Source organism: Cellulosimicrobium sp. ES-005, from assembly GCF_040448685.1.
GTDB classification, from domain to species: Bacteria; Actinomycetota; Actinomycetes; order Actinomycetales; family Cellulomonadaceae; genus Cellulosimicrobium; species Cellulosimicrobium cellulans_G.
The window spans coordinates 1889395-1947065 of record NZ_CP159290.1 but is presented as its reverse complement, the minus strand read 5'-3'; the positions used below and the strand labels follow the sequence as shown (position 1 = coordinate 1947065).

At 73.3% G+C, this 57671-nt stretch carries 48 protein-coding genes and 1 tRNA gene (2 of these 49 only partly in view); 10 read left to right on the top strand and 39 right to left on the bottom strand.

Annotated features, from left to right (window positions below):
* Positions 1-120 carry the 3' end of a 6-phosphogluconolactonase gene (gene pgl / locus ABRQ22_RS08455; protein WP_353709212.1) on the top strand. 669 nt of this gene lie to the left of the window's left edge, so 120 of the gene's 789 nt are visible here — the last part of the coding sequence; its start codon lies beyond the left edge, outside the window; the stop codon is at positions 118-120.
* Positions 117-803: an O-methyltransferase gene (locus tag ABRQ22_RS08450; RefSeq protein ID WP_353709211.1), complete on the top strand. Its 687-nt coding sequence runs from the start codon at positions 117-119 to the stop codon at positions 801-803. Before pgl ends, ABRQ22_RS08450 begins: the two co-directional genes overlap by 4 nt.
* Positions 804-860: 57 nt before the next feature.
* Here the strand turns inward: ABRQ22_RS08450 and ABRQ22_RS08445 are convergent, their stop codons facing one another.
* The 9 genes from ABRQ22_RS08445 to uvrC form a co-directional block, all read right to left on the bottom strand.
* Positions 861-1208, bottom strand: coding sequence for an RNA polymerase-binding protein RbpA (locus ABRQ22_RS08445; RefSeq protein ID WP_047232819.1), 348 nt, complete (start codon positions 1206-1208; stop codon positions 861-863).
* Between the two features lie 128 nt (positions 1209-1336).
* Positions 1337-1579, bottom strand: coding sequence for a preprotein translocase subunit SecG (gene secG / locus ABRQ22_RS08440; RefSeq protein ID WP_253049657.1), 243 nt, complete (start codon positions 1577-1579; stop codon positions 1337-1339).
* Positions 1580-1786: 207 nt separating this feature from the next.
* Complete coding sequence (gene tpiA, locus ABRQ22_RS08435; RefSeq protein ID WP_353709210.1) at positions 1787-2584, bottom strand: triose-phosphate isomerase; 798 nt, start codon at positions 2582-2584, stop codon at positions 1787-1789.
* An 84-nt stretch (positions 2585-2668) separates the two neighbouring features.
* Positions 2669-3868: a phosphoglycerate kinase gene (locus ABRQ22_RS08430; protein WP_353709209.1), complete on the bottom strand. Its 1200-nt coding sequence runs from the start codon at positions 3866-3868 to the stop codon at positions 2669-2671.
* Positions 3869-4025: 157 nt separating this feature from the next.
* Positions 4026-5030, bottom strand: a complete 1005-nt coding sequence (gap, locus tag ABRQ22_RS08425; protein WP_021481805.1) for a type I glyceraldehyde-3-phosphate dehydrogenase — start codon at positions 5028-5030, stop codon at positions 4026-4028.
* A 351-nt stretch (positions 5031-5381) separates the two neighbouring features.
* Complete coding sequence (whiA, locus tag ABRQ22_RS08420; RefSeq protein WP_353709208.1) at positions 5382-6362, bottom strand: DNA-binding protein WhiA; 981 nt, start codon at positions 6360-6362, stop codon at positions 5382-5384.
* An 81-nt stretch (positions 6363-6443) separates the two neighbouring features.
* A complete protein-coding gene (gene yvcK / locus ABRQ22_RS08415; RefSeq protein WP_253049662.1) occupies positions 6444-7409 on the bottom strand; it encodes a uridine diphosphate-N-acetylglucosamine-binding protein YvcK in 966 nt (321 codons plus the stop codon).
* A gap of 3 nt (positions 7410-7412) precedes the next feature.
* Positions 7413-8399: an RNase adapter RapZ gene (gene rapZ, locus ABRQ22_RS08410; RefSeq protein ID WP_253049664.1), complete on the bottom strand. Its 987-nt coding sequence runs from the start codon at positions 8397-8399 to the stop codon at positions 7413-7415.
* 20 nt (positions 8400-8419) lie between these two features.
* Positions 8420-10633, bottom strand: a complete 2214-nt coding sequence (gene uvrC, locus ABRQ22_RS08405; protein ID WP_353709207.1) for an excinuclease ABC subunit UvrC — start codon at positions 10631-10633, stop codon at positions 8420-8422.
* Positions 10634-10747: 114 nt separating this feature from the next.
* Here uvrC and ABRQ22_RS08400 point away from each other — a divergent pair, with 114 nt between their 5' ends.
* A complete protein-coding gene (locus ABRQ22_RS08400) occupies positions 10748-11233 on the top strand; it encodes an OsmC family protein (protein WP_253049668.1) in 486 nt (161 codons plus the stop codon).
* A gap of 103 nt (positions 11234-11336) precedes the next feature.
* Here the strand turns inward: ABRQ22_RS08400 and uvrA are convergent, their stop codons facing one another.
* Complete coding sequence (gene uvrA / locus ABRQ22_RS08395) at positions 11337-14321, bottom strand: excinuclease ABC subunit UvrA (protein ID WP_253049670.1); 2985 nt, start codon at positions 14319-14321, stop codon at positions 11337-11339.
* A 120-nt stretch (positions 14322-14441) separates the two neighbouring features.
* Here uvrA and ABRQ22_RS08390 point away from each other — a divergent pair, with 120 nt between their 5' ends.
* Positions 14442-15149 carry an MBL fold metallo-hydrolase gene (locus ABRQ22_RS08390; protein WP_353709206.1) on the top strand — a complete coding sequence of 236 codons (708 nt, stop codon included), beginning with the start codon at positions 14442-14444 and terminating at the stop codon, positions 15147-15149.
* Between the two features lie 93 nt (positions 15150-15242).
* The gene (locus tag ABRQ22_RS08385; RefSeq protein ID WP_053370964.1) at positions 15243-15542 is read left to right on the top strand and encodes a YciI family protein; all 300 of its coding nucleotides are present in this window, start codon (positions 15243-15245) and stop codon (positions 15540-15542) included.
* Positions 15543-15604: 62 nt separating this feature from the next.
* Here the strand turns inward: ABRQ22_RS08385 and ABRQ22_RS08380 are convergent, their stop codons facing one another.
* The 4 genes from ABRQ22_RS08380 to uvrB all read right to left on the bottom strand — a co-directional run bounded on the left by ABRQ22_RS08380 (position 15605) and on the right by uvrB (position 21290).
* Complete coding sequence (locus tag ABRQ22_RS08380; RefSeq protein WP_353709205.1) at positions 15605-16732, bottom strand: protein kinase family protein; 1128 nt, start codon at positions 16730-16732, stop codon at positions 15605-15607.
* A gap of 3 nt (positions 16733-16735) precedes the next feature.
* Positions 16736-17863, bottom strand: coding sequence for a TerC family protein (locus tag ABRQ22_RS08375; protein ID WP_353709204.1), 1128 nt, complete (start codon positions 17861-17863; stop codon positions 16736-16738).
* Positions 17863-18867, bottom strand: coding sequence for a TerC family protein (locus tag ABRQ22_RS08370; protein ID WP_353709203.1), 1005 nt, complete (start codon positions 18865-18867; stop codon positions 17863-17865). Before ABRQ22_RS08370 ends, ABRQ22_RS08375 begins: the two co-directional genes overlap by 1 nt.
* Before the next feature lie 314 nt (positions 18868-19181).
* Positions 19182-21290 (bottom strand): excinuclease ABC subunit UvrB, encoded by a 2109-nt coding sequence (uvrB, locus tag ABRQ22_RS08365; protein ID WP_353709202.1) that lies wholly within the window; start codon positions 21288-21290, stop codon positions 19182-19184.
* 246 nt (positions 21291-21536) lie between these two features.
* Between uvrB and ABRQ22_RS08360 the strand changes: the two genes are divergently transcribed.
* On the top strand, positions 21537-22898 hold the full coding sequence (locus tag ABRQ22_RS08360; protein ID WP_353709201.1) for a choice-of-anchor A family protein: 1362 nt from the start codon (positions 21537-21539) through the stop codon (positions 22896-22898).
* Positions 22899-22972: 74 nt separating this feature from the next.
* Here the strand turns inward: ABRQ22_RS08360 and ABRQ22_RS08355 are convergent, their stop codons facing one another.
* The 3 genes from ABRQ22_RS08355 to ABRQ22_RS08345 form a co-directional block, all read right to left on the bottom strand.
* Positions 22973-23590: a pyroglutamyl-peptidase I gene (locus tag ABRQ22_RS08355; protein WP_353709200.1), complete on the bottom strand. Its 618-nt coding sequence runs from the start codon at positions 23588-23590 to the stop codon at positions 22973-22975.
* Entirely contained in the window at positions 23587-24228 is a 642-nt protein-coding gene (coaE, locus tag ABRQ22_RS08350; RefSeq protein ID WP_253049686.1) for a dephospho-CoA kinase, read from the bottom strand. The genes ABRQ22_RS08355 and coaE overlap by 4 nt, the downstream gene beginning before the upstream one ends.
* Positions 24229-24290: 62 nt before the next feature.
* Positions 24291-24833: a MarR family winged helix-turn-helix transcriptional regulator gene (locus ABRQ22_RS08345; RefSeq protein WP_353709199.1), complete on the bottom strand. Its 543-nt coding sequence runs from the start codon at positions 24831-24833 to the stop codon at positions 24291-24293.
* Between the two features lie 162 nt (positions 24834-24995).
* Between ABRQ22_RS08345 and ABRQ22_RS08340 the strand changes: the two genes are divergently transcribed.
* Positions 24996-26963, top strand: a complete 1968-nt coding sequence (locus ABRQ22_RS08340) for an ABC transporter ATP-binding protein (protein ID WP_253049689.1) — start codon at positions 24996-24998, stop codon at positions 26961-26963.
* A gap of 199 nt (positions 26964-27162) precedes the next feature.
* Here the strand turns inward: ABRQ22_RS08340 and rpsA are convergent, their stop codons facing one another.
* Together rpsA and ABRQ22_RS08330 are read right to left on the bottom strand one after the other, a co-directional pair.
* A complete protein-coding gene (gene rpsA, locus ABRQ22_RS08335) occupies positions 27163-28644 on the bottom strand; it encodes a 30S ribosomal protein S1 (protein WP_253049691.1) in 1482 nt (493 codons plus the stop codon).
* Positions 28645-28856: 212 nt separating this feature from the next.
* Positions 28857-29882 carry an ATP-dependent 6-phosphofructokinase gene (locus tag ABRQ22_RS08330; protein ID WP_253049693.1) on the bottom strand — a complete coding sequence of 342 codons (1026 nt, stop codon included), beginning with the start codon at positions 29880-29882 and terminating at the stop codon, positions 28857-28859.
* Positions 29883-30110: 228 nt separating this feature from the next.
* Here ABRQ22_RS08330 and ABRQ22_RS08325 point away from each other — a divergent pair, with 228 nt between their 5' ends.
* Complete coding sequence (locus tag ABRQ22_RS08325; protein WP_353709198.1) at positions 30111-30971, top strand: class I SAM-dependent methyltransferase; 861 nt, start codon at positions 30111-30113, stop codon at positions 30969-30971.
* Positions 30972-30981: 10 nt separating this feature from the next.
* Here ABRQ22_RS08325 and polA read toward each other — a convergent pair whose 3' ends face one another.
* A complete protein-coding gene (polA, locus tag ABRQ22_RS08320) occupies positions 30982-33687 on the bottom strand; it encodes a DNA polymerase I (protein ID WP_353709197.1) in 2706 nt (901 codons plus the stop codon).
* Between the two features lie 97 nt (positions 33688-33784).
* On the opposite strand from polA, the gene ABRQ22_RS08315 reads away from it, so the two are divergent.
* Positions 33785-34168: a hotdog fold thioesterase gene (locus ABRQ22_RS08315; protein ID WP_353709525.1), complete on the top strand. Its 384-nt coding sequence runs from the start codon at positions 33785-33787 to the stop codon at positions 34166-34168.
* A 56-nt stretch (positions 34169-34224) separates the two neighbouring features.
* Here ABRQ22_RS08315 and ABRQ22_RS08310 read toward each other — a convergent pair whose 3' ends face one another.
* Together ABRQ22_RS08310 and ABRQ22_RS08305 are read right to left on the bottom strand one after the other, a co-directional pair.
* On the bottom strand, positions 34225-34890 hold the full coding sequence (locus tag ABRQ22_RS08310; protein WP_353709196.1) for a GNAT family N-acetyltransferase: 666 nt from the start codon (positions 34888-34890) through the stop codon (positions 34225-34227).
* A gap of 236 nt (positions 34891-35126) precedes the next feature.
* Positions 35127-35747: a response regulator gene (locus ABRQ22_RS08305; RefSeq protein WP_053370758.1), complete on the bottom strand. Its 621-nt coding sequence runs from the start codon at positions 35745-35747 to the stop codon at positions 35127-35129.
* Between the two features lie 191 nt (positions 35748-35938).
* On the opposite strand from ABRQ22_RS08305, the gene ABRQ22_RS08300 reads away from it, so the two are divergent.
* Positions 35939-36012: transfer RNA gene (locus tag ABRQ22_RS08300), tRNA-Leu, on the top strand.
* 9 nt (positions 36013-36021) lie between these two features.
* Here ABRQ22_RS08300 and ABRQ22_RS08295 read toward each other — a convergent pair.
* The 17 genes from ABRQ22_RS08295 to hisF form a co-directional block, all read right to left on the bottom strand.
* A complete protein-coding gene (locus ABRQ22_RS08295) occupies positions 36022-36879 on the bottom strand; it encodes a nucleotidyltransferase domain-containing protein (protein WP_353709195.1) in 858 nt (285 codons plus the stop codon).
* A gap of 300 nt (positions 36880-37179) precedes the next feature.
* Positions 37180-38610, bottom strand: coding sequence for a pyruvate kinase (gene pyk, locus ABRQ22_RS08290; protein WP_253049701.1), 1431 nt, complete (start codon positions 38608-38610; stop codon positions 37180-37182).
* 112 nt (positions 38611-38722) lie between these two features.
* Positions 38723-40189, bottom strand: coding sequence for a glutamate synthase subunit beta (locus ABRQ22_RS08285; protein WP_253049703.1), 1467 nt, complete (start codon positions 40187-40189; stop codon positions 38723-38725).
* On the bottom strand, positions 40182-44765 hold the full coding sequence (gltB, locus tag ABRQ22_RS08280; RefSeq protein WP_353709194.1) for a glutamate synthase large subunit: 4584 nt from the start codon (positions 44763-44765) through the stop codon (positions 40182-40184). The genes ABRQ22_RS08285 and gltB overlap by 8 nt, the downstream gene beginning before the upstream one ends.
* Before the next feature lie 139 nt (positions 44766-44904).
* Positions 44905-45918, bottom strand: coding sequence for a prolipoprotein diacylglyceryl transferase (lgt, locus tag ABRQ22_RS08275; RefSeq protein WP_253049707.1), 1014 nt, complete (start codon positions 45916-45918; stop codon positions 44905-44907).
* The gene (gene trpA / locus ABRQ22_RS08270; RefSeq protein ID WP_353709524.1) at positions 45915-46760 is read right to left on the bottom strand and encodes a tryptophan synthase subunit alpha; all 846 of its coding nucleotides are present in this window, start codon (positions 46758-46760) and stop codon (positions 45915-45917) included. The genes lgt and trpA overlap by 4 nt, the downstream gene beginning before the upstream one ends.
* Positions 46761-46822: 62 nt before the next feature.
* Complete coding sequence (gene trpB / locus ABRQ22_RS08265; protein ID WP_353709193.1) at positions 46823-48091, bottom strand: tryptophan synthase subunit beta; 1269 nt, start codon at positions 48089-48091, stop codon at positions 46823-46825.
* 127 nt (positions 48092-48218) lie between these two features.
* Positions 48219-49031 (bottom strand): indole-3-glycerol phosphate synthase TrpC, encoded by an 813-nt coding sequence (trpC, locus tag ABRQ22_RS08260; RefSeq protein ID WP_353709192.1) that lies wholly within the window; start codon positions 49029-49031, stop codon positions 48219-48221.
* Positions 49032-49207: 176 nt separating this feature from the next.
* Entirely contained in the window at positions 49208-49639 is a 432-nt protein-coding gene (locus ABRQ22_RS08255; protein ID WP_353709191.1) for a DUF2752 domain-containing protein, read from the bottom strand.
* An 11-nt stretch (positions 49640-49650) separates the two neighbouring features.
* Positions 49651-50133: a DUF4190 domain-containing protein gene (locus ABRQ22_RS08250; protein WP_353709190.1), complete on the bottom strand. Its 483-nt coding sequence runs from the start codon at positions 50131-50133 to the stop codon at positions 49651-49653.
* Positions 50130-50396: an HGxxPAAW family protein gene (locus ABRQ22_RS08245; RefSeq protein WP_353709189.1), complete on the bottom strand. Its 267-nt coding sequence runs from the start codon at positions 50394-50396 to the stop codon at positions 50130-50132. Before ABRQ22_RS08245 ends, ABRQ22_RS08250 begins: the two co-directional genes overlap by 4 nt.
* A gap of 108 nt (positions 50397-50504) precedes the next feature.
* Positions 50505-51164 (bottom strand): Trp biosynthesis-associated membrane protein, encoded by a 660-nt coding sequence (locus tag ABRQ22_RS08240; protein WP_353709188.1) that lies wholly within the window; start codon positions 51162-51164, stop codon positions 50505-50507.
* A complete protein-coding gene (locus ABRQ22_RS08235) occupies positions 51161-52738 on the bottom strand; it encodes an anthranilate synthase component I (protein ID WP_253049720.1) in 1578 nt (525 codons plus the stop codon). The genes ABRQ22_RS08240 and ABRQ22_RS08235 overlap by 4 nt, the downstream gene beginning before the upstream one ends.
* Positions 52735-53196 (bottom strand): phosphoribosyl-AMP cyclohydrolase, encoded by a 462-nt coding sequence (gene hisI / locus ABRQ22_RS08230; protein WP_253049722.1) that lies wholly within the window; start codon positions 53194-53196, stop codon positions 52735-52737. The genes ABRQ22_RS08235 and hisI overlap by 4 nt, the downstream gene beginning before the upstream one ends.
* Positions 53197-53282: 86 nt before the next feature.
* Positions 53283-55163: an ABC transporter ATP-binding protein gene (locus ABRQ22_RS08225; RefSeq protein ID WP_353709187.1), complete on the bottom strand. Its 1881-nt coding sequence runs from the start codon at positions 55161-55163 to the stop codon at positions 53283-53285.
* On the bottom strand, positions 55160-57058 hold the full coding sequence (locus tag ABRQ22_RS08220; protein WP_353709523.1) for an ABC transporter ATP-binding protein: 1899 nt from the start codon (positions 57056-57058) through the stop codon (positions 55160-55162). The genes ABRQ22_RS08225 and ABRQ22_RS08220 overlap by 4 nt, the downstream gene beginning before the upstream one ends.
* Before the next feature lie 293 nt (positions 57059-57351).
* On the bottom strand, positions 57352-57671 hold the end of the coding sequence (hisF, locus tag ABRQ22_RS08215) for an imidazole glycerol phosphate synthase subunit HisF (protein ID WP_253049726.1). 451 nt of this gene lie beyond the right edge of the window; 320 of the gene's 771 nt are visible here — the last part of the coding sequence; its start codon lies off the right edge, out of view; it ends in the stop codon at positions 57352-57354.

Sequence of the window (57671 nt, the reverse complement as noted above, 5' to 3'; positions counted from 1 at the left end):
GCGTCGGCGCTCGGCGGGGCCCCGGCGTCCGAGACCCCGGCGGCTGCGGTCACGGGCACCGAGCGCACGCTGTGGCTCGTCGACGCCGCGGCGGCGGGCACGCGGGACGCCGACCGATGACGACCGGCGGCGAGCACGTGGACCCCGCGGTCACGTGGGACGCGGTCGACGCGTACTTCGGGCCGCTCGTGGGCGAGGACGACGTGCTCGCCGCCGCCGGCGCGAGGGCGCGCGCTGCGGGCCTCCCGGAGATCCAGGTCTCCCCCGCGCAGGGGCGGTTCCTGCAGCTTCTCGCGCTCGCGTCCGGCGCGCGCCGGGTGCTGGAGGTCGGGACGCTCGGCGGCTACTCGACGATCTGGCTCGCCCGCGCGCTGCCGCCCGACGGCGCGCTCGTCACGTGCGAGATCGATGCCGCGCACGTCGCGGTCGCGCGGGAGTCCCTGGCCGAGGCCGGTCTCGCGAGGATCGTCGACGTCGTGCACGGCCCGGCCGCGGACACGCTGCGGGGCCTCGTCGATGAGGGCGTCGAGCCGTTCGACCTCGTGTTCGTCGACGCCGACAAGCCGTCGAACCCCGTCTACCTCGACCTCGCGCTCCGGCTGTCCCGCCCCGGCACGCTGATCGTCGTGGACAACACCGTCCGTGGCGGCGCCGTCGCCGACGCGGAGAGCACCGACCCGAACGTGCTCGGGGTGCGGGAGATGGTCGAGCGCGTCGTCGCGGACCCTAGGCTCGACGCCACCGCCCTGCAGACGGTGGGGTCGAAGGGCTACGACGGGTTCGTCCTGGCGCGCGTGCGCTGAGGCGCGCGGGCGCTGCGCACGGGCCGAGCCGGTCCCGACCCGAGCTCGACGGACCGGTCAGCGGCCGCGGCGAGCACGCAGCGCAGCGAGCGCCTCGTCGAGGATCGCGACGCCGTCCTCGTCGCTGCGGCGCTCCTTCACGTACGCGAGGTGCGTCTTGTAGGGCTCGTTGCGCGACGGCGTCGGCGGGTTCTCGCGGTCCTGCCCGGCCGGGAACCCGCAGCGGGGGCAGTCCCAGGTCTCGGGCGCCTCGATCTCCGCCTCCGAGGAGAAGCTCGGGCGCGTCTCGTGGCCGTTCGCGCACCAGTAGGAGACCCAGAAGCGCGGCGCGATCTCGCCGCGCTCGGACTCCCCGAGCGGCCCCGCCCCGACGCGCGACCCGCGGATCGCGTTACCACCTGCCACGTGCTCTCCCCCGTCCGTGCCGTCGTCGGCACTCGATCCTGCCCGTACCGCGCCGTCCGGCGCGGCTGCCCCCCTGCCGGCTCCTCGAGCCCGTTCGATCCTGCGGCGCCCTCACGGGGCGCCGCAGGTCAGCTCACCTTCTGGAGGAGCCCCAGGAGCACGATGACGACCGTCCAGACGAGGGCGAACGACACGGTGATCCGGTTGAGGTTGCGCTCGGCGACGCCGGAGCTGCCCACCGAGCTCGAGATCCCGCCGCCGAACATGTCGGAGAGGCCGCCGCCCTTGCCCTTGTGCATGAGCACGAGCAGGGTGAGGAAGCCGCTGGTGAGGACCAGCAGGATCTGGAGGATGATGCGCAGCACGTCCACGAGTACGTCCTTGAGGCTCAGGGCCGTCCCGACCGATGTCGAGCGCGACCGCACGGTTGTCGTGCGCAGGCGTGACCTGCTGCACAGGGGACAAGAGTAGGCGACGCGGGGCCGCTGCGGCCAACCCCGGCCGGCGGCGTCTCACGCCAGGGGCCGACGGCCCCGGGATCCGCTCCCGGGGCCGTCGGCGCGAGGGTCTCGCAGAGGTCAGGCGCCGGTCGCGTGCGACTGGTAGCGCACGATCTTGGCGAACTCCTCGGGGTCGAGGCTCGCGCCGCCGACGAGCGCGCCGTCGACGTCGGGCTGCGCCATGATCGCGGCGACGTTGGACGACTTCACCGAGCCGCCGTACAGGATGCGCGTCGCGTTCGCGAGGTCGGCGTCGTACAGGTCGCCCAGGGCGCCGCGGATGGCACCGCAGACCTCCTGCGCGTCCTCCGGCGTCGCGACCTCGCCCGTGCCGATGGCCCAGACGGGCTCGTACGCGATGACGAGCGTGGCGAGCTGCGCGGCGGGGATGCCCGCGAGGGCGCCCTCGACCTGAGCCAGCGTGTAGGAGATCTGCTCGCCGGCCTTGCGCACGTCCAGGCCCTCGCCCACGCACAGGATCGGGGCGACGCCCTGACCCACGGCGGCGACGATCTTCTCGTTGACCTGGGCGTCCGTCTCGCCGTGGTACTGCCGGCGCTCCGAGTGGCCGATCGCGACGTAGCTCGCGCCGAGCTTGGCGAGCATCGTCGCCGAGATCTCGCCCGTGTAGGCGCCCTCCAGGTGCGCGGACACGTCCTGCGCGCCGTACTTCAGCTCGAGCTTGTCCGCGTCGACGAGCGTCTGCACCGACCGGAGGTCGGTGAAGGGCGGCAGCACGGCCACCTCGACGGCCGCGTAGTCGTGCTTCGCGTCCTTGAGCGTCCACGCGAGCTTCTGCACGGTGTGCGTCGCCTGGTGGTGGTCCAGGTTCATCTTCCAGTTGCCCGCCATGAGCGGGGTACGGCTGTTCGCCACGGTCCTTCTTCTCTCTGTGGGGGTCGCACCGCCCGCGCGCACGGCGTGCCGCGGGCGGTGCGTGAGGTGGGTTCGGGAGGGCGCTCAGCCCTCGAGGACGGAGATCCCCGGGAGGTCCTTGCCTTCGAGGAACTCGAGGCTCGCGCCGCCACCGGTCGAGATGTGGCTGAAGCCCGCCTCGTCGAAGCCGAGGATCCGGACCGCGGCGGCCGAGTCGCCGCCGCCGACGATCGTGAACGCGCCGTTGGCCGTCGCGTCGACCAGGGCCTGGGCCACGGCGCGCGTCCCGCCCGAGAACGCCTCGAACTCGAACACGCCGGCGGGGCCGTTCCACACGACCGTCTTCGCGTCGACGATCTTGCTCGCGAAGAGCTGCGCCGACTCGGGGCCGATGTCGAGACCGATCTTGTCGGCCGGGATCGCGTCCGCCGCGACGACCTCGTGCGGGGAGTCCGCGGCGAACGCGTCGGCCACCACGATGTCCGTCGGCAGGACGATCTCGACGCCGTTCTTCTCCGCGTCCGCGAGGTAGCCCTTGACCGTGTCGATCTGGTCCTCCTCGAGGAGGGACTTGCCGACGCCGTAGCCCTTCGCCGCGAGGAACGTGAACACCATGCCGCCGCCGATGAGCAGACGGTCCGCCTTGGTGAGCAGGTTCGCGATGACGCCGAGCTTGTCCGAGACCTTGGAGCCGCCGAGCACGACCGCGTACGGGCGGGCCGGGTCCTCGGTCGCCTTGCGCAGCGAGTCGACCTCCTTGAGGACGAGCTCGCCCACGGCGGACGGGAGCACCTGCGCGACGTCGTAGACGGACGCCTGCTTGCGGTGCACGACGCCGAAGCCGTCGGAGACGAACACGTCCGCGAGCTGCGCGAGGTCCTGAGCGAGCGCCTGGCGCTCCGCGTCGTCCTTCGACGTCTCGCGCGGGTCGAACCGGATGTTCTCCAGCAGCGCGACCTCGCCGTCGCCGAGCGCGGCGACCGTCTCACGCGCCGAGTCGCCGACGACGTCCTGCGCCAGGTGCACCGGCACGCCCAGCAGCTCGCCCAGGCGGGCCGCGACGGGCGCGAGGGAGTACTTCGGGTCCGGCTCGCCCTTGGGACGGCCGAGGTGCGCGGTGACGATCACCTTCGCGCCCGCGTCGGTGAGCTTCTTCAGCGTCGGGAGCGCGGCGCGGATGCGCCCGTCGTCCGTGATGGTCGTCCCGTCGAGCGGGACGTTGAAGTCGGAGCGGACGAGGACGCGCTTGCCGCGCAGGTCGCCCAGGGAGTCGATGGTCAACATGTGGTCTCCTACGGTTCTGTCGCCGTCGTGCGGGGCGCCTGCCTGCAGCCGGCCAGGCCCGCACATGAGGACGTCCGCGTGCGCGTCACCGGGCGGTGCCGGGACGCGCACGCGGACGCATGGTGCTACGCAGGGATGTGCTGCGTCAGCAGGTGGCTCAGAGCTTCTCGCCGACCAGGGCGGTCAGCGCGACGAGGCTGTTCGAGTAGCCCCACTCGTTGTCGTACCAGGAGACGACCTTGACCTGGTCGCCGATCACCTTCGTGAGCTTCGAGTCGAAGATGCTCTGGTGCGGGTTGGTGACGATGTCGCTCGACACGATCTCGTCGTCGACGTACTCGAGGATGCCCTTGAGCGGGCCCTCGGCCGCCGCCTTGAGCGCAGCGTTGACCTCGTCCACCGTGACCTCGCGCGAGGCGGTGAAGGTGAGGTCCGTCGCCGAGCCCGTGATGACAGGGACGCGCAGCGCGTAGCCGTCCAGCTTGCCCTTGAGCTCGGGCAGGACGAGCGACACGGCCTTGGCCGCACCCGTCGAGGTCGGGACGATGTTCTGCGCGGCGGCGCGGGCGCGACGCAGGTCGCGGTGCGGGCCGTCCTGGAGGTTCTGGTCACCCGTGTAGGCGTGGATCGTGGTCATGAGACCACGCTCGATGCCGATCGAGTCGTTGAGCGCCTTGGCCAGCGGGGCGAGGCAGTTCGTGGTGCACGACGCGTTCGAGATGATGTGGTGCGCGGCCGGGTCGTACTGGTCCGAGTTCACGCCCATGACGAACGTGGCGTCCTCGTTCTTGGCCGGGGCCGAGATGATGACCTTCTTGGCGCCGGCGTCGATGTGCGCCTTCGCCTTGGTCGCGTCGGTGAAGAAGCCGGTCGACTCGATGACGATGTCGGCGCCGAGCTCGCCCCAGGGGAGGTTCGCGGGGTCGCGCTCCGCGAGCGCACGGATCTTCTTGCCGTCGACGATGATGTTGTCGTCGTCGAAGTCCACGCTCAGCGGGAAACGGCCGAGGACCGTGTCGTACTTGAGCAGGTGCGCGAGCGTCTTGTTGTCCGTGAGGTCGTTGACGCCCACGATCTCGATGTCGGCGCCCGACTCGACGATGGCGCGGTAGAAGTTCCGTCCGATACGACCGAAGCCGTTGATACCGACGCGGATGGTCACAATGCCCTCCTCAGGGCGCGCCGGTTGTCCCGACGCACACGGTTGATGCCGAACGATCACGTACGCCGTCGTACGCAGGTGGTGATCGCGCCCGTGCCCCGCTGCCCGGCATCCCGGCACAGCACCCTCCGTGCCCGTGGACCGTCACGGCGACAGCCGGGACCACCCACGCCCACGAGGGGTGTCAGCGAAGGAGCACGTCGTTGTCACCTGACGCATCCGAGCCTATACCAACACCACGCCGACATGTGACCTGGATCCCACGGTTCGGGACCATCGTCCCGTCGGTGCATGACGTCCAGGGGCCGGGCGGGTCGCCGGGCGCCGGGCGCCGGGTCGAGGCTCGGCGGGTCAGAGGTCGAGCAGCTCCGGGCTCAGCCCCGCCTCGGTGTCCGGGATGCCGAGCTCGGCGGCGCGCTTGTCGGCCGTCGACAGCAGGCGGCGGATGCGTCCCGCCACGGCGTCCTTGGTCAGCGGCGGGTCCGCGAGCTGCCCGAGCTCCTCGAGCGACGCCTGCTTGTGGGCGAGGCGGAGCTCGCCGGCCTCGCGCAGGTGGTCGGGCAGGTCCGGGCCGAGGATCTCGAAGGCCCGCTCGACCCGCGCGCCCGCCGCGACCGCCGCCCGGGCCGAGCGGCGCAGGTTCGCGTCGTCGAAGTTCGCCAGCCGGTTCGCGGTCCCGCGCACCTCGCGCCGGGCACGCCGCTCCTCCCAGACGAGGACCGCCTCGTGCGCGCCAAGACGCGTGAGGAGCGCGCTGATCGCGTCCCCGTCCCGGATGACGACGCGGTCGACGCCGCGGACCTCGCGCGACTTCGCGGAGACGCCGAGGCGGCGGGCGGCACCGACGAGCGCCAGGGCCGCCTCGGGGCCCGGGCACGTGATCTCGAGCGCCGACGACCGGCCCGGCTCGGTGAGCGACCCGTGCGCCAGGAACGCGCCGCGCCACGCCGCCTCCGCCTCCTCCACCCCGCCGGAGACGACCTGCGGCGGGAGCCCCCGCACGGGTCGCCCGCGCTGGTCCAGGAGACCCGTCTGGCGGGCCAGCGACTCGCCGTCGCGCACGACCCGCACGACGTAGCGGCTGCTCTTGCGCAGACCACCCGCCGAGACGACGATCAGCTCGCTCGTGTGCCCGTAGACGTCCGCGATCGTCTCGCGCAGGCGGCGCGCCGCGATCGCGGTGTCGAGCTCGGCCTCGATGACGACGCGGCCCGAGATGAGGTGCAGCCCGCCCGACAACCGGAGCATCGCCGAGACCTCCGCCTTGCGGCACGAGGTCTTGTCCACCCGCAGCCGAGCCAGCTCGTCCTTCACCTGTGCCGTGAGCGCCATGCGGGACATCCTGCCACCGATGCCGACGCGTCGCGGCGGCGGGCCGGGCACCCCCGGGGGCCCGGCGCCGCGGCGCGCGGATCAGCGGGCGGGCGAGCCGACGTCGCCGAGGAAGTCGTCGAACACGTCCCGGTAGGCCGCCGCCAGGCGCAGCGCGTCGTGGCGCGCCGTGCCGTCCCCGCGCCGCACCTGCCGCAGGAGGAGCCGGGCGCCCATGCGCGCCGCGGCCTCCGCGAGCTGCTCGGTGTCCTCGACGGCGGACGGGTCCGCGACGACGGCATCGATCCGGAGACCGGGTGCGTGCTTGTGCAGGGCCTCGAGGTGGTCGGTGGCGGAGAGCCCGTACGTCTCCCCCGTCTCGCTCGACAGGTTGAGGGTGACGCAGCGTCGCGCGCTGGTCTCGTGCAGGGCGCGCGCGAGGTCGGGCACGAGCAGGTGCGGCATCACCGACGAGAACCACGACCCCGGCCCGAGCACGACCCAGTCCGCCTCCTCGACGGCCTGGACCGCCTCGGTGCACGCGGGCGGGTCCGCGGGCACGAGCCGGAGCTGCTCGATGCGGCCGTGGGTGACGGCGACGTGGCTCTGCCCGACGACGGTCTCGAGCCGGTCGCCGGTCCGCACGTCGGCCTCGATCCCGAGGGGCACCGCCGCCATGGGCAGCACGCGCCCGCGAGCGCCGAGCAGCTTGCCCACCCAGTCGAGCCCGGCGACCGGGTCGTCGAGGAGCTCCCACAGCGCGACGATGAGCAGGTTTCCCACGGCATGGTTGTCGAGGTCGCCCTCGGACGTGAACCGGTGCTGCAGGAGCGCGCTCCACGTGCGGCCCCACTCCGAGTCGTCGCACAGGGCCGCGAGCGCCATGCGCAGGTCCCCCGGGGGCAGGACGCCGAGCTCGGAGCGCAGACGCCCGGACGACCCGCCGTCGTCGGCCACCGTCACGACGGCCGTGAGCCGGTCGGACATGAGCCGCAGCGCGGAGAGGCTCGCGGACAGGCCGTGGCCGCCGCCCAGGGCGACGACGGCGGGGTTGCGCTTGGCGACCACCGGTCACTCCTTGCCGAGGTCGCGGGCGGTCACGATGACGCGCTGCCCCTGGGCGCGCAGGCGTGCGGCGATCGCCTCGCTGATCGCGACGGAGCGGTGCTTGCCCCCGGTGCAGCCGACGGCGATCGTCACGTAGCGCTTCTCCTCGCCCAGGTACCCGGCCAGGACCGGCTCGAGGGCGCTCACGTACCGGTCGACGAACTCGAGCGCGCCGGGACGCCCGAGCACGTAGTCGCGCACCGGGGCGTCGCGCCCGGTGAGGTGGCGCAGCTCGGTGATCCAGTACGGGTTCGCGAGGAACCGCACGTCGACCACGTGGTCCGCGTCGAGCGGCAGCCCGTACTTGAACCCGAACGAGACGACGTTGATGCGCAGCGTCTCGGGGGTGCCGTCGGCGACGGCGGCCCGCACCTCGCGCGCGAGGTCGTGCACGGTGAGCTCGGACGTGTCGATGACGACGTCGGACCGCTCCTCGAGGCTCGCGAGCAGGCGTCGCTCCTCGGCGAGGCCGTCGAGGATGCGCCCCTCCCCCTGCAGCGGGTGCGGTCGCCGGACCTGCTCGTACCGGCGCACGAGCACCTCGTCGGACGCGTCGAGGAACAGGATGCGGTAGAACACCCCGCTCTGGCGGAGGTGGTCGAGCACCTCGACGAGGTCGGTGAAGAACTCGCGCCCGCGCACGTCGACGACCGCCGCGATGCGCTCGAGCGTCGAGCCCGACCGGGTCATGAGGTCCACGAGCGGGACGATCATGCGCGGCGGCAGGTTGTCGACGACGTACCAGTCGAGGTCCTCGAGCACGGCGGCCGCCCGTGTGCGGCCCGCGCCCGACATGCCGGTGATGATCAGCACCTCGGCCTCGCGCGCCTCCGGGGGGTGGGTCGCCGCCTCGATCGCGGGGATCCCGCTCGGGACGGTGGTCGGCGAGGGCTCCGGCACGCGGGCGGGCGGCCCCTGCGGGCTGAGGTCCGGGGTCGGCTCCGAGGTCATGGCACCAGCATGCCAGCCGCTCACGCCCGGGCCGCGGCCCCGTCGCCCACCGGAGTGTCCCGCGCGCCGTCCTCCACACCGTCCTCCACACCGTCCTCCACGCCGTCCTGCACGGGGTCCGGGCGCACGTCGCCCTCGGCGGGCGCCCGCTCCGCCGGGGCCGCGCCCGGGGACGGCTCGGCGGCTCCGCCCAGGGCGGCGACGACGGCACGCGCCGTGCGCTCGCCCATGCCCCGCACCGTCGCGATCTCCTCGACGCTCGCCGCCCGGAGGCGCTTGAGCGAGCCGAAGTGCTTGAGGAGCGCGGTGCGCCGCGCCGGCCCGAGGCCGGGGACGTCGTCGAGCGCGGACGCCGTCATGCCCTTGCTGCGCTGCCTCCGGTGCTGGGCGATGGCGAACCGGTGCGCCTCGTCACGCACGCGCTGCAGCAGGTAGAGGCCCTCCGACGAGCGCTGGAGGATCACGGGGTAGTCGTCCCCCGGGACCCACACCTCCTCGAGCCGCTTGGCGAGGCCGCAGAGCGCGACGTCGTCGATCCCGAGGTCGGCCAGCGCCCGCGCGGCGGCCGCCACCTGCGGCGGGCCGCCGTCGACCACGACGAGGTTCGGCGGGTAGGCGAACCGGGCCCGCCGGTCCACGGGGGCGTCGGCGTCGACCTCGCCGCTGCGCGGCACGTACCCCGCGGCCTCCGCGGCCCGCTCCGCGCGGCGGCCCGCGGCGTCGGACCCGGTCGCGACGTCGTCGGCCTCGAGGTCCAGCTCGACCTCGCCCGAGCGCGAGCGGTCGGACAGGTAGCGCTTGAACCGGCGCGTGATGACCTCGTACATCGCCGCGGTGTCGTCCGCGGCCCCGTCGCCGTCGGGCCCGCGCACGGTGAAGTGCCGGTACTCGCTCTTGCGCGCGAGCCCGTCCTCGAACACGACCATCGACGCGACCTGGTAGGTGCCCTGGTTGTGGGAGACGTCGTAGCACTCGATCCGCAGCGGGGCGGTGTCGAGGTCGAGCGCCTCCTGGATCTCGCGCAGCGCCTGGCTGCGCGTCGTGAGGTCGCCCGCGCGGCGCGTGCGGTGCAGGGCGAGCGCGTGCTCCGCGTTCGCCCGCACGGTCGCGGCGAGCTCCTTCTTGTCGCCACGCTGCGGCACGCGCACGTCGACGCGCGCGCCCCGCAGGCCGGAGAGCCACGTCGTGACCTGCGCGGTGTCCGGCGGCAGGACGGGGACGAGCACCTCGCGCGGGACGACGTCGCGCACGCCGGCCCGGCCCTGGCCGGTCCCCGGGTCGGCCGCCGCGGCCTCCTCGGCCGCGCCGTAGACCTGCTGGAGCAGGTGCTCGACCAGCTCCGCGTCGGTCACGTCCTCGACCTTCTCGACGATCCAGCCGCGCTGGCCGCGGATCCGCCCGTCGCGCACGTGGAACACCTGGACGGCCGCCTCGAGCTCGTCGCCGACGAGCGCGAACACGTCCGCGTCGGTGCCGTCGCCGAGCACCACCGCGTTCTTCTCGGTCGCGCGCTGGAGCGCGACGATGTCGTCGCGCAGGCGCGCCGCGGCCTCGTACTCCATCGCGGCGGCGGCCTCGTTCATCTTGCGCTCGAGTCGCCGCACGAAGCGCTGCGTGTCACCCGCCATGAAGTCGCAGAAGTCCTCGGCGAGCGCCCGGTGGTCCTCGGGCGTGATGCGCCCGACGCACGGGGCCGAGCACTTGTCGATGTACCCCAGGAGGCACGGGCGGCCCGTCTGGTGGGCTCGCTTGAACACGCCCGCCGAGCAGGTGCGCACCGGGAAGACGCGCAGCAGGAGGTCGAGCGTCTCGCGGATCGCCCACGCGTGCCCGTAGGGGCCGAAGTACCGGGTGCCGGGTCGCTTGGCGCCGCGCATGACCTGGGCGCGGGGGAACTCCTCCCCCATCGTCACCGCGAGGTACGGGTAGGACTTGTCGTCGCGGTACTTGACGTTGAACCGCGGGTCGAACTCCTTGATCCAGGAGTACTCGAGCGCGAGAGCCTCGACCTCGGTGCCCACGACGGTCCACTCGACGGACGCCGCGGTCGTCACCATCGTCTGGGTGCGGTGGTGCAGGTTCGCGACGTCCTGGAAGTAGTTCGACAGGCGCGCGCGCAGGTTCTTGGCCTTGCCGACGTAGATCACGCGCCCGTGGTCGTCGCGGAACCGGTAGACGCCTGGCGAGGTGGGGATCTCCCCCGGCGCCGGGCGGTACGTCGCGGGATCAGCCATGTTCTCCAGCCTAGGTCAGGCCACCGACGGCGCGGCGGCAGGGGACGTGCGCGGCCGCGGCGGCCCGGCGAAGACGTGGTGTGACCTGCACCACCGCCCGCTAGGGTGGCGGCCATGAGCGCACAGCACGGGTACGCCGCGACGGTCCGCTGGACGGGCGCGGGCGACAGGGGCACCGCCTCCTACACGGCCTACGGCCGGGACCACGACGTCCTGCTCGAGGGGAGGCCGCCGCTGCCCGGGTCCGCGGACCCGGCGTTCCGGGGCGACCCGACGCGCTACAGTCCCGAGGAGCTGTTCGTCGTGAGCCTCTCGCAGTGCCACATGCTGTGGTTCCTCCACCTCGCCGCGGCGGCGGGCGTCGTCGTGCGGGAGTACGTGGACGACGTCACCGGCACGATGCGCGTCGAGTCCGGCGGCGAGGGGCAGTTCACGGACGTCACGCTGCACCCCCGCGTCGTGGTCGACGACGGCCCGGGGACCGACGAAGAGTCGCTGGCCGCCCTCCACCAGCGCGCGCACGACCACTGCTTCATCGCACGCTCGGTGAACTTCCGCGTGCTCGTCGAGCCGGCGCCTCCGCGCCGGGCCGCCGCCTGAGCGGCCCGCCCCGCGGCCCTCGACACCCGCGGCGGCGCGTCGAGGACGCGTCGCCGCGGGGTCACGCCAGGGCAGCAAGCCGGCGCACCGCGTCGGCTCTCGGCTAGGCCGCGGACGCCTTGCGGCGCGGGCGGGTCGTGCCCTCGTCGGTCGCCCGGCGGGCCTTGGCCGAACGACCCTTGGCTCCCTTCGCGGCGGGCGCCGGCGCCGCACCGGGCTTCGTCGGCGCACCGACCGGCACGGGGTCGTGCTGGTCGAGGATCTCCGCGAGGAAGCGGCCGGTGTGGCTCGCCTCGACGCGCGCGACCTGCTCGGGCGTGCCCTGCGCCACGACCTTGCCGCCCCCCGAACCACCCTCCGGGCCCATGTCGACGACCCAGTCGGCGCTCTTGATGACGTCGAGGTTGTGCTCGATGACGAGGACGCTGTTGCCCTTGTCGACGAGCGACTGCAGCACGCCGAGCAGCTTGCGGATGTCCTCGAAGTGCAGGCCCGTCGTCGGCTCGTCGAGCACGTAGATCGTGCGCCCGGTCGAGCGCTTCTGCAGCTCGCTCGCGAGCTTCACGCGCTGCGCCTCGCCACCTGAGAGCGTCGGGGCGGGCTGCCCGAGGCGGACGTACCCGAGGCCGACCTCGACGAGCGTCTTGAGGTGCCGCGAGATCGCCGGGACGGCCGCGAAGAACTCCGACGCCTCCTCGATCGGCATGTCGAGGACGTCGGCCACCGTCTTGCCCTTGAAGTGCACCTCGAGCGTCTCGCGGTTGTAGCGCGCGCCGTGGCAGACCTCGCACGGCACGTAGACGTCCGGGAGGAAGTTCATCTCGATCTTCAGCGTGCCGTCGCCCGAGCACGCCTCGCAGCGGCCGCCCTTGACGTTGAAGGAGAAGCGGCCCGGCGTGTATCCGCGCACCTTGGCCTCGGTGGTCTCCGCGAACAGCTTGCGCACGTGGTCCCACACCCCCGTGTACGTCGCCGGGTTCGACCGCGGCGTGCGCCCGATCGGCCCCTGGTCGACGTGCACGACCTTGTCGAGGTGGTCCAGGCCCGTGACGCGCGTGTGCCGGCCCGCGACCTGACGCGCGCCGTTGAGCTCGTTGGCGAGCACCGTGTAGAGGATCGAGTTCACGAGCGTCGACTTGCCCGACCCCGACACCCCCGTCACGGCGGTGAGCGTCCCGAGCGGGAAGCTCACGTCGATGCCCGTGAGGTTGTGCTCGCGCGCGCCCACGACCGTGACCTGACGGCCCGGGTCGGTCGGGCGACGCTCGGCCGGGAGCGGGATGCTGCGACGGCCCGCGAGGTAGGCGCCCGTGACCGACTCCGGCGCCTCCAGCAGTCCGGCGTAGTCGCCCGAGTGCACGACGCGTCCGCCGTGCTCGCCCGCGCCCGGGCCGATGTCGACGACCCAGTCCGCGGTGCGGATGGTGTCCTCGTCGTGCTCGACGACGATGAGCGTGTTCCCGAGGTCGCGCAGGCGCGTGAGCGTCTCGATGAGCCGGCGGTTGTCGCGCTGGTGCAGGCCGATGCTCGGCTCGTCGAGGACGTAGAGGACGCCCACCAGGCCCGAGCCGATCTGCGTCGCGAGCCGGATGCGCTGCGCCTCGCCGCCGGACAGCGTCGCGGCCGGTCGCTCGAGCGAGAGGTAGTCGAGGCCGACGTCGAGCAGGAACCCGAGGCGCGCGTCGATCTCCTTGAGGACCTCCGTCGCGATGGCGCGCTCGCGCGCGCCGAGCTCGAGCGAGCCGAGGAACGCCGCGGCCTCGCGCAGCGGGAGACGGCACACGTCCCAGATCGACTTGCCGCCGACCTTGACGGCGAGGACCTCGGGCTTGAGGCGCGCACCCCGGCACACCGGGCACGGGACCTCGCGCATGAAGGCCTCGTACTTCTCCTTGGACCAGTCCGACTCGGTCTCGGTGTGCCGGCGCTCGAGGAACGTGATGACGCCCTCGAACCCGGTCGAGTACTGCCGCTCGCGGCCCCAGCGGTTCTTATACCGGACGTGGACCTGGTGGTTCTGCCCGTGCAGGACCGCCTTCTTCGCGCGCTCGGGCAGCGCCCGCCACGGCGTGTCCATGGAGAACCCGAGGTCGTCCGCGAGCGCCGTGAGCACCCGCTCGAAGTACTCCGAGGAGATCTGCGCCCACGGCGCGACCGCGCCCTCGCTCAGCGACTTCTCGACGTCCGGCACCACGAGGTCGGGGTCGACCTCGAGGCGGAAGCCGATGCCCGTGCACTCGGGGCACGCGCCGTAGGGCGCGTTGAAGGAGAACGTGCGCGGCTCGATCTCGTCCAGCGCGAGCTCGTGGTCGTTGGGGCACGCGCGCTTCTCGGAGAAGCGGCGCTCGCGCGCCGGGTCGTCCGCGTCCGCGTCGACAAGCTCGACGACGACGAGCCCGCCCGCGAGCCCGAGCGCGGTCTCGACCGAGTCGGTGAGCCGGCGCTGCACGCCCTCGCGTGCCACGAGGCGGTCGACGACGACCTCGATGTCGTGCTTGAGCTTCTTCTCGAGCGCCGGGACGTCGGTGAGCGTGCGTACCTCGCCGTCGACGCGGGCGCGCGCGAAGCCCTTGGTCTGGAGCTCCTTGAAGAGCTCGGAGTACTCGCCCTTGCGCCCGCGCACCACCGGCGCGAGCACCTGGTACCGCGTGCCCTCCGGCAGCTCGAGGAGACGGTCCACGATCTGCTGCGGGGTCTGCGCGGTCACGCGCTCGCCGCACACGGGGCAGTGCTGCGTCCCGGCGCGCGAGAAGAGCAGGCGGAGGTAGTCGTAGACCTCGGTGATCGTGCCGACGGTCGAGCGCGGGTTGCGGTTCGTGGACTTCTGGTCGATCGACACCGCGGGCGACAGGCCCTCGATGAAGTCGACGTCGGGCTTGTCCATCTGCCCGAGGAACTGGCGCGCGTACGCCGACAGCGACTCGACGTAGCGGCGCTGCCCCTCCGCGAAGATGGTGTCGAACGCGAGCGAGGACTTGCCCGAGCCGGAGAGCCCCGTGAAGACGATGAGCTTGTCCCGCGGGAGGTCGAGGTCGACGTTGCGGAGGTTGTGCTCGCGGGCACCGGAGATGACGAGGCGATTGCTCACCGCAGCATCGTACGACCGACCACCCACATTCGCACAGGTGTTCGACGTCACCTTCGCGCGTCCTCCGACGGACGCTCACCGTGGCCCGCCCGCGCCCGGCGGGCGAGGCAGACTGACCGCATGACGTACACGGGACAGGTTGTGGTGGGCGGGCCCGCCGACGTGCGCCGTCTCGACGAGGTCGAGATCCGCAAGCTCGCCGTCGGGCCGCTCGCGAACGACGTCTACCTCCTCACGTGCCGGCGCACGGGCGCCCAGGTCCTGATCGACGCGGCCGACGCGCCCGACGACGTCCTCGCGCTCGTCCGCGAGGGGTCGCCGACCGCGCGCCTCGACGTCGTCGTCACGACGCACCGCCACCCGGACCACCTGCGCGCCCTCGCGTCGATCGTCGCCGTCACGGGGGCGACGACGGCCGTCGGTGGTCCCGACGCCGACGCCGTCGCGGAGGCCGCCGACGTGCACGTGGTGCGGCGCCTCCGCCACGGGGACCTCGTCCGCGCCGGGGACGTCGTGCTCGAGGTCGTCGCGCTGCGGGGCCACACGCCGGGGTCGGTCGCGCTCGCCTATCGCGAGCCCGCCGAGGTGCGCGCGCCGGAGGCCGTCGCGGGCCGGGTGCACCTGTTCACGGGCGACTCGCTGTTCCCGGGCGGGGTCGGGAGCACGGGGCACGACCCCGCGCGCTTCGAGCGGCTCCTCGCGGACGTCACGGAGCGCGTCTTCGACCGGTACGACGACGCGACGTGGGTCTACCCCGGCCACGGCGCGGACACGACCCTCGGCGCCGAGCGACCGCACCTCGACGAGTGGCGCGAGCGCGGCTGGTAGCGGAGGGCTGACCAGCCCGGGTCGCCACCGCGGTGACGACCGAGGCGCGGACCCCGACCGCGCGCCGTCGGGCGGGTCTGGTTCACTCACGGCATGCCGATCCACGCCGTCACCTACGTCTACGCCGACCGCGCCCCCGAGCTCGACGCCCTGCGTCCGGAGCACCGCGCCTTCCTGGGCGACCTCTACGCCCGGGGCACGCTCCTGGCGTCCGGCCCGCTGCCCGCGCACGAGGGAGCTCCCGCCGGGGCGCTGCTCGTCCTCGACGGAGAGACACCCGACGCCGTCGCCGCGGTCCTCGACGAGGACCCGTTCGGACGCGCCGGCCTCGTCGCCGAACGCACGGTGCGCCCGTGGGCCCCGGTCATCGGCGACTGGGCCGACCGCGCCTGACGAGGCACGGCCCGCCCGGAGCGATCCCGCCTGCGCGACGGCGAGCCGTCTTCGGGGTCGGTCTACCGAGCGCCGGCCCGGCCGGGCCCGCGGTCGGCGCGACCGAGCCGGTCGACCGCCTCCCAGGGGTACGGCGTCGCACGGCTCTCCCGCTGGAACGCGCGGTAGAAGTCCCCCACCACCGCCGCGACCGGGGCGTGTCGTACCAGCGTCGCGGCGACCCCCGCCGAGACGTCGGTCGGCGGGCTGCCCTGAGCCCAGGAGCGCACCAGCGCACGGCGCTCCTCGGGCCCGCACCCGAACAGGGCGACGGCCAGCCAGCTCACCAGGTGCGTGACGCCGTAGCAGTCGTCGTAGTCCTGGTGCGCGGCGACGAAGTCGACCTCCTCGGGCGAGAGGTCGAAACCCGAGGAGATGGCGAGGCCGAAGTCGGCGAAGTAGAGCCGCTCGCCGTCGGTCAGGACGTTCTCGAAGTGCGCGTCGAAGTGCAGCAGGCCACGTGACCTCATGAACGCGATCCCGTCGCGCAGCCCGTCCTCCACGAGCGCACAGGCCCGCTCGGCGGTCTCGCCGCCGGCCCCGACCTGGACGCCGAGCCAGTCGTGCAGCGTCTGCGGGACGTGTTCCAGGAACAGCACGATGCTCGCCGAGGAGTCCCGCAGGGCCTCGATCCGGCGGCGCACCGCCGTGCCGCCGCCCCAGTACTCGACGGCGCGATCGACGTCGGCCAGCTCGTCGGGCAGGGGCCGGCCCCCGTCGGGCAGCACTCGCCAGTGATGCATCAGGGGAAAGCCCTCGTGCTCCCCGGCGTTCACCCAGCCCGTCGTCATGACGTGCACGGCCAGCTCCCGCCAGGCACCGAAGCCCGGGGCGCCGATGGTGCCGACCCCGTAGTGGCAGAAGGTGGGGAGGTCGAACAGGTTCGCCGTGGAGCGGACGTTGTCCGCCCGGCGCTCGAGGTCGCTCAGGCGCACCCGCTTGACGAACACCGGAATGCCGTCGACGTCGAGCGACGACGTCTCGCCGCCGATGCCCGCACCGACCCGCGGGGCGGCGTCCACGAGCTCGCGGAGCCGGCGGTCGCTGTGCAGCGACAGCGCCGTGCTGACCGCCGCGTGCCGGGCCAGGCGGGCAGCGCGGGACCCGTCGGTCCGGGCCGGCACCGTCTCGCTCCGCGGCTCGTCGGGCACGCGCTATCGCCCGGTGCCGTCCTGCGGGCCCGTGCCCCACGGCGGTGTCTCGCCGACCGGCGCGCCCCCGTCCACCGACTCGCCCTCGGGCTCCTGGACCGCGTCCTCCACGACAGCGGCAGCGCCGCTCGTCGCGGCCACCTCGGAGTCGTCCTGGGCGTGCAGCGCCCGCGTGCGCAGGAGGCTCGCGACCGTCGTGACGGCGAGCGCGCCGATGATCACGACCAGCGACAGCCAGATCGGGACCGTCGGGACGGCGTCGAGGTGCTCCCCGCCGTTGATGAACGGCAGCGTGTTCTCGTGCAGCGCCTCGAGGATCAGCTTCACGCCGATGAACCCGAGGATCACCGCCAGACCGATCGGCAGGTAGACGAGGCGCTCGAGCAGGCCGCCCAGGAGGAAGTAGAGCTGGCGCAGGCCCATCAGCGCGAAGACGTTCGTCGTGAAGACGATGAACGGGTCCTGGGTGAGCCCGAAGATCGCGGGGATCGAGTCGAACGCGAAGAGCAGGTCGGTGCTGCCGATCGCGAGGAACACGATGACCAGCGGCGTGAAGACCCGCTTGCCGTCCTCGACCGTGCGCAGCCGGCCGCCGTCGTACTGCGTGCCCAGCGGCAGGACCCGCCGCAGGGCCCGGACGGCGCGGTTCTCGTGGTACTCCTCGGGCTCGTCCCCGCCGGCCACGAGCTTGACGGCCGTGTAGATGAGGAACGCGCCGAACAGGTAGAACACCCACACGAACTGGGCGATGATCGCCGCACCCGCGAGGATGAACGCCCCGCGCAGGACGAGCGCGACGATGATGCCGACCATCAGCACGCGCTGCTGCTGGTCCCGCGGGACCGCGAACCTCGCCATGATGATGACGAACACGAAGAGGTTGTCCACGGAGAGGCTGTACTCCGTGAGCCAGCCCGCGTAGAACTCCCCGGCCGGTGCCGCCCCGCCGACCGCGCCCACGATCGCCCCGAAGACGAGGGCGAGCGCGACGTAGAAGCCGACCCACAGCGCGCTCTCGCGCATCGAGGGGACGTGCGGGCGGCGCCCCACGACGAACAGGTCGACGAGGAGCAGCACCGCGAGCGCCGAGAGCGACGCCCACTCGAACCAGACGGGAAGCTCGTGAACCATCAGCGTGAGCCCTCCGAGCTCTCGATGGAGCGCCGACGGTCGGCGCGGTCCTTGGCGAGGCTCGCGACCGTGGTGATCGTGAGCACGACGACGATGAACCCGAGCGACAGCGCCGTCGAGATCTCCGGGACGGCGGTGATGTGCTCACCGCCGTTGATGAACGGCACCTCGTTCTTGTGCAGCGCGTGGATGAGCAGCTTGACGCCGATGAAGCCGAGGATCGCCGCGAGGCCGTACGCGAGGTAGACGAGGCGGTCGAGGAGGCCGTCGATGAGGAAGTAGAGCTGGCGCAGGCCGAGCAGCGAGAACGCGTTGGCGGCGAACACGAGGAAGGTCTCCTGCGTGAGGCCGAAGATCGCGGGGATCGAGTCGACCGCGAAGAGCAGGTCCGCGCTGCCGATCGCGATCATCACGATGAGCATCGGGGTGATGTAGCGCTTCCCGTCGATCCTCGTCGTCATCTTGTCCTCGACGTACGTCTCCGTCGTCGGGAACAGGCGGCGGGTCAGCCGCAGCGCGCCGTTCTCGTGGAACTCCTCGTCGTGGCCGGTGCCGGCCTTGACCTGCGTCCACGCGGTGTACAGCAGGAACGCGCCGAAGACGTAGAAGACCCAGCTGAAGTTCTCGATGAGGGCCGCGCCGAGGAAGATGAAGATCGTCCGCAGGACCAGCGCGATCGTGATGCCGATGAGCAGCACCTTCTGCTGGTAGAGCCGCGGGACGCGGAAGCTCGTCATGATGAGGACGAACACGAAGAGGTTGTCGACGGACAGGCTCTTCTCGGTGATGTAGCCGGCGAAGTACTCGCCGCCGTACGTCGAACCCCAGACGGCCCAGACGATGCCGCCGAAGGCCACCGCGACGGCGACGTAGCCCGCGGACCACCACGTGGCCTCGCGCAGGCTCGGGGCGTGGGGCGTGCGCACGTGCCCCACGTAGTCGACGGCGAGCATCGCGAGGATCACGCCGACGGTGACGAGCCAGACCCAGACGGGCACATCCATGAAGATTCCTCCGGTACGTGGGGAGCACTGTGTACCGAAGGTCTCTTCCGCCACGCACCGCCACCCGCACCCGCACGGGACGCGGGCTGGTGGTAGTGGGACCGGTGACACCGGGCCGACGACTGCGCCGGCCGTGATGACGACATCACCGCGGAGGAATACTCCCCTTCAACGAGGAGCCAGCATAGGCCATCGCCCCTCTGCACGGGACAACCTGACGCGCGGGCGAGATGTTCCTCGTCCCCGGCCGACCGCTCGGTCCCGGGCAGGTCGCTGGAGACAGAGCTCGCCCGACGACGGTCCGGGCCTCCGCGTCAGGCCGTCGCGGCCTGCATCTGCCGCAGCTCCTTCTTGAGCCCCGAGATCTCGTCGCGCAGCCGGGCGGCGAGCTCGAACTGCAGCTCGCCCGCGGCCGCGTGCATCTGGTCGCTGAGCTCCTGGATGAGCTCGGCGAGGTCGCTCGCCGCCGCGCCGGCGAGCCGGTTGCCCGACGACGCGCCCTCCTTGGGCGCTCCCGGCACCGGCGCCCTGCCCTTCGCGCCCTTGCCCGGCTGTCGGTACCCGCCCGCGAGCAGCTCGGCCGTGTCGACGTCCTCGCGCGCGAGCATGTCCGTCACGTCGGAGATCCGCTTGCGCAGCGGCGTCGGATCGACCCCGTTCTCCGTGTTGTACGCGATCTGCCGCTCGCGGCGCCGCTCGGTCTCCTCGATCGCCGCCGCCATCGCCGGCGTGATCTTGTCCGCGTACATGTGCACCTGGCCCGAGACGTTGCGGGCCGCGCGGCCGATCGTCTGGATGAGGGACTTGGGCGACCGCAGGAAGCCCTCCTTGTCGGCGTCGAGGATCGCGACGAGCGACACCTCGGGCAGGTCGAGGCCCTCGCGCAGCAGGTTGATGCCGACGAGGACGTCGTACTCGCCGAGGCGCAGCTCGCGCAGGAGCTCCACGCGCCGCAGCGTGTCGACCTCCGAGTGCAGGTACCGGACCCGCACGTCCTTCTCGAGCAGGTAGTCCGTGAGGTCTTCCGCCATCTTCTTGGTGAGCGTCGTGACGAGGACGCGCTCGTTCCGCTCGACCCGCTCGCGGATCTCGTGCAGCAGGTCGTCGATCTGCCCCGTGGTGGGCTTGACGAGCACCTCCGGGTCGACCAGGCCGGTCGGCCGGATGATCTGCTCGACGACGCCGTCGGCCATCGAGAGCTCGTAGTCGCCGGGCGTCGCCGACAGGTACACGGTCTGGCCGATGCGCTCGACGAACTCCTCCCAGCGCAGCGGCCGGTTGTCCATCGCGCTCGGCAGCCGGAACCCGTGGTCGACGAGGCTGCGCTTGCGCGACATGTCGCCCTCGAACATCGCGCCGATCTGCGGCACGGTCACGTGCGACTCGTCGATGACGAGGAGGAAGTCCTCCGGGAAGTAGTCGAGCAGCGTGTTCGGCGCCGACCCTGCCTCGCGGCCGTCGATGTGCCGCGAGTAGTTCTCGATCCCGGACGCGGTGCCGATCTGGCGCATCATCTCGATGTCGTAGGTGGTACGCATGCGCAGCCGCTGTGCCTCGAGCAGCTTGTTCTGCCGCTCGAGCTCGTCGAGCCGCTCGGCGAGCTCGGCCTCGATCGAGGAGATCGCGCGCTCCATGCGCTCCGGCCCGGCGACGTAGTGCGTGGCCGGGAACACGTGGATGCTCGGCTCGGACCGGATCACGTCGCCCGTGAGCGGGTGCAGGGTCTGGATGCTCTCGATCTCGTCGCCGAAGAACTCGATGCGGACCGCGAGCTCCTCGTACACCGGGATGATCTCGACCGTGTCACCGCGCACCCGGAACGTGCCGCGCGTGAACGCCATGTCGTTTCGCGTGTACTGCATCGTCACGAACTGCCGCAGCAGGTCGTCGCGCTCGACCTGCATGCCGACGTCGAGCCGGACCATCCGGTCGACGTACTCCTGCGGCGTGCCGAGACCGTAGATGCACGACACGGAGGCGACCACGACGACGTCGCGCCGAGTGAGCAGGGAGCTCGTGGCGGAGTGCCGCAGCCGCTCGACCTCGTCGTTGATGGACGAGTCCTTCTCGATGTAGGTGTCCGTCTGCGCGATGTACGCCTCGGGCTGGTAGTAGTCGTAGTACGAGACGAAGTACTCGACCGCGTTGTGCGGCAGCAGCTCCCGGAACTCCGTCGCGAGCTGCGCGGCGAGCGTCTTGTTCGGCGCCATGACCAGCGTCGGGCGCTGCAGCTCCTCGATGAGCCACGCCGTCGTCGCCGACTTGCCCGTGCCGGTGGCGCCGAGGAGCACGACGTCCTTCTCCCCCGCGCGGATACGCTGCGCGAGGTCAGCGATCGCCGTGGGCTGGTCGCCCGACGGCTGGTACTCGGAGATGACCTCGAACGGGGTGGTCGCACGCTGGAGATCGGTCACGGGACGCATGCCTCCACGGTACGTCGACCCACCCACACGGACCCCTCCGTGCACGGTCGGCGCCCCTGGAGGAGTCGTTCCGGGAAATCACCCCGACGTAATTTGGAAGGTGTCATTCGCAACCTCTAGGGTCGCCTCGACCCTGCCGCGCTCCCCGACGCCCGTGGAGCAGCACGACAGCACGGACCACGGGCGGCGGAGTCCGTGCGCAGTAAGTCAGCGCCGCTAGCGAACCCTCGACCTGGAGCCGACACCATGCGCCTTCACCCCGCGCGCCCCCGCGGAATCCCCCTGCTCGCACTCACCGCCCTCGCCCTGACGACCGTCGGCCTCGCCGCGCCGGCGACCGCCGCGCCGCTGGCCACCACGCCGGAGGTCACCGCCGACGACGTCTGCACCGCGGACCCGTCCACGCGACCGGTCGACGTCTACGAGCTCACCGCCGTGGAGGACGCGGGCGTCGGTATCTGGGCGGGCGGCGGGCTCACCGTCACGACCGCGACCGAGCTCGAGGGCCGCGTCGTCGTGGGCGGGGACGCCGACCTCTCCGGAGCCGGGAGCCTCAACGTCGGGACCGCAGGGGGCGGCGGCTCGGCGATCACCCCGGCCGGCGGGACCGACATGCTCGTCGTCGGCGGCGACCTCGCGACCGCGACGAACACCCAGGTCGGCTTCCACGCCTCGAGCGGTGGCAACGTCGTCGTCGGCGGGAAGATCACCGGCGCGACCCCGAGCACCGAGAGCCGCAACGCGCCCGGCCGTCCGGGCACGGTCACGCAGGGCGTGGGCCGCGACGTTGCGCTGCGTCCCTACGTCGCGCTCCCCGGGCTCGTCACGGGCATCGCGGCCGACGCCGCCGACGGCGCCGTCGCCGCCGCGCCCGAGGGCGGGGTGCTGACGGTCGAGGCCGGAGCGCGGTACACGCTCACGGCCGACCAGGCATCCACTCTCACCACGCTGTACGTCACCGGGACCGGTCCGGTGCTCCTCACCGTCACCGGCACCTCCGTGGACGTGTCGCGGCTGCAGCACGTCGAGTACGGCGGCGTGCGCGTCTACCAGACCGCCCAGCACCTGTCGGCGCACTTCCTGTGGAGCTTCCCGGACGCGACCCGGGTGACGCTCGGCACGAACGACCAGTTCCCCGGAACGATCGTCGTCCCGCGCACGGACGCGACCCTCACGCTGGCGACCTCGACCAACGGGCGCATCCTGTCGAACGGCGCCGTCTCCTACACCGGTGGCGCCGGGATCGAGCACCACAACTACCCGTTCGCCGGTCCGTGCGAGTCGACGCCGTTCGTCGAGGAGCCCGAGCCCGAGCCGTCGCCGGAAGGCCCGAACCCCGGCGAGGGCGTGACCACGCCGCCGACGACCGAGGAGACCCCGTCCACCGAGGAGCCGGGCGAGCCCACGGTGGAGGCGACCCCGGCCGCCGAGACCCCGGCCGCCAGCCCGGACGCGACCCCTGCGTCCGCCGAGAAGGGCGACGACACGCCCGAGAGCGGCCTCGCCACGACGGGCGCGTCGGTCGTCGTGCTGGCCGTCGTCGCTGCGCTGCTGCTCGCCGGGGGCGCGACGATCCTCGTCGTGGCACGACGGCGCGCGACGAGCTGACGCCTCGACCACGAGCACGCACCGAGGGCCCGGCAGGCGAGACCTGCCGGGCCCTCGGCGTCCCCGCGCTCGGCTCAGCTCTCCGAACCGGCCGCGAGGGCCGGCTCGGGACTACCGAGGAGCGCGTGCCGCACGACGGCGGCCACGGCCGCGACCTGGTCCGCGATCGGGACGACGTCGGCCCCGGGGACGTGGACGAAGCCGGCGCGCCGACCCGGCCCGGCACCCCAGTGATGCATGAGGGCGTAGAAGACGTCGTTGCACACATAGGTCCCCGCGGTGCTCGACACCGCCACCGGAACACCCGTCGCGCGGATCGCCGCGAGCGACGCCTTGAGCGGGAGCGTCGACCAGTACCCGACCGGCCCGCCCTCGGCGACGGGCAGGTCGACGGGCTGCGCGCCCGCGTTGTCGGGGATCCGGGCGTCGCGCACGTTGACCGCGACCCGTTCGAGGCGCACGCCCGACGCACCTCCCGCCAGGCCGAGCGCCACGACGACCTCGGGGTCGTGCTCGCGGATCGCGGCGTCGAGCACCGGCCACGCCCCGGCGAACGTCACGGGGAGCCGGACGGCGACGACCCGGTCGCCGACGAGCGCCTCCCCGCGCTCGGCGAGCCGCGCCGCGGTCTCCCACGACGGGTTCTCGACGGCACCGTCGAACGGCTCGAACCCGCTGACGACGACCGTCACGCCTCGTGCTCCTCGATCTCGGCCTGGACCTCGGCGTCGACCTCCGCGCGCACGCGCGCCCAGAGCTCGTCGACCTGCACGCGCAGCGCCTCCGGGGAGCCGGACCCGTCGAGGGTCACGTCCGCCGCGGCGAGGCGCGACGCGTCGTCGGCCTGGGCGGCGACGCGGGCGAGGGCCTCGTCCTCGGTCAGCCCGCGTCCCTCGACGAGCCGGCTCACCCGCACGTCCACGGGCGTGTGCACGACCACGACGCAGTGGAACCGGGCGGGGTCGCCCGTCTCGACGAGGAGCGGGATGTCGTGCACGACGACGGCCCGGGGGTCGGCCGCACCGGCGGCCGCCTCGCGCTCGGCCGCGAGCCGACGCACCTCCGGGTGGACGATCGCGTTGAGACGCTCGCGCGCGGCGGCGTCGCCGAACACGACCCGACCGAGCGCGGCCCGGTCGAGCGCGCCGTCGTCGTCCAGGACGTCCGGCCCGAACGCCTCGACGACCTCGTCGAGGCCGACCGTCCCGGGCGCCACCGCGTCGCGCGAGAGCGCGTCGTAGTCCACGACGACGGCGCCGAGCTCGGCGAAGCGTGCGAGCGCGACGGACTTCCCCGCCGCGATTCCTCCGGTCAGGCCGATGCGAAACATGCGCCCCATCCTGCCAGCCGGTGGGCGTCCTCGCGCCGGGACGGTCGACCACGCGGAGCGGCTCAGCCGTGCGCGCCCGACTGCTCGCCCGAGCCGACCTCCGGTCGGTCGCCGACGTGCGCACCGTCCGGTCGCTCGCCCGCGACGGCGCGCAGGAGCCGCAGGAGCTCGGCGCGCTCGGCGGCGTCGAGGCGCGCGAGGAGCGTCCCGGCGCTCGACGACCGCTCCGCTCCCACCTGCGCGACGACCTCCCGCCCCCGCGGGGTGAGCGCGACGAGCGTCGCCCTCCGGTCGTGCGGGTCGGGGGTGCGCCGGACGAGCCCGGCCCGTTCGGCGTCGTCCACCTTGGACGTCACCGACCGGGGCGCGACGTCCAGCGCGGACGCGACCGCGCCGAGCCGACAGGGCTCGTCGCAGCGGGCGAGGAAGCGCAGCATCCGGTACTGGCCGGGGGTCGTCCCGGCGGGCTCGGCGCGCTCGCTCGCCTCACGGCGCACGCTCCGGAGCGCCGCGTGCAGGAGCGAGAGGAACTCGCCCGCCTCGTCCGTGGAGATCGGGCCGCCCACCGCGCCCCGTGCGGGGCGCGCGCTCGCATCGCTCGTCACGAGGCCGAGCGTACCCGGCGGACGGGGTCTTGTGGAGCACACTCATTGTGAGTTAAACTCACTACCGCTGTCGCGCGAGCGGTCGCACGACCGCGCCCGCCGCCGCGGACGACCATGCCGCCGCGGACGACCGCGCCGCCCCTCCCCCACCCAGGAGGCCCCATGTCTTTCCCCTCACCCCTCCCCGGCTCCGGCGGCGGGCGCGGCATGCGCTCGTTCCGCCAGGACTCCTCCGTCGCGTCCCGTCGGCTGCACCGCGGCACGATCCGACGCGTCCTCACGTTCGCCCGGCCCTACCGGCGCCAGCTCGCGGCGTTCCTCGTGCTCATCTCGGTCGACGCCGCGGCGGGCGCGGCCACGCCGCTGCTGTTCCAGCGCATCATCGACGACGGCATCACGGCAGGCGACGTCGGCGTCGTCGTCGCGCTCTCGCTCGTCGCCGCCGGGCTGGCGGTGCTCTCGGGCGCGCTCGGGGTCGCCCAGCGCTGGTTCTCCTCGCGCATCGGCGAGGGCCTCATCGTCGACCTGCGCACGGCCGTCTTCGACCACGTGCAGCGCATGCCGCTCGCCTTCTTCAGCCGCACCCGGACCGGTGCGCTCGTGCAGCGCCTCAACGGCGACGTCCTCGGCGCGCAGCAGGCGTTCACGTCGACGCTCTCGAACGTCTTCTCGAACCTCCTCACCGTCGTGTTCGTCCTCGCCGCGATGCTCTCCATGTCCTGGCAGCTCACGCTCCTCGCCCTGACCCTGCTGCCCGCGTTCGTGCTCCCGGCCCGCTGGGTCGGCAAGCGCCTCGCCGCGATCACGCGCGAGAGCTACGAGCTCAACGCCGAGGCCGCGCAGACCATGAACGAGCGGTTCAACGTCGCGGGCGCCCACCTCGTCAAGGTCTTCGGCGACCCGGCCCGCGAGTCGTCCCGGTTCGCCGCCCAGGCCGGCCGCGTCCGTGACATCGGCGTGAAGCAGGCCATGTACGGCACGGTCTTCCGCGTCGGCCTCACCGTCGTCGCGTCGGTCGCCGTCGCCATCGTCTACGGGCTCGGCGGCGTCATGGCGATCTCGGGCACGCTGACGGTCGGCACCGTCGTCGCGCTCACCGCCTACCTCGGGCGCCTCTACGGCCCGCTCACCGCGATGTCCAACGTCCAGGTCGACGTCATGACCGCGCTCGTGAGCTTCGAGCGCGTGCTCGAGGTGCTCGACCTCGAGCCCACCGTCACCGACGCACCCGATGCCGACGACCTCGCCGACGACGTCGAGCGGCACGGGGCGAGCCTCGAGCTCGACGGCGTGACGTTCCGCTACCCCAGCGCGTCGGAGGTCTCCCTCGCCTCGCTCGAGTCCGTCGCCGTCGAGGGGACCGACCCCACGACCGACACCCTGCGCGACGTCACCTTCTCGGTCCCCGCGGGGGCGATGGTCGCTCTCGTCGGCTCGTCCGGCGCAGGCAAGACGACCGTGTCGCAGCTCGTCACGCGCATGTACGACCCGACCTCCGGGCACGTGCGGATCGCCGGGCGCGACCTGCGCGACGTCACGCAGGAGAGCCTGCACGACGCCGTCGGCGTGGTCACGCAGGAGGCGCACCTCTTCCACGACTCGATCGCCGAGAACCTCCGGTACGCCAAGCCGGACGCGACGGACGCCGAGCTCGAGTCCGCGCTGCGCCGCGCGCACGTGTGGGACGTCGTCGCCGCCCTGCCGTCCGGCATGGACACCGTCGTCGGCGACCGCGGCTACCGGATGTCCGGCGGCGAGCGGCAGCGGCTCGCGATCGCCCGGGTGTTCCTCAAGGCCCCGCAGCTCGTCGTCCTCGACGAGGCGACGGCGCACCTCGACTCGGACTCCGAGGCCGCGGTCCAGGCGGCCCTCGCCGAGGCGCTGCGCGGGCGCACGTCGCTCGTCATCGCGCACCGGCTCTCGACCGTCCGGGAGGCCGACCTCATCGTCGTCCTCGACGCCGGCCGCGTCGTCGAGACGGGCACGCACGCCGAGCTCCTCGCGCGCGGCGGCCGCTACGCCGCGCTCTACCGGACGCAGTTCGCCGACTCACCCGCGCCGTCGGGCAGCGAACCGAGCACAGTCCTGGCCGCTGCCACGGCCCCCGAGCCGGCGACGGCGACCGCCTGACGGCCGACCGCCGAGCAGGTGGTCCCGGCCCGTCGACCAGGCGGTCCCGGCTCGTCCGCGGCCGCTGACGGACCAGGACCACCTGGTCGGCGCTGTGAGCGCCAGGGCACGTGCCGGGCACGACGAAGGCCCGCCACCCCGAGGGGTGGCGGGCCTTCGTCTGCTCAGCGTGGCGTCCCGCGCGGGGCCGCCGGCCGGGTCAGTTGCCCGTGAGCTTCTCGCGGAGCGCGGCGAGCGCCTCGTCCGACGCGAGCGTGCCCGTGGCCTCGGCGGCCGGGGCCGACGAGTAGGACGTGCTGCTCGAGGACGACGAGCTCGAGGAGCCCGAGTCGCCCGACGCGGCGTCGAAGTCGGCCTTGACGGCCTCGGCGACCTGCTTGCGGTGCGCCTCCCAGCGCTCGTGCGCCTTGGCGTACTCCGCCTCCCAGGCCTCGCGCTGCGCCTCGAAGCCCTCGAGCCACTCGTTGGTCTCCGGGTCGAAGCCCTCGGGGTACTTGTAGTTCCCCTGCTCGTCGTACTCGGCGGCCATGCCGTAGAGCGCGGGGTCGAAGTCGTCCGACTCCGGGTCCACGCCCTCGTTGGCCTGCTTGAGCGACAGCGAGATGCGGCGGCGCTCGAGGTCGATGTCGATGACCTTGACGAAGACCTCGTCACCGACGTTGACGACCTGCTCCGGCAGCTCGACGTGGCGCACGGCCAGCTCCGAGATGTGCACGAGGCCCTCGATGCCGTCCTCGACGCGCACGAACGCACCGAACGGGACGAGCTTGGTGACCTTGCCCGGGACGACCTGACCGATCGCGTGGGTCCGGGCGAACGTCTGCCACGGGTCCTCCTGCGTCGCCTTCAGCGACAGCGAGACGCGCTCGCGGTCGAAGTCGACGTCCAGGACCTCGACCGTGACCTCCTGGCCGACCTCGACGACCTCGGACGGGTGGTCGATGTGCTTCCAGGACAGCTCGGAGACGTGCACGAGGCCGTCGACGCCGCCGAGGTCCACGAACGCACCGAAGTTGACGATCGAGGAGACGACACCGGGGCGCACCTGGCCCTTCTGCAGCGTCTGCAGGAAGGTGGAGCGGACCTCGGACTGCGTCTGCTCGAGCCAGGCGCGGCGCGAGAGGACGACGTTGTTGCGGTTCTTGTCGAGCTCGATGATCTTCGCCTCGATCTCCTTGCCGACGTACGGCTGGAGGTCGCGGACGCGACGCATCTCCACCAGGGAGGCCGGGAGGAAGCCACGGAGGCCGATGTCGAGGATGAGACCACCCTTGACGACCTCGATGACGGTGCCGGTGACGACGCCGTCCTCCTCCTTGATCTTCTCGATCGTGCCCCAGGCGCGCTCGTACTGGGCGCGCTTCTTGGACAGGATCAGACGGCCTTCCTTGTCCTCCTTCTGGAGGACGAGGGCCTCGACCGCGTCGCCGACGTTGACGACCTCACCGGGGTCCACGTCGTGCTTGATGGACAGCTCGCGGGAGGGGATGACGCCCTCGGTCTTGTAGCCGATGTCGAGGAGGACCTCGTCGCGGTCCACCTTGACGATCGTGCCTTCGACGATGTCGCCGTCGTTGAAGTACTTGATGGTCGCGTCAACGGCGGCGAGGAAGTCCTCCTCGGTGCCGATGTCGTTGACGGCAACCTGGGGTGCGGACTTCGCGGGGGTAGAGATGGTCATTGAGTTCGATGCTCCGATGCGGACAGGTGTAGTCGAGCGGGTAGGGTTCTCGGCGCGCCGCTGCCGCTGACCCGGTGACGTCATGGTGGGCGTCGTGGTCCGGGACGAAGGCAGGCGCAACGCACCGCCGTCCACCTTATCCGGGTGTCACCCCGGCGGTCAACGCGACGCCGGTGCGCGGCACCGCCCCCGCCCGGTCGCACCCGGGGCGCTCACGCGAGCACGCGCGCGACGCGCAGCAGCTCCTCCGGGACACGCTTGGGCCGGCCCGCGACCTCGGCCAGCGACACGAGCTCGACGCGCTCGCCCCGCAGCGCCGTCATCACGCCCGACGTCCCCGCGCTCACCGCGTCGACGGCCGCGACCCCGAACCGGCTCCCGAGGATGCGGTCGGTCGGCGTCGGCTCCCCGCCGCGTTGCACGTGCCCGAGCACCGTGAGCCGCGTGTCGAACCCCGTGCGCTCCGCGATCTCCGCGCTCACGCGCTCGCCGATCGACCCCGCGACGATCTCGCCGAAGCGGCCGAGCTGCTGCGTGAACTCCATCGACGACCCCTCGCGCGGGACCGCGCCCTCCGCGACGACGACGATCGAGAAGTTCGCGTGCGCCCGGTGCCGGTGCCGCAGGAACTTCACGAGCTGGTCGATGTCGAAGGGCTCCTCGGGGGCGAGGACCACCTCGGCACCGCCCGCGATGCCCGCGTTGACGGCGATCCAGCCGGCGTGGCGGCCCATGACCTCGACGACCATGACGCGGTTGTGGCTCTCCGCCGTCGTGTGCACCCGGTCGAGGGCCTCGGTCGCGATGTTCACCGCCGTGTGGAAGCCGATCGACAGGTCCGTCCCCTCGACGTCGTTGTCGATCGTCTTGGGGATCGCGACGATCTTGACGCCCGCCTCCGCGACCCGGCTCGCCGCGTGCAGCGTGCCGTCGCCGCCGATGCAGATCAGGGCGTCGAGGTGCTCGGCCTCGACCGTCGCGAGCACGGCGTCCATGCTGCCGTCCTCCTCGCGCGGGTGGAACCGCGCGGTGCCCAGCAGCGTCCCGCCGACCGGCAGCACGTTGCGGATGTCCTGGCGCCCCAGCGGGTGCACGTCGCCGTCGACCACACCGCGCCACCCGTTGCGGAAGCCGATGATGGTGTGCCCGTACTCCCCCGTCCCCTGCTTGACCACGGCCCGGATCGCCGCGTTCAGGCCGGGGCAGTCGCCTCCGCCGGTGAGAAGTCCGATGCGCACCTGTTCCTCCGTCTCGTCGTCCCGTCGCGCGTCCTCGCGCGCGTGCCCGGCGTCGACGGAGGTGCCGACCTCCGCGGCACCGCGTCACGCTCAACCCTAGTCAACCCCGCGGCCCGGGTCACGGCCCGTCCCGGTCCTCGGGCACGCCGACGACCAAGGTCCCGCGCGTCCGGGCCGTGCGGCGCCCTGCGGTGCCCGGGGCCGGTGGTGCCCGGGACAATGGGCCGCATGAGCCAGACCCCCGCCCCCGTGCCGCCGCAGGTCCCGGTCCCGGACGTCGCCCCGCCCGGCCCGACGGCGGACGCCGGCTACCGGGACGTGCCCGCCGCCGAGGGTGGCCGCGCCGGGCGCGGGTGGTGGGACGCGAACGCCGCCGAGTATCTCGACGAGCACGGGGCGTTCCTCGGCGCGGCGGACTTCTGCTGGTGCCCGGAGGGACTGCGGGAGCGCGACGCGCGCCTGCTCGGCGAGGTGACCGGCCTCCGCGTCCTCGAGGTCGGGGCCGGTGCGGCACAGTGCTCGCGCTGGCTCGTCGCCCAGGGCGCGCAGGCGGTCGCCACGGACGTCTCCCGGGGCATGCTCGCCGCGGGTGCGGCGCTCGACCGGGCGACGGGGATCCGCGTGCCCGCCGTCCAGGCCGACGCGCGCCGCCTGCCGTTCGCCGACGGGAGCTTCGACGCCGCGTTCACGTCGTTCGGCGCGATCCCGTTCGTCCCCGACGCCGACGCGATCCACCGCGAGGTCGCCCGGGTGCTCCGACCGGGCGGCACCTGGACGTTCTCCGTCACGCACCCCTCACGCTGGGCGTTCCCCGACGACCCGAGCGCGCACGGGCTGACCGCGAACCGCTCGTACTTCGACCGCCGTCCCTACGTCGAGACGGACGCCGCCGGCCGTGTCGTCTACGCCGAGTACCACCGCACGCTGGGCGACCAAGTGCGCGAGGTGGTCGCCGCCGGGCTGGAGCTGCGCGACGTCGTCGAGCCCGAGTGGCCCACCGACAACACCGAGGTGTGGGGCGGCTGGGGACCGGTGCGCGGTGCCTACCTGCCCGGGACGGCGATCTTCCGCACGCGCCTCCCGGGCTGACCCGGCCGGGTCAGTGTCCCGCCTCGTGCCACGTCGCGCCGACACCGACCGAGACGTCGAGCGGCACGTCGAGGTCCGCCGCCGCGCCCATCTGCGTGCGCAGCAGCTCCTCGACGGCGTCGCGCTCGCCCGGGGCGACCTCGACCACGAGCTCGTCGTGCACCTGCAGGAGCAGCCGCGAGCGCAGTCCGCGCTCGTCGATCGCGCGCTGGACGCCCAGCATCGCGACCTTGATGATGTCGGCCGCGCTCCCCTGGATGGGCGCGTTGAGGGCCATGCGCTCCGCCATCTGGCGCCGCTGCCGGTTGTCGCTCGTGAGGTCGGGCAGGTATCGACGGCGGCCGAGGATGGTCGCCGTGTACCCCGTCGCGCGCGCCTCGTCGACGACGCCCGTGAGGTAGTCGCGCACGCCGCCGAAGCGCTCGAAGTAGTCGTCCATGAGCTTCTGCGCCTCGCCCACCTCGATGGTGAGCTGCTGCGACAGCCCGAACGCCGACAGCCCGTACGCCAGGCCGTAGGACATCGCCTTGATCTTCGAGCGCATCGCGGGCGTGACCTCGGCCGCCGGGACCTCGAACACGCGCGACCCGACGTAGGAGTGCAGGTCCTCGCCGGACCGGAACGCCTCGATGAGCCCCTCGTCACCCGACAGGTGCGCCATGATGCGCATCTCGATCTGGCTGTAGTCGGCCGTCATGAGCGTCTCGTAGCCCTCCCCGACGACGAACGCGCGCCGGATGCGACGGCCCGCCTCCGTCCGGATCGGGATGTTCTGGAGGTTCGGGTCGGTCGAGCTGAGGCGCCCGGTCGCCGCGATGGTCTGCTGGAACGTCGTGTGGATCCGTCCGTCGTCCGCGACGGACTTGAGCAGGCCCTCCACGGTCTGGCGCAGGCGCGAGGCGTCACGGTGCGAGAGCAGGTGCTCGAGGAACGGGTGCTGCGTCTTGACGAAGAGGTCCGCGAGCGCCGACGCGTCGGTCGTGTAGCCCGTCTTGATCTTCTTCGTCTTGGGCATCCCGAGCTGGTCGAACAGCACCTCCTGCAGCTGCTTGGGCGAGCCGAGGTTCACCTCGCGCCCGATGACGGCGTACGCCTCCGACGCGGCGGTCGCGACGAGGTCGCCGAAGTGCTGCTCGAGCTCGCGCAGGTAGTCGACGTCCGCGGCGATGCCGCGCTGCTCCATGCGCGCGAGCACCTGGGAGAGCGGCAGCTCGAGGTCGGTGAGGAGCGTCGTGGCCCCGCGGTCCTCGAGCTCGCCCGCGAGAGCGTCGCCGAGCTGGGCGACGGCGAGCGCGCGGACGGCGTCGCGCTCCTGCTCGCCGTTCCCGTCGAGCGAGAGGTCGAGCGCGCCCTGGGCGTCGTTGCCCGCCTCGGTGTCGGGGCGCAGCTCGCGGTGCAGGTGGCGCACGACGAGGTCGCCGAGGTCGTAGCCGCGCTGGTCCGGATGGCACAGGTAGGCGGCGAGCTCGGTGTCGAACGTGACGCCCGCGAGGTCGTAGCCGCGCGCCGCGAGCTCGTGCCACGCGGACTTCGCGCCGTGCACGGCCTTGGGCCGCGCCGGGTCGGCGAGCCACGCGGCCAGCGCCTCGTCGTCGGCCCCCGCGACGTCGGCGAGCTCGAGCGCCACGGCCGCCCCGGCGTCGTCGGACACCGCGACCGCCCAGGCGTCCCCGCCGCCGGGCACCGCCTTGCCGGCCACCTCGACCCCGAGGCGCCGGTCACCGTGCTCGGCGAGCCACGCGCCGAGCCCCCCGGGCAGGACGTCGGCGAGCTTGACGTCGAACCCCGCCTCCGTCTCGACCTCGCCCTCGGGCGCGATCGCGAAGAGCCGGTCGCGCAGGGCCCGGAACTCGAGCGCGTCGAGGACGCGGTGCGCGGCCTCGCGGTCCCAGGGACGCGTCACGAGGTCGTCGGGGCCGACGGGGAGCTCGAGGTCGCGCAGGAGCGCGTTGAGCCGTCGGTTGAGGCGGACCTGGTCGAGGTGCGCACGGAGGTTCTCCCCCGCCTTGCCCTTGATCTCGTCCGCGTGGTCGAGCAGGCCGTCGAGGTCGCCGTACGCCGTGATCCACTTGGCGGCCGTCTTGGGCCCGACGCCGGGGATGCCCGGCAGGTTGTCGGACGTCTCGCCCACGAGCGCGGCGAGGTCCGGGTAGCGCTCGGGCGGCACGCCGTACTTCTCGACGACGGCGGCGCTGTCCATCCGCGCGAGCTCCGAGACGCCCTTCTTCGGGTAGAGCACCGTGACGTCGGGACCCACGAGCTGGAACGAGTCACGGTCGCCGGAGCAGACGAGGACCTCCATCCCGGCGTCCGCGCCCTGCGTGGCGAGCGTCGCGAAGATGTCGTCCGCCTCGTAGCCCTCGCGCTCGAGCGTCGGGATGTGCAGCGTCTCGAGAATCTCCTTGATGAGCGGGACCTGACCGCGGAACGGCTCGGGCGACGACTCGCGCGTGCCCTTGTAGCTCGGGAGGATCTCCGTGCGGAACGACTGGCGCCCCGCGTCGAACGCGACGGCGACGTGCGTCGGCTCCTCGTCCCGCAGGAGGTTGATGAGCATCGACGTGAAGCCGTACACCGCGTTCGTGTGCTGTCCCGTGGTCGTCGAGAAGTTCTCCGCCGGGAGCGCGAAGAACGCGCGGTAGGCCATGGAGTGTCCGTCGATGAGCAGGAGGCGAGGTCGCGCGGAGGTCGTCACGGGTGCCAACCTACAGTCCATGACCGACACGCACGGCCCCGACCGGACCACCGACCCCGCCGCGCCCGCGGCCGCCGCGACCGGCGCGCCCGCGGCCCCGCGCCACGCCTACGAGGCCATGGGCCTGCGCACCGCGGGCACGCTCATCGAGCGCATGGGCATCGAGCTGGAGGTCGTGAGCGCCGACCGGGTCACCGCGCGCATGCCCGTCGCGGGCAACACCCAGCCCGCGGGCCTGCTGCACGGGGGCGCGTCGGTCGTGCTCGCCGAGACGCTCGGGTCGATCGCCGCGCAGCTCCACGGTGGGCCCGGGCGCGCCGCGGTGGGGATCGAGGTCAACGCCACCCACCACCGGGGGGTGCGCGACGGCTGGGTCCACGGGGAGGCCGTCGCGGTGCACCGGGGCCGTACGACGGCGAGCTACGAGATCGTGGTGTCCGACGACGAGGGACGTCGTGTGTGCACGGCCCGCCTCACGTGCATGATCCTCGGCCGGGACTGACGGCGACGCCGCGCCGGCCGTCCCGGGCGGGCTCTGCCCGCGGACGGCCGCCCGGCTCAGCCGGGCAGGGTCTCGCGGGCCTCGACCGGCGTCACGACGCCGCCGCGGTTGCGGTACTCCGCCTGGAACTCGCGCAGGTCGACCGGTCCGGACATCGTCTCGGTCCGGGCACGACGACGGCGCGCGATGAGGTCCTCGAGGGAACGGGTGCCCCGGCGGGTGGGCGTGAGGTCGGCCGCGAGGCGACGCTGGAGCACCGCGGTCGACACGACGCGGTGGCCCGCGACCGGGCCGAAGCCGAGCCGCGCGAGGAAGCGCTGGACGCCGCGCGATCCGGGGATCGGGACCGAGTAGACGTGCGTCGCACCGGCGCCGGCAGCGAGGTCCGCCGTCGCGCTGAGCAGCGCGTGACCCACGCCGCGTCGGCGGGAGTCCTCGCCGACGTAGACGGCCTCGACGTACAGGCTCGGCTCGTCGGCGAACAGGTGCGGGTCGAGCACGCGCGCCAGCACGAACCCGACGGGGCGGCCGTCGTGCAGGGCGACGAGGACGTTGCCGCCCGGGAGCGTGAGCAGCACCGACAGGTGCCGGACCAGGCGGTCCTCGTCGGGCGCGCAGATCTGCGCCCCGGACGCCGACTCGCGCCGGGCCTCCGAGCACAGCACAGCGATCCCCGGCAGGTCGTCACCGACCGCGGGCCTGACCTCCACTGCTGGGCGCACCGCGCTCCTCCTCGTTCGCACCGTGGGACCGACGGCACCGAGGGACGTGGGGGGTGAGATGGTTCCACGTCGCTCGGACGGCGCCGTCGGCCGTCGACTGAGCACTACGTGGCGACCGCGTGTCCACCGCCCCGGGAACTACTGGACGCCAGTCCAAGACGATAGCCCGCCCGGGGCGCCGTGACAAAGGTCCTGCTCAGGACACCGGCCACGGCCGATCGGTCGCCGACGCGGGCTCAGGCGCCGCCGACCTGCTCGATGACGGCGTCCGCGACCTCGCGCATGGTGAGGCGCCGGTCCATCGACGTCTTCTGGATCCAGCGGAACGACTCCGGCTCCGACAGACCCATCTTGGTCATGAGCAGACCCTTGGCACGGTCCACGCGCTTGCGCGTCTCGAAGCGCTCCGCCAGGTCCGCGACCTCGGACTCGAGCGCCGTGATCTGCGAGTAGCGCGAGATCGCGATCTCGACCGCGGGCAGCAGGTCCGCCGGCGTGAACGGCTTGACGACGTAGGCCATGGCCCCCGCGTCGCGCGCCCGCTCGACGAGCTCCGCCTGCGAGAACGCCGTGAGCAGGACGACCGGCGCGGCGTGCGCCTTGCCGATCTGCTCCGCGGCGGAGATGCCGTCGAGCTCGGGCATCTTCACGTCCATGACGACGACGTCGGGCTTGAGCTCGAGAGCCAGCTTGACCGCCGTGGCGCCGTCGCCCGCCTCGCCGACGACGTCGAAACCGGCGTCGCGCAGCGTCTCGACCACATCGAGACGGATCAGGGCCTCGTCCTCGGCGACGACCGCGCGGCGCGCGGGACGGCCCGACGGGGCGGGGGTCGCGGCGGGCTCGGGCTCGATCATCGGGGGCAGGTCGAGCGGCTGCTTGTCCTCGGGCTGCGCTGTCTGGTCACTCACGGGGTTCACTGTAGTGCGCCGCACCCCCTGCCGCCCCCGCGTTTCGCCCTCGGAGGAGTGTGATTCTCGTGAAGGCGCGCACGTGTGGTTCGATGGTGCACGCGCAACGGACCCGGCGACCGGCTCCGACGCGCACCGCCCCGGTAGCCCAACCGGCAGAGGCGTTCGGCTCAAACCCGATCCAGTGTGGGTTCGAATCCCACCCGGGGCACCTCCCCTGTCACCGCGCCGCACCCGGCGCGAGCCGGCGGCCCGTCCCCCACGCCGACGGCTCCGGACCGTACCGGACGACCATCGAGCGGAACGCCTCCGCCGCGCGCGTCCGAGCACCCGTCCGTTCCGCGCCGGGCTCCACCGCCTCCGACGCGCGCGCCAGCTCGTCGTCGACGAACCACCCCAGTGGTCTCGGGACGGCGCCGGCACCCATCTCGCGCGACACCGCCTTGAGCGCGACGAGCTCCGCCGCGGCGCGCACCACGTCCCCCGAGGCCTCCCCCTCCGTGAGCAGCGTCACCAGATCCATGGGCGGTACGGCGTCGTCGGGGCGCACGCGCAGCCACCGCAGCGTCGCCGCCGGGCGCACGACGTAGAAGACCTTCTTGTACGGCACCGCGGGCACCGACCACCATCGGTCGCGCTGACCCAGCGCCACGTGCAGGTAGTGGCGCCGCAGCGCGTCGCGGTCGACGACGTGCTCCGCGAGCGCGAGCAGCTCCGCCCGGAACGCGTCGTCGGCGCGATAGACGATCGGCGAGCGCAGCCACTCCAGCAGGGTCGCGTTCCCCCGTACGAGCAGCCGGACCGCCTTGAGCAGGTCCCACCCGTTCACGTCAAGCACCGCGTCGAGCGGGGTCTCGACGACGTCGCGCCGCGGCCACGGGTCCAGGTAGTCCGCCTGCGACCGGACGTACACGAACCGGCAGTCGTGGTCCGAGTCCGGCGACGGGAACCCCCATGCACGGCTCCCGCTCTCCACCGCGAGCGGTATCGCGACCCGCTCGTCGCGCACGACGGCGTCCAGCCGCGCGTCGACCCGACGCACGACCGCAGGGTCCAGGGAGTCCGGCACGGCACGCATCCCGCGAGGGTAGGGGTACCGAGAACCCCGTGTCGTGCACTTTCCGGCACGGTGCCGGGTCGGACGGTGACGTCACCGGGGAGCGGGGCCGGAGAGGAGGAGGGCGCGGGTCGTGGCGGGGCTGGCGGGAGGCCGCGAGGCACGAGCGGCCGGATGGTAGACCCGCGCCCTCCTCCTCGGAGCGCCTCGCGAAGGCGACCGCACGGGCCGGCTCCGGAACGCCGGACGGCGGCGCCCCCACGAGAGGGGCGCCGCCGTGCGACGTCATGCGCGGTCTACGCCCTCACGGGCGCGACGGCGTCAGGCGCGCGTGTCGGAGTGGTCGCCGATCTTGTGCACGAGGATCGAGTTCGTCGTGCCCGGCTGGCCCACGGGGGCGCCGGAGACGACGACCACGAGGTCGCCGACCTCGGCGAGGCCGTTGGCCTGGAGGGTCGTGTCGACCTGGTCGACCATCGCGTCGGTGTTCTCCACCTCGGGCACCTGGTAGGTCTGGGTGCCCCATGTGAGCGACAGGACGTTGCGCACGTGCTCGCGCGGCGTGAAGGCGAGCAGCGGGATCGACGAGCGCAGGCGCGACATGCGGCGCGCCGAGTCGCCCGACTGGGTGAACGTCGCGAGGTACTTCGCGCCGAGGATCTCGCCGATCTCCGCAGCCGCGCGCGTGATGGCGCCACCGCGCGTGTGCGGGGTCGAGCCGAGCGGCGCGATGCGCTCGCGGCCGGCCTCCTCCGTCGCCTCGATGATGCGGGCCATGGTCTGCACCGTGAGGATCGGGTACTCGCCCACGCTGGTCTCGCCCGAGAGCATGACCGCGTCGGCGCCGTCGAGGACGGCGTTGGCGCAGTCGGACGCCTCGGCGCGCGTCGGGCGCGGCGAGTTCGTCATGGACTCGAGCACCTGCGTCGCGACGATGACGGGCTTGGCGTTGCGACGCGCGAGCTCGACGATGCGCTTCTGGACGAGCGGCACCTGCTCCAGCGGGAGCTCGACCGCGAGGTCGCCGCGGGCGACCATGACGCCGTCGAACGCGTCGACGATCTCGGCGAGGTTCTCGACGGCCTGCGGCTTCTCGATCTTCGCGACGACGGGGACCGTGCGGCCCTCCTCGTCCATGATCCGCTTGACGTCCTCGAAGTCCTTCGCGGACCGCACGAAGGACAGCGCGATGATGTCCGCGCCGAGCTTGAGGGCCCAGCGCAGGTCGTCCTGGTCCTTCTCGGACAGCGCCGGCACGGAGACCGCGACGCCCGGGAGGTTCAGGCCCTTGTTGTTCGACACCGGGCCGGCGACCTCGACACGCGTCACGACGCGCGGGCCCTCGACGGCGGTGACGCGGACGAGCACCTTGCCGTCGTCGATGAGGATCGGGTCGCCGACGCGCGCGTCGCCCGGCAGGCCCTTGTGCGTCGTGGAGACGAGCTCCTTGGTGCCGACGACGTCCTCGGTCGTGATCGTGAAGGTGTCACCCTCCTCGAGCCAGTGCTTCTCGTCGCCGCCGAAGCGGCCCAGGCGGATCTTCGGCCCCTGGAGGTCGACGAGCACCGCGACGGAGCGGCCCGACTCGGCGGCGGCCTCGCGCACGCCGTGGTAGACGGCCGCGTGCTCCTCGGCGCTGCCGTGGCTGCGGTTGATCCGCGCCACGTCCATCCCGGCGTCGACGAGCGCGCGGAGCTGCTCCTTCGACTCGGTCGCGGGTCCGATGGTGCAGACGATCTTTGCTCTGCGCATATCTCCAGCCTCTAGTCTTCCGACCGGCCGGGAGCCGGTCGTCGCGGGGTGCCCCTCCCTAGGATGCCCCGCTCATCGTCCCGGCGCCGGACACCCGGCGCCGGGGTGCACGTCAAGCGCGCAAGGACACGGTGTTCGCGCGCACAGGCGCGGGCAGCTCGGTCCCTCCCTGAAGGTAGGCGTCGACGGATGCCGCCGCCGCCCGTCCCTCGGCGATCGCCCACACGATCAGCGACTGCCCACGACCCGCGTCGCCGGCCACGAAGACCCCGGGCAGCGACGACGCGAAGTCGTCGCCGCGCGCCACGAGGCCGCGGCCCGTGAGGTCCGCGCCGGCCTGGGTCGTGATGGTCGCCGTCTCCGGCCCGGTGAAGCCCATCGCGACGAGCACGAGGTCCGCGGGGATCTCGCGCTCGGTGCCCGCCTTGGGCACGCGACGGCCGTCGGGCAGGTACTCGGTCTCCGCGACGCGCAGCGCGCGCACGGCTCCGTTCTCGTCGCCCAGGAACTCGACGGTGGACGCGAGGAACTCGCGCTCACCGCCCTCCTCGTGCGACGTGGACACCTCGAACACGATCGGGTCCGTCGGCCACGGCTGGGTCGCGGACCGCTCGAGCGGCGGCTGCTTGCCGATCGCGAGCGTCGTCACGCTCGCCGCGCCCTGGCGCAGCGAGGTGCCGAGGCAGTCCGACCCGGTGTCGCCGCCGCCGATGACGATGACGTGCTTGCCCGTGGCCGTGATCTGGTCGGCGACCTCGCGCCCGGCGACGACGGCGTTCGCCTGGTGCAGGAAGTCCATGGCGAAGTGGATGCCGTCGAGCTCTCGCCCGGGGACCGACAGGTCGCGCGGGACGGTCGCACCCGTGGCGACCACGACGGCGTCGTACCGGGCCCGCAGGTCGTCCCACGTGATGTCGACGCCGATCTCGACACCGGGGCGGAACCGCGTGCCCTCGGCCTCCATCTGCGCCACGCGGCGGTCGATGTGGTGCTTCTCGAGCTTGAAGTCGGGGATGCCGTAGCGCAGCAGCCCACCGATCGCGTCGTCCCGCTCGTAGACGGCGACCGTGTGGCCGGCGCGCGTGAGCTGCTGCGCGGCGGCGAGGCCGGCAGGCCCCGAGCCCACGACGGCGACCGTCGAGCCCGTGAGGCGCTGCGGCACCTGCGGCGTGACGTAGCCGCGCGCGAACGCCTCGTCGATGATCGAGACCTCGACGTTCTTGATCGTCACGGCCGGCTGGTTGATGCCGAGCACGCAGCTCGACTCGCACGGTGCCGGGCACACGCGACCGGTGAACTCCGGGAAGTTGTTGGTCTCGTGCAGGCGGTCGATCGCGTCGGCCCACTGGTCGCGGTAGACGAGGTCGTTCCACTCCGGGATGAGGTTCCCGAGCGGGCAGCCCTGGTGGCAGAACGGGATGCCGCAGTCCATGCAGCGTCCCGCCTGCTCCTTGAGGAACGGCTGGCCCTCCTCGAGGTGCGCGTGCACGTCCTTCCAGTCCCGCAGGCGCACGGCCACCGGGCGGTTGGGCGGGAGCTCGCGCTCCCGCACCTTCAGGAATCCGCGGGGGTCAGCCACGGGCCACCTCCAAGATCTGGTCCCACACGCCCGGGGCCGCGGGGTCGAGCCCTGCCGACTCCGCCTTCTCGAGCGCCGAGCGCATGCGGGCGAAGTCGGTCGGCAGCACGCGCGTGAAGCGCTGGACGGCCGCGGGGAAGTCCTCGAGGAGCTCGGCCGCGAGCGGCGACCCCGTCTCCTCGTGGTGACGACGGACGAGCTGCTCGACGAGCGCGACCTCGGCGTCCTCGAGCGGGCTCAGGCCGAGCTCGCCGGTGGCGAGCGCGCTCGTGTTGACGTTGCCCTCGCGCAGGTCGAGCACGTACGCGGTGCCGCCGGACATGCCGGCGCCGAAGTTGCGCCCGGTCGGGCCGAGCACGAGCACCGTGCCGCCCGTCATGTACTCGCAGCCGTGGTCGCCCACGCCCTCGACGACGAGCGTGGCGCCCGAGTTGCGCACGCCGAAGCGCTCGCCGACCCGGCCGCGCAGGAAGATCTCGCCCGACGTCGCGCCGTAGCCGATGACGTTGCCCGCGACGACGTTGCTCGACCCGGTGAGGACCGCGTTGCGGTCCGGGCGCACGACGATCCGTCCGCCCGACAGGCCCTTGCCGACGTAGTCGTTCGCGTCGCCGAACAGGCGCAGCGTGACGCCGCGCGGCAGGAACGCGCCGAGCGACTGGCCGGCGGACCCGGTGAGGGTCACGTCGATCGTGTCGTCGGGCAGGCCCTCGCCGCGGAACCGCTTGGTCACCTCGTGGCCGAGCATCGTGCCGACGGTGCGGTTGACGTTGCGCACCGGCAGGGAGATGCGGACCGGCTCGCGCCGCTCGAGCGCGTCCTCGGCGAGCGCGACGAGCTGGTTGTCGAGCGCCTTCTCGAGGCCGTGGTCCTGCGTCGTGGTGTTGCGCAGCGAGGCGCCCTCCACCGGCACGGGACGCTCGAGCACGGGCCCGAGGTCGAGGCCCTGGGCCTTCCAGTGGTCGATCGCCTTGCGCGTGTCGAGGAGCTCGACACGGCCGATGGCCTCCTCGACGGTCCGGAAGCCGAGGCGCGCCAGGTACTCGCGCACCTCCTCGGCGATGAACTCGAAGAAGTTCACGACGAACTCCGGCTTGCCCGTGAACCGGGCGCGCAGCTCGGGGTTCTGCGTCGCGACGCCGACCGGGCACGTGTCCAGGTGGCACACGCGCATCATGACGCAGCCCGAGACGACCATGGGGGCGGTCGCGAAGCCGAACTCCTCGGCCCCGAGCAGCGCCGCCACGACCACGTCGCGACCGGTCTTCATCTGGCCGTCGACCTGGACGACGATCCGGTCGCGCAGGTTGTTGAGCACGAGCGTCTGCTGGGTCTCGGCGAGGCCGATCTCCCAGGGCGTGCCCGCGTGCTTGAGCGACGTCAGCGGGCTCGCACCCGTGCCGCCGTCGTGACCCGAGATGAGGACGACGTCCGCGTGCGCCTTGGACACGCCCGTCGCGACCGTCCCGACGCCGAACTCGGAGACGAGCTTGACGTGGATGCGCGCCGCCGGGTTCGCGTTCTTCGCGTCGTGGATGAGCTGCGCGAGGTCCTCGATCGAGTAGATGTCGTGGTGGGGCGGCGGCGAGATGAGCCCGACGCCCGGCGTCGAGTGCCGGGTCTTCGCGACCCACGGGTACACCTTGTGCCCAGGGAGCTGACCGCCCTCGCCGGGCTTGGCGCCCTGGGCGAGCTTGATCTGGATGTCGTCCGCGTTCGTCAGGTACTCGCTCGTGACGCCGAAGCGGCCCGACGCGATCTGCTTGACCTTGGAGCGGCGCTCCGGGTCGTACAGGCGCTCCGGGTCCTCGCCGCCCTCGCCGGTGTTCGACCGGCCACCCAGACGGTTCATCGCGATCGCGAGGGTCTCGTGCGCCTCCGCGGAGATCGACCCGTAGGACATGGCGCCCGTGTTGAAGCGCTTGACGATCTCGCTCACGGGCTCGACCTCGTCGAGCGGGACCGCGGGGCGCTCGCCCTCGCGCAGCGCGAGGAGGCCGCGCAGCGTCATGAGGCGCGAGGACTGCTCGTCCACGCGGTGCGTGTACTGGCGGAAGATGTCGAACCGGCGCTCGCGCGTGGCGTGCTGCAGGCGGAAGACCGTCTCCGGGTCGAACAGGTGCTCCTCGCTGTCGCGGCGCCACTGGTACTCGCCGCCCGTCGTGAGGCGCACGTGCGGGCGGTGGTTGCCGGACTTGGGGTACGCGTCGACGTGGCGCGCGGCGACCTCGGCCGCGACGACGTCGAGCCCGATGCCGCTGAGGCGCGACGTCGTGCCCGTGAAGAACGCCTGCACGAGGTCGTGGGACAGGCCCACCGCCTCGAACACCTGGGCGCCGCGGTACGAGGAGATGGTCGAGATGCCCATCTTGCTCATGACCTTGAGCACGCCCTTGCCGAGCCCCTTGATGAGGTTCGCGACGGCCTTCGCCGGGTCGACCGTGAGGTAGCCGCGGCGCGCGAGGTCCTCGACCGTCTCCATGGCGAGGTACGGGTTGACCGCGGCCGCGCCGTAGCCGATGAGCAGCGCGACGTGGTGCACCTCGCGCACGTCGCCGGCCTCGACGACGAGCGACACCTGGGTGCGCGTGTGCCGCCGCAGCAGGTGGTGGTGCACCGCGCTCGACAGGAGCAGCGACGGGATCGGCGCGTGCTCGGCGTCCGAGTCGCGGTCCGACAGCACGATGAAGCTCGCGCCCGCGGCGACGTGCTCGTCGACCTCGGCGAAGATCTCCTCGAGGCGGGCGAGCAGGGACTCGCCGCCGCCCGCGACGCGGTACAGGCCCTTGATCGTCACCGCGCGGAAGATGCCGGAGAGCTTCGGGTCCTTGTCGACGCGGATGATCTTCGCGAGCTGGTCGTTGTCGAGCACGGGGAAGGGCAGCATGAGCTTGCGCGCGTGCTCGGGCGTGTCGACGAGGAGGTTCGGCTCCGGGCCGATCGCGCCGCCGATGGACGTGACGAGCTCCTCGCGGATCGCGTCCAGCGGCGGGTTCGTCACCTGCGCGAACATCTGCGTGAAGTAGTCGAACAGCAGGCGCGGACGCTTCGCGAGGACGGCGATGGGCGTGTCCGTGCCCATCGCGCCCAGCGGCTCCGCCCCCGTGTTGGCCATCGGGGTGAGGATGACCTTGAGCTCCTCCTGCGTGTACCCGAAGGCGCGCTGGCGGCGCTCGACGGACGCGGGGCTGTGCGCGACGTGCTCGCGCTCGGGGAGCTGGTCGAGGTAGACCGCGTTCTCGGCGACCCACTGCGCGTACGGGCGCTGGGCGGCGAGCTGGGACTTGATCTCCTCGTCCTCGATGATCCGGCCCTGGCCGGTGTCGACGAGGAACATGCGGCCGGGCTCGAGGCGGCCCTTGCGGACGATCGTCGCGGGGTCGAGGTCGAGCACGCCCGCCTCGCTCGCGAGCACCACGAGGCCGTCCTCGGTCACCCAGTAGCGCCCCGGGCGCAGGCCGTTGCGGTCCAGGACCGCGCCGATGAGCGTGCCGTCGGTGAAGTTGAGGCACGCGGGGCCGTCCCACGGCTCCATGAGCGTCGAGTGGTACTCGTAGAACGCGCGCAGGTCCGGGTCCATGTCGGCGTGGTTCTCCCACGCCTCCGGGATCATCATGAGCACCGCGTGCGGCAGCGAGCGGCCCGAGAGGTGCAGGAGCTCGAGCACCTCGTCGAAGCTCGCCGAGTCGCTGGAGCCCTCCGAGCACACCGGCAGGAGCGGGGCGAGGTCGCCGACGGCCTCGCTCGCGAGGGTGCCCTCACGCGCCGCCATCCAGTTCCGGTTGCCGCGCACCGTGTTGATCTCGCCGTTGTGCGCGATCATGCGGAACGGCTGCGCGAGCGGCCACGACGGGAACGTGTTCGTCGAGAACCGCGAGTGCACGAGCGCGATCTCGCTCGCGTACCGCGGGTCGGACAGGTCGGGGAAGAACGGCTCGAGCTGCGCCGTCGTGAGCATCCCCTTGTACGTGAGGGTGCGCGCCGAGAGCGACGCGAAGAACAGGCCGAGCTCGTTCTCCGCGCGCTTGCGCAGGCGGTACGTGCGACGGTCGAGCTCGACGCCGGACAGCTCGCGCGCGGGGTCCGCGACGACGACCTGACGGAACAGCGGCATGGACGCACGCGCGCTCGGGCCGACGAGGTCGGCCGTGACGGGCACGTCGCGCCACGCGAGGACCTCGAGCTTCTCCTCCGCCGCGATCGCCTCGACGCCACGGGCCGCCTCGGCGGCGGCGTCGGCCTCCTGCGGGAGGAAGGCCATGCCGATGGCGTAGTGGCCCGCGGGCGGGAGCTCCGCGTCGACCACGTCGCGCACGAAGGCGTCGGGAATCTGCGTGAGGATCCCGGCGCCGTCGCCGCTGTTCTCCTCGGCACCGACGGCGCCGCGGTGGTCGAGGTTGAGCAGGGCCGTCAGCCCCGCGTCAACGATGTCGCGTCCGGGCGTGCCGCGGAGCGTCGCCACGAAGGCGACGCCGCACGCGTCGTGCTCGGCGGCGGGGTCGTACAGACCGGATGCCGTGGGAGGGGCGGACAGGGCGGGTGCCCGGTGCGCGTCCCGATACTGCGGCGTGGTCATCAACACCGTCCTCACAGGCGCCCGACCGAGACGGCCGGGCTGGTTCCAGCTGGGGGGGTTCGGGACGTCGTCGGCCCTATGGACATGACAGAACCCACCGGGCGGTCGCCCGGCGGATTCGCCTATGAATGACGGATGCTCAGCGACCGGGGTCTGGTCGCGCGGCATCTGCCTGCTCGGACTCCTCCGAGTCGTCGGAGTCCTCGGTCGTCGAGGGGTCCTCGTCGTCGGTCGACTCCTCGACCGGCTCCTCGGACCCCGTGGTGGACGCCTCGTCCGGAGCGTCGAGGGACACCGTCTCCTCGCGCCCGGGGTGGCGACGCCCGACAACGATAAACGCAATCAGCGCACCGACACCGACCAGGATCGAGGTCCAGACGTTCAGCCGGAGGCCGAGGACGAGCTCGGCCTCGTCGATGCGCAGCATCTCGATCCACACACGACCGAGCGTGTAGACGAAGACGTAGAGCCAGAATACCCGACCATGACCCAGCCGGAACCGACGGTCCAGGTAGATCAGGAGCAGGGCAGCGCCGATGTTCCAGACCATCTCGTAGAGGAACGTCGGGTGGAACAGGGTGCCCGGCGGGTACCCGGCCGCGGCGGCCACGGAGTCGTCGACGCGCAGCCCCCAGGGGAGGGTCGTCGGGGCGCCGAACAGCTCCTGGTTGAACCAGTTGCCGAGCCGGCCGACGGCCTGCGCGAGCAGCAGGCCGGGCGCCAGGGCGTCCGCGAACGCGGGGAAACTCACGCGCTGGCGGCGGCACCCGATGTACGCGCCGACCGCGCCGAGCGCGACGGCGCCCCAGATGCCCAGGCCGCCCTCCCACACGTAGAGCGCGCGGACGGGGTCGCCGTTCGGGCCCCAGTACGGGTCCGGCGTCGAGAAGACGTGGTAGAGCCGGCCGCCCACGATGCCGAAGGGGACCGCCCAGAAGGCGATCTCCAGGACGTCGTCCGCCTCTCCCCCGCGCTCCACCCAGCGGCGCCGGGTGAGCCACAGGGCCACCGCGATGCCCGCGAGGATCGCGAGGGCGTACGCCCGGATCGGGAACGGCCCGACATACCACGTGTGCTGCGGGGGGCTCGGGAGCGCGGCGGGCAGGGCGCCCGCGGCCTCCACGAGCTGCCCGACGGCGAGCGCGGCGCTCATGCGACCACCTCTCCTGTCGTCGTCGTGCCGGCCGGGACGCCGTCGCCGGCCCCGTCCCGGCCCGCGCGGACGCCCGCGACGAGGTCCGCCGCGACGGCCTTCAGGGCGGCGAGCCGCTCGTCCCACGGCGCGTCGCCCAGGAGCGGGCGGACGAACGCGGAGCCGACGATGACGCCGTCGGCGTAGCGGCCGACCTCGGCGGCCTGCTCGCCGGTGGACACGCCGAGGCCGACGCACACCAGGTCGGCGCCGGCGGCGCGCGTGTCGGCGACGAGCCGCGCGGCCTGCGGCCCGACGGCCGCCCGCACGCCCGTGACGCCCATCGTCGAGGCGGCGTAGACGAACCCGCGCGACGCGCGCGCCGTGAGCCGCAGCCGCTCGGCCGTCGAGCTCGGCGCGACGAGAAAGACGCGGTCCAGCCCGTGCGCCTCCGACGCGTCCAGCCACGCGCGACCCTCGTCGGGGATGAGGTCGGGCGTGATGAGACCGGCTCCCCCGGCGGCGGCGAGGTCGCGCGCGAACGCGTCGACGCCGTACCGCAGGACCGGGTTCCAGTACGTCATGACGAGCACCGGGACCCGGCCGCCGGTGCGTTCGGTGACGGCAGCGACGACGCGGAACACGTCGGCGACGCGCACGCCCGCGTCGAGCGCGGTCTGCGCGGCGGCCTGGATCACCGGACCGTCCATCACGGGGTCGGTGTACGGGATGCCGAGCTCCAGCACGTCCACGCCCGAGTCGACGAGCGCGAGCGCCGCCTCGATCGAGCGGTCCACGGTCGGGAAGCCGACGGGCAGGTAGGCCACGAGCGCGGCCCGACCCTCCGCGCGGAGCTCGAGCAGGCGGCGCGCGGTGCCCGACGCGCCTGCGGTCGTCCCGGGGGCGTCCTTGGTCCGTGCCGCGCTCACAGCTGTCCCTCCGTGCCCGTCGCCGTCTCGGCGATCGCGTCGTCGTCCACGAGGTCGAACCACCGGGCGGCGGTCGCGACGTCCTTGTCCCCGCGCCCCGAGAGGTTCACCAGGATCACGTGGTCGGTGCGGCCCGCGGCGGCCGCCGCGCGGCCGACCCGCAGCGCGCCGGCGAGCGCGTGCGCCGACTCGATCGCGGGGATGATGCCCTCCGTGCGGCACAGCAGCCGGAAGGCCTCCATGGCCTCGGAGTCGGTCACGGGCTCGTAGGTGGCCCGACCGAGGTCGTGGAGCCACGAGTGCGCCGGGCCGACGCTCGGGTAGTCGAGCCCCGCCGAGACCGAGTGGCTGGGCAAGGTCTGGCCGTCGTCGTCCTGCAGCAGGTACGAGCGAGCACCGTGCAGGACGCCGGGAGCGCCTCCGCTGAAGCGGGCCGCGTGGCGGCCGGTCTCCACGCCCTCGCCGCCGGCCTCGAAGCCGTAGAGCTCGACGCCCTCGTCGTCGAGGAACGCGTTGAACAGGCCGAGCGCGTTGGACCCTCCGCCGACGCACGCCGCGAGCGCGTCCGGCAGCCGCCCGATGCGGTCGAGGATCTGCGTGCGCGCCTCCTCGCCGATGACGCGGTGGAACTCGCGCACCATCTCGGGGAAGGGGTGCGGGCCGGTCACGGTGCCGAGGAGGTAGTGCGTCGTGTCGACGTTCGCGACCCAGTCGCGGAGCGCCTCGTTGATCGCGTCCTTGAGCGTGCGCTGCCCGATCGTCACGGGCACGACCTCGGCGCCGAGCAGGCGCATGCGAGCCACGTTGAGCGCCTGGCGCCGAGTGTCCTCCTCGCCCATGTACACGACGCACTCGAGGTCGAGCAGGGCCGCGGCCGTCGCCGTCGCGACGCCGTGCTGGCCCGCCCCGGTCTCGGCGATCACGCGCGTCTTGCCCATCCGCTTGACGAGCAGCGCCTGGCCGAGGACGTTGTTGATCTTGTGCGAGCCGGTGTGGTTGAGGTCCTCGCGCTTGAGGAAGACGCGCGAGCCGCCCGCGTGCTGCGCGAAGCGCGGCACCTCGGTGAGCGGGCTGGGACGCCCGGTGTACTCGCGCTGGAGGCGCGCGAGCTCGTTCACGAACGCCGGGTCGTCGAGCGCCTTGCGGTACTCGGTCTCCAGTTCGTCCAGGGCGGCGATGAGCGCCTCGGGGACGAACCGTCCGCCGAACTCGCCGAAGTAGGGACCCTCCTGGGTCGCGAGGGAGCGCGTCAGGTCGGCGCGCACGGAGTGCTCGGCACTCCGTGAGGTGGTCGAAGGTGTCGAGTCGGGCACGGGGCCGGTCCTCCTGCGTGGTGGGGTGTGCTGGGCCGGGGCGCGGCGCCTGCGGCGTGACGGACGGAGCCGTCGTGCCTCAGGGCCGCACGGACCACAGCGACGGGTGCGACCCGGCCGCGACGAGGTCCGCGACGGACGAGCGCGGGGCGTCGTCGGTCACGAGCGCCTCGCCGACGAGCACCGCGTGCGCACCGGAACGGGCATAGTCCATGACGTCGTGCGGCCCGCGCACGCCGGACTCGGCGACGCGGACGACCTCGTCCGGGATGGCGGGCGCGAGGCGCGCGAACGTGGTGCGGTCCACGTCGAGCGTCTTGAGGTTGCGCGAGTTGACGCCCACGACGCGGGCGCCCGCGTCGAGCGCGCGCGAGACCTCGTCCAGCGTGTGCACCTCGACGAGCGCCGTCATCCCGAGCGAGTGGACGCGCTCGACGAGCGACGTGAGGACCGTCTGCTCGAGCGCGGCGACGATGAGGAGGACGATGTCGGCACCGTGCGCGCGCGCCTCCCACACCTGGTACGGCGTCACGACGAAGTCCTTGCGGAGCACGGGGACGTCGACCCGGGCGCGCACGGCGTCGAGGTCGGCGAGGCTGCCGTTGAACCGCCGCTGCTCGGTGAGCACGGAGATCGCGGCCGCGCCGCCCTTCTCGTACTCCCCGGCGAGCTCGGCCGGGTCGGAGATCGCCGCGAGCGCACCCTTGCTGGGGCTCGAGCGCTTCACCTCGGCGATGACCGCGACCGCGTCGTCCGCCTTGAGGCGGCTCACGCACTCGAGCGCGCCGGGGAGGCGGGACGCGCGTTCCTTCAGCTCGTCGAGCGAGGTCGCCGCCTGACGCACCGCGAGATCCTCGCGCACGCCCGCGACGATGTCGTCCAGAACCGTCATCGTCCCACCACTCCCCGTGTCGTCCCGCCCCCCGGCCGGGCCGGTCGGCCATCGTGCACCCACAGGTTCGGGCCGACCCGTTGACAGGGAGGTACCTGCCATCGTAGAGCCGCCCCCGAGTGACGATGACCACGGCCCAGCCCCCGAGACGGCCGTCGCGGCGCTGCCCGACCCTCTCACCCCGCTGCCGGGCCGAGCCACGGGACGAGCGCGGGCACGTTCCGCAGGACGCCGAAGAGGAGGAGGACGCCGAGGGAGGCCCACGCGACCCCGGCAGGGAGGCGCGGGGCCGGGCGCCCGCGCCAGGCCCGGACGAGCCACGTGACCCACAGCGCGACGAGCAGCGGCGCGACGACGACCCAGAGGGGGTTCATGGACCAGGCCGCGGCGACGTCGAGGTGCACGAGGTCGTAGGTGGCGCGCAGTCCGCCGCACCCCGGGCACGCGAGGCCGGTCAGGGCGAGCAGGGGGCACGTGACGTAGTGCCCTGGGCGGTTCGGGTCGACGGCACCGACGTAGACCACCGCCGCCGCGACGAGCGCGCCGACCGCGAGGGGTGCCTGCGCCGCGCGCGGGACCCGCCGACGTCGCACGGCCTCGGACGTCACGTGCGCACCCGTCAGTACTGGTCCGGGATCGTGCCGACCCAGGCGAGGATGCCCGGGACGAAGATCAGCAGGGAGAGCAGGCCGATCACCGACAGAGCGATCGCGACCCAGCCGAGGATGATCCCCGCCGTCGCCATGCCGTCGTTGTCCGCCTGGCCCTCCGCGACCGCTCGCTTCGCGGCGTTGCCGACGATCACCGCCGGGATGCCCGTGAAGAATCCGCAGCTCAGGACGAACGAGGCGATCCCCAGCACCAGCGACCAGATCGCCAGGTTGTTCTTGGGGTAGTACGGCGGCGCCCCGTAGGCGCCCGCCGGGTACTGCTGTCCGGGGTACTGCTGCCCCGGGTACTGCGGCTGTGCTCCGTACGGGGCTCCCGCGGGGTCGCCCGTCGGGTGCTGCGGACCGCCGGGCGCCGACGAGCCGTACGGCGCCTGCGACCCGTCCTGCGGGCCTGCGGGGTCGTACGGGCCGGGGCCCGGCGGCTGCGTCATCGCGACTTCTTCTGGCCGTAGCCCATGTTGCGGAGCACGAGGCCGCCGACGAGCGCCACCGCCACGAGGCCCATGCCGACCCAGAAGAGCCAGACGCCGGACACCTGGGCCATGCCCGGGAGGAGGACACCGATCGCGGCCACGAGCGCGCCGACCATGATGCCGATCATGGTGAACCACGCGGCGACGGTGTGGCCGTGGTTCGTGGGCGGAGCCGCGGGCGGCAGGTAGGCGATCTCGGTCGTCTGCTGGTTCTCGGCCATGAGGGTCGTGCCTTTCGTCAAGATGTGGTCAGAGCCTATCGGACCGGGCCGGTGCCCGTCCCCCGCACGGTCCCCGGACGCGGCGACGGGAGCGGGCGTCCGCGCTGCTCAGCGGTCCGTGGGGTCCTCGCCGCGGGACAGCGCGTCCCACGCGTCGTGGTCGGAGAGGTCGTCGGGTGCGGGGCTCTCCGCGGCCTCCGCGGCGCCGCCCGGTCGCTGCTCCTCGGGCGCCGACGCCGAGGGCGCCGTGCCGGTCGGGGGCACCGGGCCGGACGCGCGCTCGTGCCGGGTCGAGGCTCCTGCCCACGACCGCGAGCCGACGGCGACCCACACCACCGCGAGCACGGTGAGGACGCCGAGTGCCGCGGCGAGCCAGGGCGCGGCGGTCAGCTCGACGGGCGCGGTGAGCTCCGTGACGCTGGTCGCGTCCGCGACGGCCGACCGGGCGCTGGGCTCCGGGTCGAGCGCGACGCCGAGCGCGGAGACGGCCGCGACGACCCCGCTCGCCGCGGCGACGGCGAGCACGACCCACCGGCCGACGCGGCCGACGAGCCCCAGCGCGAGCGCGGCGGCGACGAGCACGAGCGCCGACGCGCTCACCCCCGGCGCCGCCGACGTCCCGGCGACGGCGACCGCGACCTCCGGGTCGAGCGCCGTCGCGCCGGTCGTGCTCAGCCACGTGGGCACGGCCGTCGCGAGGGTCGCGCCGCCGAGCAGGAGCAGGACCCAGATCGCGGTGCGCCGGCTCGGCCCGGCCGGGCGGCTCACGCGAGCCCCCGCAGCCGCGCCGCGACCTGGACGGCCCGGACCGCGGCGGCGGCCTTGTTGCGCGACTCCGCGTACTCGAGCGCGGGCACCGAGTCCGCGACGATGCCGCCGCCCGCCTGGACGCTCGCGCGACCGTCGCGGATCAGCGCGGTCCGGATCGCGATGGCCATGTCCATGTTCCCGTCGAAGTCGAAGTACCCCGCGGTCCCACCGTAGATCCCGCGCGACGCCGGCTCGAGCTCGTCGATGAGGGCGATCGCGCGCGGCTTGGGCGCGCCGGAGAGCGTCCCGGCCGGGAACGTCGCCCGGAAGGCGTCCAGCGCGGTCGCGCCGTCGCGCAGCGTCCCGACGACCGTCGAGCACAGGTGCATGATGTGGCTGAACCGCTTGGTCGCCATGAACTCCACGACCTCGACGGACGTCGGCTCGCACACCTTGACGAGGTCGTTGCGCGACAGGTCCACGAGCATGATGTGCTCGGCGAGCTCCTTCGGGTCCTGCAGGAGCTCCTCGCCCAGCGCGACGTCCTCCTCGGGCGTCGCGCCGCGCGGCCGGGAGCCGGCGATCGGGAACGTCGTGACGCGCCCGTCCTCGACCTTCACGAGCGTCTCGGGGCTGGACCCGACGACCGCGAAGTCCCGCCCGTCCGCGTCCGTGAGCTGGAAGTAGTACATGTACGGGCTCGGGTTGATCGTCCGCAGCGCGCGGTAGACGTCGAGCGGGTCCGCCGGGCAGTCGAGGTCCAGGCGCTGGGACAGCACCACCTGGAACACCTCGCCCTCGCGGATCGCGTCCTTGCCCGCGACGACGGACGCCTCGAACTCCTCGCGCGTCGAGCGGAACTCGAGCGCGGGCTCGGCGGCGTCCGGGGCGAGGACCGACGCGACGTGCGCGCCTCCGGCCACGAGCCGGGCCTGCATCGCGTCCAGCCGCGCGACGGCGTCCGCGTAGGCCTCGTCGACGCGCTCGTCCGTGTCGTCGAAGTTGATCGCGTTGGCGACGAGCCACACGCTGCCCTCCGCGTGGTCGACGACCGCGAGGTCCGTCGCGAGGCACAGCGTGAGCTCGGGCACGCCGAGCTCGTCCGGCGCGTCCGCGGGCAGGGTCGGCTCCCAGTGCCGGATCACGTCCCAGCCGATCGCGCCCGCGAGGCCGCCCGTGAGCGGCGGCAGGCCCTCGACGGCGGGCGTCCGCAGCACGTCGAGCGTCGCCTCCAGCACCGCCACGACGTCGCCCTCGAGCGGGACGCCGGTCGGCACGTCACCGGACCAGACGGCCCGGCCCTCGCGCGCCGTGAGCGTCGCGCGGGACGCGACGCCGACGAACGAGTACCGGGCCCACCGCCCGTCCGACTCGGCGGACTCCAGGACGAACGTCCCCGGTCGGCCCTGCGCCAGCGTGCGGTACAGCCCGACGGGCGTGACGTCGTCGGCGAGGAGGCGCCGGACGACCGGGACCACCCGTCGCGACGTGGCCAGCGCGCGGAAGCCGTCGAGCACGGGCCACGTCGCGCCCCACGCGGGACCGCCCGCGGGGACGGTGGTGGTCTCGGCCGGGTCGACGGTCGCGCTCACTGGTTCTCCTCCTCAGGATCGGGGTCGGGCGTGGTCGAGGGGGCGACGGTGCCGGGCGGCAGGTCGCCGACGACGGCGCCGAGGTCTCCCCCGGCCTCGAAGCACGTGCGCGTGCCGGTGTGGCACGCGGCCCCGACCTGGTGGACGCGCACGAGCAGCGCGTCCCCGTCGCAGTCGAGGGCGACCGAGCGCACGACCTGCACGTGGCCCGACGTGTCGCCCTTGCGCCAGTACTCCTGGCGGGACCGGCTCCAGAACGTCACCCGCCCGGTCGTCAGCGTCCGGTGCAGCGCCTCGTCGTCCATCCAGCCGAGCATGAGCACGTCGCCCGTGTCGTGCTGCTGGACGATCGCGGCGACGAGGCCCGCGTCGTCGCGCTTGAGCCTCGCGGCGATCTCGGGGTCGAGCGCCGTGCGGGTCGGCGTGTCGGTCGTGGGTCCGGTCGTGGAGTCGGGCACCCGAGAATCCTGCCAGACGCCGGGCCGCCGCCGGTCCCCCGTCTCGCCCGGCCGGCGTGACGTGGGTCGCCCGGCGGCGGCGCGGGTCAGCGGGTCTGGGAGACCCAGGCGTCGTGCATGCGGGCGTACACGCCGCCCGCTCGGGCGAGGTCGTCGTGGTTGCCGACCTCGACGACGTGGCCCGCGTCCACCACGACCACGAGGTCCGCCGCCTCGGCGGTGGAGAGGCGGTGCGCGATGGTCAGCGTCGAGCGGCCGGCGGTGAGCGAGGCGAGGGCGCGGGCGATGCGGACCTCGGTCGCGGGGTCGACGGCGGACGTCGCCTCGTCGAGGACGAGCAGGTCGGCCTCGGCGAGGTAGGCGCGCACCAGGGCGACGAGCTGCCGCTCCCCGGCGGAGAGCGACTCGCCCCGCTGGCCGACCGGGGAGTCGAGCCCGTCGGGCAGGTCCGCGACCCAGTCGGTGAGCCCGAGCCGTTCGACGGCCGCCTCGATCCGGGCGCGGCGTGCGGCGTCGGGCTCCCGCTCGGCGTCGCCGCGCAGCCCGTAGGCGACGTTGTCGGCGAGCGTGCCGTCGAAGAGGAAGCCCTCCTGCGGCACGAGCACGACGCGCTCGCGCAGGGACTCGACGGCGAGGTCGCGCAGGTCGGTGCCGTCGAGCAGCACGCGCCCCGCGGTCGGGTCCATGAGCCGGGTGACGAGCTTGGCGATCGTCGTCTTGCCGGACCCGGTGGCCCCGACGACGGCGACCGAGGCCCGGGCCGGGAGATCGAGGTCGACGCCGTGCAGCACCTCGGGCCCGTCCGGGTAGGCGAACCGGACGCCCTCGAGCCGCACGTGGGCGGGCCCGCGCGGGCTGCGCTCGCCGTCGGCGCCCCGGTCGACGACCTCGACCGGCGTCTCCAGCACCGCGAGCACGCGGCGCCACCCGGCGACCGCGTTCTGGAGCTCGTTGAGGATCTCGGTCGCCATCTGCACCGGGCCCGTGAAGAGCTGGACGAGGAAGAGGAACGCGAGGAGCTGCCCGACCGAGACGTCGCCGGCCACGCCGAGGTACGAGCCGACCACGACGACCACGGCCAGCACGAGGTTCGCGACGAGCACGCCGCTCGAGAAGACGACGGCGACGAGCTTCTGCGCCCGGACCATCGCTCGCCGGGTCGCGTCCACGGCGGCGTCGATGCGGCGCGCGGTGCGCGCGCCCGCCCCGTACGCGCGGATCGTCTCGGCGCCCACGATCGACTCGGAGATGGCCCCGAGCATGCCGCCGACGCGCGCACGCACCTGCGTGTAGGCGTCGTTGACGCGGGCCTGCGCGGGGCGCAGGACCAGGAACAGCGGGACGAAGCACGCCCAGACGACGAGGGTGAGCTGCCACGAGTACACGGCCATGAGGACCGTCGCGACGCCGATCTGCAGCACCGAGACGAGCAGCATGATGCCGCCCCACTGCACGAACAGCGAGATGGTGTCGACGTCGCTCGTCACGCGCGAGACGAGCGAGCCGCGCCGTTCCGTGTTCTGCGTGAGGACGGACAGGTCGTGCACGTGCCGGAACGCGCGCACGCGCAGGCCGGCGAGCCCCGCCTCCGTCGACCGGAACAGCCGGACGTTGACGAAGGCCGAGCAGAGGCCCGCGAGGACGATGACGACCGCGGCGACGCCGACGAGCACGGCCACGCGCGTCGTGTCCGGACCGCCGTCGGCGAGCACGCCGGTGTCGACCGTCTGCTGGACGGTCACGGGGACCACGACGCGGCCCAGCGCGGCCGCGACCGCGAGGCCGAGCGTGACCCAGATGCCGTCGAGGATCTGCGGCGAGACCTGGACGCCGCGGCGCAGCGTGGCGAGGACGCCGAGCGAGCTCGCCGAGGCGATGCGGGCGTCGCCCGGGCGGCCCGGCGCGCCGTCGGGCGCGGATGCCGTGGCCGCGGTGTCGGAGCGCTCCGTGGTGGTCGACCGGCTCATTCCTCCAGCGCCCCCGTCTCGACGTGCTGCACGACGTCGTCCTCCTCGATCTCCTCCCGGCGCGCGAGGTCGCCCCCGCGTGTCTCCTCGCCGTCCTCGGCCGCCGTCCGCGCGGTGTCGTCGGTGGCGTCCGCGCGCTCCTGCTCGCGCCGCTCCGCCTCGCGGGCGTAGGCCGTCGCGAGCTCGCGGTAGCCCCGGTCGCGCGCGAGGAGCTCGTCGTGCGTCCCGACGTCGACCACGCGGCCGGACTCGACGTGCACGACGACGTCCGCGAGCGCGACGCTCGACATGCGGTAGGCCACCATGACGACGGTCGGGCGGTCGGCCCCCTCGCGGGCGAGGCCCGCGAGGATCTGCTGCTCGACCCGCGGGTCGACCGCGGACGTCGCGTCGTCGAGGACGAGCAGGCGCGGGCGACGCACGAGGGCGCGTGCGATGGCGAGCCGCTGGCGCTGGCCGCCGGACAGGTTCGCCCCGCGCTCCCCCAGCGGCGCGTCGAGGCCCTCCGGCAGTCGCGCGACGACGTCGTCGACGCGCGCCAGGCGCAGCGCCTCCCAGACCTGGTCGTCGTCCGGGCCCGCGTCGCCGTCGTCGGCGAGCGTGACGTTCGCCCGCACGGAGTCCTCGAAGACGAAGGCCTGCTGGGCCACGAGGGCGACCTGGGACGTCAGGTCGGCCTCGCGCACGTCCCGCACGTCCGTGGCGTCGAGCAGCACCCGGCCGCGCGTGGGGTCGGAGAGGCGGGCGAGCAGCGACACGAGCGTCGTCTTGCCCGCACCCGTCGGGCCGACGACCGCGACCGTCGTCCCGGGGTCGACCTCGAGGTCGATCCCGTCGAGCAGCGTGATCGCTCGGCCGCCCGCGCGGACGTCCACGCCGACGCCCTCGAGGCGGACGCCCAGCCCGGAGCCCCCGCCGGGGAGCCCGCCGGTCCCGGGTCGCAGCACGCCGCCCGCGTCGACGACGCGGCTGATGCGCTCGTACCCGACGAGGGCGCGCGGGAGCTCACCGAGCACCCACCCGAACGCCCGGACGGGGACGGCCATGATCGTGAGGAGGTAGGCGGCGGTGACGATGTCGCCCGCCGCGACGCCGCCCGAGGTGAGCCGGACGGTCCCGACGGCCAGGACGAGGAGCGTGCCGAGCGACGGCAGCAGCTCGATGACCGGGTCGAAGAACGCCCGGACGACGCCGACGCGCACGTTCGCGGCGCGCAGCTCGTCGGTGCGCTCGGCGAAGCGCCGCTCCTCGCGGTCCGCGGTCCCGAGCGACGTGACGAGCAGCGCCGCCTCGAAGCTCTCGTGCGCGACGTCCGAGACCTCGGCCCGGAGCTGCTGAGCGCGCGTGATCGCGGGCGACATGTAGCGCTGGAAGACGATGTTCACGGCGATCGCGAGCGGGATGACGATCAGTGCCGCGCACGCGAGCCACACGTCCACGCGGAACAGCATCACGGCGGCGACGCCGATCATGACGACGACACCGAGCGCGAACGGGAGCGGGTTGAACACGCCCGTCGCCGCCTCGACGTCGGAGTTCGCGTTGGACAGGAGCTGCCCGGCGGGGTGCGAGCGGTGCCACGACATGGGCAGGCGCAGGTACTGGCGCGTCACCGCGGTGCGGTGCCGCGCCTGGAGCGCGGCGTACCCGTTGCCCGCGAAGATGCGGCGCGCGGCCACGCTCGCCGCGAGGGAGACCGCGATGCCGGCGAGGACGAGGCCCGCGACCCAGATGCGGCCGCGCGCGGCCTCGTCGCCCGCGATCGCGGGGACGACGACCTCGTCGGTCGCGGTGCCGATCGCGCTGCTCACGGCGACGGTGAGCGCGCCGAAGAGCGCGGACGACCCGATCGCGAGGGCGTAGGTGCGCGGCTCGTCGCGGATGCCGCGGCCCATGAGAGCCAGCGACCGGCGCACCCGCGACCCGGTCAGGGCGTGCGGGCGCCGGACGCTCGGCTCGTCGGGGAGCAGGTCCCGGGGCGGGTCGGGCCGGTCCGTCGGGGCCGGCAGGTCGGTCGGGGCGGGCGGGGCGTCGGCGCCGGTGGGGCGCGTCCTGCTGCCGGGCACGGGACGGTCCTCGTCTTTCGTTCAGGGGTTGCACGATCTTCTCATGCGCCCCTGACACGCCCCGACGGAGCTCTGCCGACGGGCGACGACGGAGCCGGACCTCCGCCCTGCCCGAGGGTGGCTCAGCGCACCTCGACGCCCTGCGCGCGCATCGCGTCCTTGACCTGGGCGACCGTCAGGGCACCGAAGTGGAAGACGCTCGCGGCCAGCACCGCGTCGGCCCCGGCGCGCGCGGCGGCCACGAAGTGCTCGGGCGTCCCCGCCCCGCCGCTCGCGACGAGCGGGACCCGGACCTCGGAGCGCACCGCCGCGAGCATCTCGAGGTCGAAGCCCGCGGTCGTCCCGTCGGCGTCCATCGAGTTGAGGAGGATCTCGCCCGCCCCGAGCCCCGCAGCGCGCGCGGCCCACTCCACGGCGTCGATCCCGGTCCCCCGACGCCCGC

What these genes read in the sequence shown, in the direction of transcription:
- ABRQ22_RS08450 (WP_353709211.1), top strand. Translation starts at nt 117, where the DNA reads ATGACGACCGGCGGCGAGCACGTGGACCCCGCGGTCACGTGGGACGCG.
- ABRQ22_RS08430 (WP_353709209.1), bottom strand. Translation starts at nt 3,868, where the DNA reads ATGTTGACCATCGACTCCCTGGGCGACCTGCGCGGCAAGCGCGTCCTC.
- whiA (WP_353709208.1), bottom strand. Translation starts at nt 6,362, where the DNA reads ATGGCGCTCACGGCACAGGTGAAGGACGAGCTGGCTCGGCTGCGGGTG.
- rapZ (WP_253049664.1), bottom strand. Translation starts at nt 8,399, where the DNA reads ATGACCTCGGAGCCGACCCCGGACCTCAGCCCGCAGGGGCCGCCCGCC.
- uvrC (WP_353709207.1), bottom strand. Translation starts at nt 10,633, where the DNA reads ATGGCTGATCCCGCGACGTACCGCCCGGCGCCGGGGGAGATCCCCACC.
- ABRQ22_RS08400 (WP_253049668.1), top strand. Translation starts at nt 10,748, where the DNA reads ATGAGCGCACAGCACGGGTACGCCGCGACGGTCCGCTGGACGGGCGCG.
- ABRQ22_RS08390 (WP_353709206.1), top strand. Translation starts at nt 14,442, where the DNA reads ATGACGTACACGGGACAGGTTGTGGTGGGCGGGCCCGCCGACGTGCGC.
- ABRQ22_RS08385 (WP_053370964.1), top strand. Translation starts at nt 15,243, where the DNA reads ATGCCGATCCACGCCGTCACCTACGTCTACGCCGACCGCGCCCCCGAG.
- ABRQ22_RS08375 (WP_353709204.1), bottom strand. Translation starts at nt 17,863, where the DNA reads ATGGTTCACGAGCTTCCCGTCTGGTTCGAGTGGGCGTCGCTCTCGGCG.
- ABRQ22_RS08370 (WP_353709203.1), bottom strand. Translation starts at nt 18,867, where the DNA reads ATGGATGTGCCCGTCTGGGTCTGGCTCGTCACCGTCGGCGTGATCCTC.
- uvrB (WP_353709202.1), bottom strand. Translation starts at nt 21,290, where the DNA reads ATGCGTCCCGTGACCGATCTCCAGCGTGCGACCACCCCGTTCGAGGTC.
- ABRQ22_RS08360 (WP_353709201.1), top strand. Translation starts at nt 21,537, where the DNA reads ATGCGCCTTCACCCCGCGCGCCCCCGCGGAATCCCCCTGCTCGCACTC.
- coaE (WP_253049686.1), bottom strand. Translation starts at nt 24,228, where the DNA reads ATGTTTCGCATCGGCCTGACCGGAGGAATCGCGGCGGGGAAGTCCGTC.
- ABRQ22_RS08340 (WP_253049689.1), top strand. Translation starts at nt 24,996, where the DNA reads ATGTCTTTCCCCTCACCCCTCCCCGGCTCCGGCGGCGGGCGCGGCATG.
- rpsA (WP_253049691.1), bottom strand. Translation starts at nt 28,644, where the DNA reads ATGACCATCTCTACCCCCGCGAAGTCCGCACCCCAGGTTGCCGTCAAC.
- ABRQ22_RS08325 (WP_353709198.1), top strand. Translation starts at nt 30,111, where the DNA reads ATGAGCCAGACCCCCGCCCCCGTGCCGCCGCAGGTCCCGGTCCCGGAC.
- polA (WP_353709197.1), bottom strand. Translation starts at nt 33,687, where the DNA reads ATGGACTGTAGGTTGGCACCCGTGACGACCTCCGCGCGACCTCGCCTC.
- ABRQ22_RS08315 (WP_353709525.1), top strand. Translation starts at nt 33,785, where the DNA reads ATGGGCCTGCGCACCGCGGGCACGCTCATCGAGCGCATGGGCATCGAG.
- ABRQ22_RS08305 (WP_053370758.1), bottom strand. Translation starts at nt 35,747, where the DNA reads ATGATCGAGCCCGAGCCCGCCGCGACCCCCGCCCCGTCGGGCCGTCCC.
- ABRQ22_RS08295 (WP_353709195.1), bottom strand. Translation starts at nt 36,879, where the DNA reads ATGCGTGCCGTGCCGGACTCCCTGGACCCTGCGGTCGTGCGTCGGGTC.
- pyk (WP_253049701.1), bottom strand. Translation starts at nt 38,610, where the DNA reads ATGCGCAGAGCAAAGATCGTCTGCACCATCGGACCCGCGACCGAGTCG.
- gltB (WP_353709194.1), bottom strand. Translation starts at nt 44,765, where the DNA reads ATGACCACGCCGCAGTATCGGGACGCGCACCGGGCACCCGCCCTGTCC.
- lgt (WP_253049707.1), bottom strand. Translation starts at nt 45,918, where the DNA reads ATGAGCGCCGCGCTCGCCGTCGGGCAGCTCGTGGAGGCCGCGGGCGCC.
- trpC (WP_353709192.1), bottom strand. Translation starts at nt 49,031, where the DNA reads ATGACGGTTCTGGACGACATCGTCGCGGGCGTGCGCGAGGATCTCGCG.
- ABRQ22_RS08250 (WP_353709190.1), bottom strand. Translation starts at nt 50,133, where the DNA reads ATGACGCAGCCGCCGGGCCCCGGCCCGTACGACCCCGCAGGCCCGCAG.
- ABRQ22_RS08245 (WP_353709189.1), bottom strand. Translation starts at nt 50,396, where the DNA reads ATGGCCGAGAACCAGCAGACGACCGAGATCGCCTACCTGCCGCCCGCG.
- ABRQ22_RS08225 (WP_353709187.1), bottom strand. Translation starts at nt 55,163, where the DNA reads ATGAGCCGGTCGACCACCACGGAGCGCTCCGACACCGCGGCCACGGCA.
- ABRQ22_RS08220 (WP_353709523.1), bottom strand. Translation starts at nt 57,058, where the DNA reads ATGGGCCGCGGCATCCGCGACGAGCCGCGCACCTACGCCCTCGCGATC.